Origin of the sequence: Brevibacillus reuszeri, assembly GCF_001187725.1 — a bacterium.
GTDB lineage: Bacteria > Bacillota > Bacilli > Brevibacillales > Brevibacillaceae > Brevibacillus > Brevibacillus reuszeri.
The window spans coordinates 288,357-346,027 of the sequence record NZ_LGIQ01000011.1 but is presented as its reverse complement, the minus strand read 5'-3'; the positions used below and the strand labels follow the sequence as shown (position 1 = coordinate 346,027).

At 49.2% G+C, this 57,671-nt stretch carries 48 protein-coding genes (2 of these 48 cut by a window edge); 36 read left to right on the top strand and 12 right to left on the bottom strand.

Annotated features, from left to right (window positions below):
• Window positions 1–1,827 carry the 5' portion of a sigma-54 interaction domain-containing protein gene (locus ADS79_RS26370; RefSeq protein ID WP_049741436.1) on the bottom strand. It extends 216 nt beyond the left edge of the window, so only the first 1,827 of its 2,043 coding nucleotides appear in the window; it begins with the start codon at window positions 1,825–1,827; the stop codon falls past the left edge of the window.
• A 244-nt stretch (window positions 1,828–2,071) separates the two neighbouring features.
• Between ADS79_RS26370 and ADS79_RS26365 the strand changes: the two genes are divergently transcribed.
• Genes ADS79_RS26365 through ADS79_RS26340 form a run of 6 tightly spaced genes read left to right on the top strand, consistent with a single transcriptional unit; the run spans window position 2,072 to window position 9,555 of the window.
• Complete coding sequence (locus tag ADS79_RS26365; protein WP_049741435.1) at window positions 2,072–3,685, top strand: glutathione ABC transporter substrate-binding protein; 1,614 nt, start codon at window positions 2,072–2,074, stop codon at window positions 3,683–3,685.
• A 43-nt stretch (window positions 3,686–3,728) separates the two neighbouring features.
• Window positions 3,729–4,649 (top strand): nickel ABC transporter permease, encoded by a 921-nt coding sequence (gene nikB, locus ADS79_RS26360; RefSeq protein ID WP_049741434.1) that lies wholly within the window; start codon window positions 3,729–3,731, stop codon window positions 4,647–4,649.
• Between the two features lie 17 nt (window positions 4,650–4,666).
• The gene (locus ADS79_RS26355) at window positions 4,667–6,202 is read left to right on the top strand and encodes an ABC transporter permease (protein ID WP_049741433.1); all 1,536 of its coding nucleotides are present in this window, start codon (window positions 4,667–4,669) and stop codon (window positions 6,200–6,202) included.
• 7 nt (window positions 6,203–6,209) lie between these two features.
• Complete coding sequence (locus ADS79_RS26350; RefSeq protein ID WP_049741432.1) at window positions 6,210–7,178, top strand: ABC transporter ATP-binding protein; 969 nt, start codon at window positions 6,210–6,212, stop codon at window positions 7,176–7,178.
• Window positions 7,179–7,197: 19 nt separating this feature from the next.
• Window positions 7,198–8,163 (top strand): ABC transporter ATP-binding protein, encoded by a 966-nt coding sequence (locus ADS79_RS26345; RefSeq protein WP_049741431.1) that lies wholly within the window; start codon window positions 7,198–7,200, stop codon window positions 8,161–8,163.
• Between the two features lie 18 nt (window positions 8,164–8,181).
• The gene (locus tag ADS79_RS26340) at window positions 8,182–9,555 is read left to right on the top strand and encodes a M20/M25/M40 family metallo-hydrolase (RefSeq protein WP_236700113.1); all 1,374 of its coding nucleotides are present in this window, start codon (window positions 8,182–8,184) and stop codon (window positions 9,553–9,555) included.
• Between the two features lie 89 nt (window positions 9,556–9,644).
• On the opposite strand, the gene ADS79_RS26335 is transcribed toward ADS79_RS26340, so the two are convergent.
• The 9 genes from ADS79_RS26335 to ADS79_RS26295 all read right to left on the bottom strand — a co-directional run bounded on the left by ADS79_RS26335 (window position 9,645) and on the right by ADS79_RS26295 (window position 24,531).
• Complete coding sequence (locus tag ADS79_RS26335; protein ID WP_049741430.1) at window positions 9,645–10,982, bottom strand: serine hydroxymethyltransferase; 1,338 nt, start codon at window positions 10,980–10,982, stop codon at window positions 9,645–9,647.
• A gap of 12 nt (window positions 10,983–10,994) precedes the next feature.
• Entirely contained in the window at window positions 10,995–11,663 is a 669-nt protein-coding gene (locus ADS79_RS26330) for a GntR family transcriptional regulator (RefSeq protein WP_049742142.1), read from the bottom strand.
• A gap of 163 nt (window positions 11,664–11,826) precedes the next feature.
• Window positions 11,827–13,017, bottom strand: a complete 1,191-nt coding sequence (locus tag ADS79_RS26325) for an NHL repeat-containing protein (RefSeq protein ID WP_049741429.1) — start codon at window positions 13,015–13,017, stop codon at window positions 11,827–11,829.
• Window positions 13,018–13,068: 51 nt separating this feature from the next.
• Window positions 13,069–17,205, bottom strand: a complete 4,137-nt coding sequence (locus ADS79_RS26320) for a fibronectin type III domain-containing protein (RefSeq protein WP_049741428.1) — start codon at window positions 17,203–17,205, stop codon at window positions 13,069–13,071.
• Between the two features lie 27 nt (window positions 17,206–17,232).
• Window positions 17,233–19,026, bottom strand: a complete 1,794-nt coding sequence (locus ADS79_RS26315; protein WP_049741427.1) for a CHASE2 domain-containing protein — start codon at window positions 19,024–19,026, stop codon at window positions 17,233–17,235.
• Window positions 19,023–19,709 carry a Crp/Fnr family transcriptional regulator gene (locus ADS79_RS26310; RefSeq protein WP_049741426.1) on the bottom strand — a complete coding sequence of 229 codons (687 nt, stop codon included), beginning with the start codon at window positions 19,707–19,709 and terminating at the stop codon, window positions 19,023–19,025. The genes ADS79_RS26315 and ADS79_RS26310 overlap by 4 nt, the downstream gene beginning before the upstream one ends.
• Window positions 19,710–19,842: 133 nt before the next feature.
• The gene (locus tag ADS79_RS26305; RefSeq protein ID WP_236700111.1) at window positions 19,843–20,202 is read right to left on the bottom strand and encodes a DUF3307 domain-containing protein; all 360 of its coding nucleotides are present in this window, start codon (window positions 20,200–20,202) and stop codon (window positions 19,843–19,845) included.
• 174 nt (window positions 20,203–20,376) lie between these two features.
• Window positions 20,377–22,998 carry an SLC13 family permease gene (locus ADS79_RS26300; protein ID WP_049741424.1) on the bottom strand — a complete coding sequence of 874 codons (2,622 nt, stop codon included), beginning with the start codon at window positions 22,996–22,998 and terminating at the stop codon, window positions 20,377–20,379.
• Window positions 22,999–23,112: 114 nt separating this feature from the next.
• A complete protein-coding gene (locus ADS79_RS26295; protein ID WP_049741423.1) occupies window positions 23,113–24,531 on the bottom strand; it encodes a sigma-54 interaction domain-containing protein in 1,419 nt (472 codons plus the stop codon).
• 367 nt (window positions 24,532–24,898) lie between these two features.
• Here ADS79_RS26295 and hutU point away from each other — a divergent pair, with 367 nt between their 5' ends.
• From hutU to ADS79_RS26150, 29 genes are all read left to right on the top strand, one after another.
• A complete protein-coding gene (hutU, locus tag ADS79_RS26290) occupies window positions 24,899–26,635 on the top strand; it encodes a urocanate hydratase (RefSeq protein ID WP_049741422.1) in 1,737 nt (578 codons plus the stop codon).
• Window positions 26,636–26,727: 92 nt separating this feature from the next.
• The gene (gene hutI / locus ADS79_RS26285) at window positions 26,728–28,014 is read left to right on the top strand and encodes an imidazolonepropionase (protein WP_049741421.1); all 1,287 of its coding nucleotides are present in this window, start codon (window positions 26,728–26,730) and stop codon (window positions 28,012–28,014) included.
• Window positions 28,015–28,034: 20 nt separating this feature from the next.
• On the top strand, window positions 28,035–29,195 hold the full coding sequence (locus ADS79_RS26280) for a M20/M25/M40 family metallo-hydrolase (protein WP_236700110.1): 1,161 nt from the start codon (window positions 28,035–28,037) through the stop codon (window positions 29,193–29,195).
• 28 nt (window positions 29,196–29,223) lie between these two features.
• Window positions 29,224–30,462 carry a branched-chain amino acid ABC transporter substrate-binding protein gene (locus ADS79_RS26275; RefSeq protein ID WP_049741419.1) on the top strand — a complete coding sequence of 413 codons (1,239 nt, stop codon included), beginning with the start codon at window positions 29,224–29,226 and terminating at the stop codon, window positions 30,460–30,462.
• 19 nt (window positions 30,463–30,481) lie between these two features.
• The gene (hutH, locus tag ADS79_RS26270; RefSeq protein ID WP_049741418.1) at window positions 30,482–32,005 is read left to right on the top strand and encodes a histidine ammonia-lyase; all 1,524 of its coding nucleotides are present in this window, start codon (window positions 30,482–30,484) and stop codon (window positions 32,003–32,005) included.
• A gap of 48 nt (window positions 32,006–32,053) precedes the next feature.
• Window positions 32,054–33,205 carry an ABC transporter substrate-binding protein gene (locus ADS79_RS26265; protein ID WP_049741417.1) on the top strand — a complete coding sequence of 384 codons (1,152 nt, stop codon included), beginning with the start codon at window positions 32,054–32,056 and terminating at the stop codon, window positions 33,203–33,205.
• 104 nt (window positions 33,206–33,309) lie between these two features.
• Window positions 33,310–34,191 carry a branched-chain amino acid ABC transporter permease gene (locus ADS79_RS26260; RefSeq protein ID WP_049741416.1) on the top strand — a complete coding sequence of 294 codons (882 nt, stop codon included), beginning with the start codon at window positions 33,310–33,312 and terminating at the stop codon, window positions 34,189–34,191.
• A gap of 12 nt (window positions 34,192–34,203) precedes the next feature.
• Entirely contained in the window at window positions 34,204–35,151 is a 948-nt protein-coding gene (locus ADS79_RS26255) for a branched-chain amino acid ABC transporter permease (protein ID WP_049741415.1), read from the top strand.
• Window positions 35,135–35,929 (top strand): ABC transporter ATP-binding protein, encoded by a 795-nt coding sequence (locus tag ADS79_RS26250; protein ID WP_307725629.1) that lies wholly within the window; start codon window positions 35,135–35,137, stop codon window positions 35,927–35,929. The genes ADS79_RS26255 and ADS79_RS26250 overlap by 17 nt, the downstream gene beginning before the upstream one ends.
• Window positions 35,916–36,620 carry an ABC transporter ATP-binding protein gene (locus ADS79_RS26245; protein ID WP_049741414.1) on the top strand — a complete coding sequence of 235 codons (705 nt, stop codon included), beginning with the start codon at window positions 35,916–35,918 and terminating at the stop codon, window positions 36,618–36,620. Before ADS79_RS26250 ends, ADS79_RS26245 begins: the two co-directional genes overlap by 14 nt.
• A gap of 340 nt (window positions 36,621–36,960) precedes the next feature.
• Window positions 36,961–37,380: a hypothetical protein gene (locus ADS79_RS26240; protein ID WP_049741413.1), complete on the top strand. Its 420-nt coding sequence runs from the start codon at window positions 36,961–36,963 to the stop codon at window positions 37,378–37,380.
• A 23-nt stretch (window positions 37,381–37,403) separates the two neighbouring features.
• Complete coding sequence (locus ADS79_RS26235) at window positions 37,404–37,871, top strand: hypothetical protein (protein ID WP_049741412.1); 468 nt, start codon at window positions 37,404–37,406, stop codon at window positions 37,869–37,871.
• Window positions 37,872–38,297: 426 nt separating this feature from the next.
• Entirely contained in the window at window positions 38,298–39,320 is a 1,023-nt protein-coding gene (locus ADS79_RS26230) for a LacI family DNA-binding transcriptional regulator (protein ID WP_049741411.1), read from the top strand.
• A gap of 63 nt (window positions 39,321–39,383) precedes the next feature.
• The gene (locus tag ADS79_RS26225; protein ID WP_236700109.1) at window positions 39,384–40,475 is read left to right on the top strand and encodes an alanine racemase; all 1,092 of its coding nucleotides are present in this window, start codon (window positions 39,384–39,386) and stop codon (window positions 40,473–40,475) included.
• A 35-nt stretch (window positions 40,476–40,510) separates the two neighbouring features.
• The gene (locus tag ADS79_RS26220) at window positions 40,511–40,975 is read left to right on the top strand and encodes a RidA family protein (RefSeq protein WP_049741409.1); all 465 of its coding nucleotides are present in this window, start codon (window positions 40,511–40,513) and stop codon (window positions 40,973–40,975) included.
• A gap of 154 nt (window positions 40,976–41,129) precedes the next feature.
• Window positions 41,130–42,029 (top strand): fumarylacetoacetate hydrolase family protein, encoded by a 900-nt coding sequence (locus ADS79_RS26215; RefSeq protein ID WP_049741408.1) that lies wholly within the window; start codon window positions 41,130–41,132, stop codon window positions 42,027–42,029.
• Window positions 42,030–42,077: 48 nt separating this feature from the next.
• The gene (locus ADS79_RS26210; RefSeq protein WP_049741407.1) at window positions 42,078–43,235 is read left to right on the top strand and encodes a pyridoxal phosphate-dependent aminotransferase; all 1,158 of its coding nucleotides are present in this window, start codon (window positions 42,078–42,080) and stop codon (window positions 43,233–43,235) included.
• 22 nt (window positions 43,236–43,257) lie between these two features.
• A complete protein-coding gene (locus tag ADS79_RS26205; protein ID WP_049741406.1) occupies window positions 43,258–44,079 on the top strand; it encodes a transporter substrate-binding domain-containing protein in 822 nt (273 codons plus the stop codon).
• 81 nt (window positions 44,080–44,160) lie between these two features.
• Entirely contained in the window at window positions 44,161–44,814 is a 654-nt protein-coding gene (locus ADS79_RS26200) for an amino acid ABC transporter permease (protein ID WP_049741405.1), read from the top strand.
• 13 nt (window positions 44,815–44,827) lie between these two features.
• Complete coding sequence (locus ADS79_RS26195) at window positions 44,828–45,484, top strand: amino acid ABC transporter permease (RefSeq protein WP_049741404.1); 657 nt, start codon at window positions 44,828–44,830, stop codon at window positions 45,482–45,484.
• Between the two features lie 53 nt (window positions 45,485–45,537).
• Window positions 45,538–46,263 carry an amino acid ABC transporter ATP-binding protein gene (locus tag ADS79_RS26190; RefSeq protein WP_049741403.1) on the top strand — a complete coding sequence of 242 codons (726 nt, stop codon included), beginning with the start codon at window positions 45,538–45,540 and terminating at the stop codon, window positions 46,261–46,263.
• Between the two features lie 21 nt (window positions 46,264–46,284).
• Window positions 46,285–47,466 (top strand): threonine synthase, encoded by a 1,182-nt coding sequence (gene thrC / locus ADS79_RS26185; RefSeq protein WP_049741402.1) that lies wholly within the window; start codon window positions 46,285–46,287, stop codon window positions 47,464–47,466.
• 15 nt (window positions 47,467–47,481) lie between these two features.
• Window positions 47,482–48,441 (top strand): C-terminal binding protein, encoded by a 960-nt coding sequence (locus ADS79_RS26180; RefSeq protein WP_084766084.1) that lies wholly within the window; start codon window positions 47,482–47,484, stop codon window positions 48,439–48,441.
• Window positions 48,442–48,476: 35 nt separating this feature from the next.
• Window positions 48,477–49,529: a zinc-dependent alcohol dehydrogenase gene (locus ADS79_RS26175; protein WP_236700108.1), complete on the top strand. Its 1,053-nt coding sequence runs from the start codon at window positions 48,477–48,479 to the stop codon at window positions 49,527–49,529.
• Window positions 49,526–50,281, top strand: coding sequence for a 2-dehydro-3-deoxy-D-gluconate 5-dehydrogenase KduD (kduD, locus tag ADS79_RS26170; RefSeq protein WP_049741401.1), 756 nt, complete (start codon window positions 49,526–49,528; stop codon window positions 50,279–50,281). Before ADS79_RS26175 ends, kduD begins: the two co-directional genes overlap by 4 nt.
• A 34-nt stretch (window positions 50,282–50,315) precedes the next feature.
• Entirely contained in the window at window positions 50,316–51,260 is a 945-nt protein-coding gene (locus tag ADS79_RS26165; protein WP_049741400.1) for a sugar kinase, read from the top strand.
• 28 nt (window positions 51,261–51,288) lie between these two features.
• A complete protein-coding gene (locus tag ADS79_RS26160) occupies window positions 51,289–51,951 on the top strand; it encodes a bifunctional 4-hydroxy-2-oxoglutarate aldolase/2-dehydro-3-deoxy-phosphogluconate aldolase (RefSeq protein WP_049741399.1) in 663 nt (220 codons plus the stop codon).
• Between the two features lie 101 nt (window positions 51,952–52,052).
• Window positions 52,053–52,823 (top strand): HpcH/HpaI aldolase family protein, encoded by a 771-nt coding sequence (locus ADS79_RS26155; RefSeq protein ID WP_049741398.1) that lies wholly within the window; start codon window positions 52,053–52,055, stop codon window positions 52,821–52,823.
• Window positions 52,824–52,846: 23 nt separating this feature from the next.
• The gene (locus ADS79_RS26150) at window positions 52,847–53,977 is read left to right on the top strand and encodes an aminotransferase class V-fold PLP-dependent enzyme (protein WP_049741397.1); all 1,131 of its coding nucleotides are present in this window, start codon (window positions 52,847–52,849) and stop codon (window positions 53,975–53,977) included.
• Between the two features lie 99 nt (window positions 53,978–54,076).
• On the opposite strand, the gene ADS79_RS26145 is transcribed toward ADS79_RS26150, so the two are convergent.
• Window positions 54,077–55,273, bottom strand: a complete 1,197-nt coding sequence (locus ADS79_RS26145) for an MFS transporter (RefSeq protein ID WP_049741396.1) — start codon at window positions 55,271–55,273, stop codon at window positions 54,077–54,079.
• A gap of 11 nt (window positions 55,274–55,284) precedes the next feature.
• Window positions 55,285–56,169 carry a GNAT family N-acetyltransferase gene (locus ADS79_RS26140; protein ID WP_049741395.1) on the bottom strand — a complete coding sequence of 295 codons (885 nt, stop codon included), beginning with the start codon at window positions 56,167–56,169 and terminating at the stop codon, window positions 55,285–55,287.
• A gap of 522 nt (window positions 56,170–56,691) precedes the next feature.
• Between ADS79_RS26140 and cuyA the strand changes: the two genes are divergently transcribed.
• A protein-coding gene (gene cuyA / locus ADS79_RS26135; RefSeq protein WP_049741394.1) for a D-cysteate sulfo-lyase crosses the window boundary here: on the top strand, window positions 56,692–57,671 show its 5' portion. It continues 25 nt past the right edge of the window; 980 of the gene's 1,005 nt are visible here — the first part of the coding sequence; the start codon lies at window positions 56,692–56,694; its stop codon lies off the right edge, out of view.

Genomic DNA, 57,671 nt, shown 5'->3' with positions numbered 1-57,671 from the left:
CAGCTCGTCTTCTTCGTCAGGTATAACTGGTGCTTTCGGCATTGCGCCAGAGGTCCGCTCCTGAACATCAGGGGAAGAATTACTTATTGGATTGGTGCTTTGCAGGGGAATGTTTTCGACATGAATCGTACTCTCCTCACAGACGGCTAGCATATAATCGATCGTGTTCTTTAGTTCTCTTACATTCCCGTGCCATGGCAAGGAAGCAAGCTTCTCGATGACCTGTGGCATCACTGCTACATGCGGGTGTTTGCTTTGGTGGATAAAATGGCGAACCAGGAGGGGGATATCGTCCGTCCGATTCCGCAGGGAGGGGAGATCGACGAATAGCACCCGCAGCCGATGATACAAATCTTCGCGAAACGTTCCTTGTTCAATCATGTGCAGCAAATTTTTGTTGGTAGCAGCGATAATCCGAACATCAATGGGGATGATTTTGCTTCCGCCGATGCGCATGATCTCTTTTTCCTGCAGGACACGCAGAAGTCGTGCTTGCAGCTTCAGACTACTGTCGCCAATCTCATCCAAAAAGATTGTGCCGCCGTTCGCCTGCTCGAACAAGCCTACTTTTCCACCTTTTTTAGCACCGGTGAACGCGCCGTCATCATAACCGAACAGCTCACTTTCCATCAGATCCTCGGATATGGCGCTGAAATTAACAGCGAGAAAGGGCCTTTTGTCTCGTAACGATGCATTGTGTATCGCGCTTGCAAAAAGCTCTTTTCCTGTTCCACTTTCGCCCTGGATCAGAAGAGTCAGGTCTGTCTTGGCCAGCTTTTTTGCGATTGCTTTTGTTTTAGTGAGAGGTGAGCTTTCCCCGATGATATCGTCAAACGTGTATTTTGCCACAAAGCCTTTCTTTTTCAATTCGGAGCGCAGCGATCTTTCCAGCTCGATCGTCTTCCTCGCATTCTTAAAGGTAGCGACGAGTGACTGGTCGTTGTTAAGAGGGAAGCGATGAACGACAGCCTCAACCTGACCGAAAGTAAACCAGCGATCCTTTTCATCTGAGGAATCCAGTAAAAATTCGATGAGCTCGGGATGATCGATAGCGTCACCAAGAGATTGGCCGATCACACGGTTGGGAGAGACTCCGAGCAGATGCCCGAGTTCCTCATTGAATACGGTGATCTTGCCTCCTTGCGTAATGGTTAGAATTCCGTCGTTGACGCCATCTAAGACTTCATTCAAGTGCTTGTTCAGGTTCGTAGCAATTTGATTGGCATCTGCCAGCCGCTTACTTAATTGAATAATTTTGCGCAAATAGCGCTGGGAGATGACATCTTCTGGCTCGTGAAGCTGGAAATGGTCCAGGATTTGATGGATCGTCGAGATATCCATCAGGCGTGGACCGATGTTAACCACATCGTGAACGTGCTCAGGAATAAGCTCAAAAGCACCTGGCGTCACTGCGATTTCAATTTTTCGCGCATTTTGAAGCCCAGGATAAAACGGGATGTAATGGATGTGTTCAATCCCCAGCTTTTTCAGCGATTCAATCGATTCCATGCATGTCTCAAAGGAGTCGTTGACATAGAGGGCACGGGTTCCGGCAGGTAAATACAAGAGCTTGTCGATGTTTTCATAGTTGATGATTCTTTTCGCGATAATGACCTTGCAGTCTGTACCTATGCATGCCCTTACTTTAGGCTCTTCCAACACGAGAGGGTGGGAGAGTACGACCAATTGATTGTGAAGAGATTTTGGGAGCTCTTCTTCAATGGAGTAACTGCTGATTTGTACATATCCGTCCATAATCTCCTGAAGCTGATTGATAAGTGCGGTGCGGGTATCCTTGCTGCCGGCCAGTAATACGAATTCGTTCATCTGCATTCGCCCTCGTTTTTGGTTATTTGGGTATGTTTGGGTAAAATGATCGCGAGAAATAACCGAATATTCTCTATCATAAACCAAATAGCTATTTGATGCACAGATAAGTAGAGGGGAAAACCAAGGCTTATCAATGGTTCTGGAAAAGGGAGCTGCACTAGCAGCTGTCTCTTTTTTTTGGCATGAATCATGCGTATGAGAACAGCAGCTTCACTTAAATGACAAAAGGGAGAGATTTCAGGTGAAAACGAGAAAAGGGTGGATTTTGCTCTCAGTCAGCTTGTTGGTGGCAGCGACTACGTTAATGGGCTGTACCAGCAATTCGAGTCAAACACCGAAAACCAGTGCGGAAGCACCAGAGAATGCCCCGCAAAAGGAAACTACCGAGGCGAAACGAACCGGTGAAATAACGGTGGCACTCGAAGCGGAAGCGACCTCACTGGATCCTTGGAATTCCACGGATAGCAACACGCTGCATATTTTGTCCACGATGTTCGAGGGATTGCTTACGCTGGATGAAGATGGTGAGGTTATACCCGTTCTTGCAACCGATTACAAATGGAGCGACGATGCTACGTCCCTGACCTTTCATTTGCGCAAAGCTGTCCTTTTTCATGACGGTACGCCGTTTGATGCCCAGGTGGTGAAAAACAATCTGGATTACGTTCGCAACAAGGAGCATGGCATGGCAAGGGCGAGCTTCTTTGGCTTCATTAAGGAAATTACGGTTGTAGACCCGTATACGGTAACCGTCACAGCGAATGAACCAGACTCTGCAATGGTTGCTTATATGGCTCATCCGTCTGCCAGCTTCAAATCGCAGAAAGAACTACAAAAGAAGCTCGATGACCCGAATTACAGCTTAGACCGTAATCCTGTAGGGACTGGCCCCTATCAGTTTCACGAATGGAAAAACGGACAGTATGTGAAGGTGACAGCTTTCTCTGATTATTGGGATAAAGGAAAAACGGCAAAGCTCGCATCCATTCAGTTCAAGCCGGTGACGGAGGCAAGTACGAGAGTCAATATGCTCAAAGCAGGTGAGGTAGATATCGTGACGAGCTTGCCGACACTTGATGCACGAAACATGGGGTCTGATCCGAGTTTGGATGTCTATTCGGGTCCGTCACTCAACATGCTCTACGTAGGCATGAATACAAAACTGGACAAGTATAAGGACAAGCGCGTGCGTCAAGCGATGAACTATGCGATGAACAAAGAACAGTTGATCAGCCAGGTCGCTGACGGTTTTGGCACAGCTGCCGATTCACCGCTTTCTCCATTGGTCAAAGGATATTCGAAACAACAAAGCTATGCCTATGACGTGGCCAAGGCCAAAGAGCTTTTGAAGGAGGCTGGCTATCCGAATGGCTTCACGGCGACGCTCTGGACGCGTAACTCTACTGAGTTCGTGGCTATCGCGGAAAATATCAAAATCCAGCTGCAAAATGTAGGGATCAAGGTCGAGGTACAAGCGTATGAGAGCGGCACACTGTTCGAAAAACTGGATGCGGGAGAAGGAACCGATCTGTATATCGGTCGATGGGGCACAGGGACAGCGGAAGCCGATTGGGGCTTGCGTCCAAATTTCGCGTCTGACCGAGTGCCGCCAAACTATAATAACTCGGGCTTCTACATGAACAAACAAGTAGATCAACTGCTAGACGATGCACTGAAAGCGACAAACAGCGACGCGGCGAGGCAAAAATACGACGAAGCACAAAAAGTCATCATGGATGAAGCTCCATGGATTTTCCTGTACGTTCCGGATGTGGTGATCGCGAAGCAAAAAACGGTATCGGATGTTTCGGTTACGCTCGACACTGTCCGCTTGAATAGCGCTTATAAACAGTAGGATGCCTCTGTCATTTTTAGTTTCAGTAGAGAAGGTGTAATGAATGGCAAGATATATTTTCAGTCGAGTTTTGGTTATTATTCCCATTTTGTTGATCGTTTCGGTTCTTTCCTTTTTGTTTGTGCATCTTACTCCTGGCGACCCGATCCGCATCATGTACGGGGCGGATATGGATATGGCCACTTACGCGAAAGTAAAAGAAAAGCTGGGCTTTAATGATCCTATTTATGTGCAGTACGGGCGCTATCTCAGCCAAATTCTGTCGGGAGACTTCGGAGTCTCTTATAAAACAAAGACGAATGTTTCAGAAGAGATCGGCAGAAGGCTCCTCTATACACTGGGATTAACGTTTGCCAGCATGTTTTGGGCTCTGGTCATCGGTCTTATTGTCGGAATTTATTCTGCAGCGAAGCGCAAGTCCCTCTGGGATCGTGTGGGGATCATCGCGACCACAACGATCATCAGCATCCCTGAATTTTGGTTCGGTCTCATGCTGATGCAAGTTTTTGCTGTTCAGTTGGGCTGGCTTCCGACGAGTGGAAGCGGCACGTTTGCCCATCTTCTGCTTCCCTCCATTACGCTCGGATTTGGCGTGGCTGCCATTATTGCCCGCTTTACCCGTTCCAGTGTGCTTGAAGTATTGCAGGAGGATTTTGTTCGCACCGCTCGCGCAAAAGGGCAGAGGGAGTCAGTCATTATTTGGACGCATGTACTTCGAAATGCACTGATTCCGGTGATTACGATGACAGGGCTGCAATTTGGATTCTTGCTGGGGGGAGCGGTGGTTGTCGAGCAGGTTTTTTCTTGGCCTGGTCTGGGATCGTACTTAATCGATTCCGTCCTTGCTCGTGATTATCCGGCGATGCAGGCGCTTATTCTGCTCTTTTCCGTCCAGTTTCTGATTGTCAATCTATTGGTTGATATCAGCTATAGTCTCGTGAATCCGCAAATTCGCTACGAATAACCAAGAGGAGCAGACGTATGAAGAAGACCCACTCTCCCTTTCACTTATTTCTCAAGAAGTTTAGGAAACAAACGATGGCGGTTGCAGCCTTCTGGGTATTGATCGGTATCTTCCTGGTGGGGTTTGCAGGTCCATGGATCACTCCCTATGATCCGAATCGGCCAGTGACTGAACAGTATGCAGAAAAAGGGATCGATCGTGCCAAAGAAATGTCCGGGATGATTCAGGTTACCGGAGTGATGAGCGATGGAACGAAGCGTCCGTTGTCTGATCTTACCCTGCAAAGTGCGAACCGTCAGATTGCCTCTGTCAGTGGTAATGTGAGTGGTTCCGTCAGCGTTACGCCTGTTGGGCAAGGAAGCACGATGGTGGTGATTGCAAAAGACAACGTGGCAACTCAGGTCAAGCTGGACGTATCTATGGAGGATTCTGCTCCAATCGTCAGCGGGCTGCTTCTGCACGGTCCGACTGACGCTGTAAAAAAGGGAGACACTTTTGAGCTTGAGCTGGAGGCTTGGCTTTCCAATGGGGAGAAGCTGGTTGGTGTGGACCCTATTCGCAGCAAGCTTCAGCAACTACGAAAGACAGGCAACTCTAATGCTCAGGAAAATAACGGGTTCTTGTCTGGAAAGAAAAAGAAAGAAGAGCAGCAGATTCAGTACGAATCAACCAATAAAGACGTGCTGCGGGTAAGTAGCGATGGGGTGGTGACTTCGCTTGCGCAAGGAGTTGGCGGGGTGAAGGTATCACTGGGGGCTGTGTCAACGATTGTGCCTGTTGCAGTTGATACTAAGCTGAAGGAGCCTGTACTCGTACAAATATTTCCAGATCAAATGCAGATCCAGCTGCAGGATAGCAGCAAGCATCAGCAGCCGTCTCTTCTACACTGGTTCGGAACCGATCACCAGAATCGGGATATTTTTAGCCGCGTTTTGGCAGGGACACGGGAAACGCTATTTATCGGTTTCGTCTCTGTCGGGATGGGAGCGATCATTGGAACGCTGCTTGGCCTTTTGGCCGGCTATTACGGCAGATGGATCGATTCGATCATTACGCGCCTGACAGATATACTGCTGGCGTTTCCAGGGATTCTCCTTGCGATTGCAGTCATTGCCGTGCTTGGAGCAGGGATGGCCAACATTATTTTCGCCGTAGCGGTTTTTACAGTTCCCATCTTTATTCGCATCGTCAGGGGAAGTGCCTTATCGCTCAAGCAAATGACCTATGTGGAGGCAGCAAGGTCGATTGGTGTGCAAGACTTTGTCATAATCATGCGGCATATTTTACCTGGTATGCTGCCAGTCGTCATGGTTTATTTGACGATGAGAATCGGCACAGCGATCCTGCTTGGCGCGGCTCTGAGCTTTCTCGGATTGGGTGGAGACATTACGGCCCCGGAATGGGGAGCGATGTTAAGTGCAGCCAAAGACAACAGTCGGAATTTGTTCTATCCAACCTTTTTTCCGGGTATTGCCATTGTGCTGACTGTAGTCTGTTTCAATCTGTTTGGTGACGGGCTGAGAGATACGCTCGATCCCAAGCTAAAGGAGTAGAAGCAGGATGAAAAAGCCGATTTTAGAGGTCAAGAAGCTACAGGTGTCTTTCGCAAAAGAAGAGCATCAGATTACGGTCGTCAACGGCGTTTCTTTTGTTGTTCATTCGGGTGAAACGCTCGGGATCGTTGGAGAGTCAGGCTGTGGCAAAAGCATCACGTCCCTTTCCATTATGGGCCTGATTCCAAGACCGCCCGGACGTATTTCCGGTGGACAAATTATTTACAACCACATGGATTTGACTCAATTGTCAGAGGAAGAGATGAGGGACATACGGGGTAACGAGATCTCGATGATCTTCCAGGAGCCGATGACCTCCTTGAATCCTGTTTTTACGATTGGCCGTCAAATCGATGAGATTATTCTCTTGCATACATCTGCATCGAGGCAAGAGGCGAAGCAGATGTCCATCGAGATGCTCGAGCGCGTCGGAATATCACGCGCCGAGCAAATCTATCATAGCTATCCGTTTGAGCTGTCCGGTGGGATGAGGCAGCGCGTTATGATCGCGATCGGAATGGCATGTCAGCCAAAGCTGTTGATTGCCGATGAGCCAACGACTGCGCTGGATGTGACTATACAGCTGCAAATTCTGGATTTGATGAAAAATTTGCAAGCAAAAGAAAACACCGCGATTATGCTGATCACCCACGATCTGGGGGTAGTCGCTGAAATGTGCGACCGCGTTTTGGTGATGTATGCAGGGGAGGTCGTGGAAGAGGCGGACGTGGACGATTTGTTCCATGATCCGAAGCACCCCTATACCATCGGCCTGTTGCTATCCATCCCTTCCACAGAGGAAAAGAAGAGCCGCTTGTATTCGATTAAAGGACAAGTACCGCCAGCGGGGACAATTACCAGGGGCTGCCGCTTCGCGGAACGGTGTGAGCGTGTCTTTGACCGCTGCCTGGAGGAGGACCCAGAGATTGTTAAGGTCGCAGAAAATCATACATGCCGATGCTGGCTCTATGCCTAGGAGAACGGAGGGCAATTTTGTGGAACCACTGGTAGAAGTCAAAGAGTTAAAGGTGCATTTTCCAGTCAAAAAGAAGATGCTGCAAAAAACGAACACAGTTGTGAAAGCCGTCGATGATATCTCTTTTGCCATCAGGCAGGGGGAGACTCTTGGACTCGTCGGAGAATCTGGCTGTGGAAAATCGACTACAGGACGGGCAGTTTTGCAGCTATTCAAACCGACATCAGGTGAAATCAGCTTTGCAGGAAAGAGACTGTCCACTCTAACTGCGAGCGAGATGAGGCAGCAGCGCAAGCATTTTCAAATGGTGTTCCAGGATCCGTTTTCGTCGCTAAATCCACGGCTGACGGTAAAAGAGATTCTCGATGAACCGCTAAAAGCCCACAGGCTGGGCAATGCAGGGGAACGGTCGGAAAAAATTCGCCAAATCATGGAGGTTTGCGGGTTAAATCATACGTTCACTGATCGCTACGCCCACGAATTTTCCGGAGGTCAGCGGCAGCGGATCGGAATCGCACGTGCATTGATCCTCCGACCACAACTCGTGGTAGCGGATGAACCCGTGTCTGCACTGGATGTATCGATCCAATCGCAGATACTCAATCTCATGCAGGATTTGCAAGAAGAGTTCCAGCTCACCTACCTATTCATCTCTCATGACCTTGGGGTTGTGCGGCATATATGTAATCGAGTGGGTGTCATGTACTTGGGGAGAATGGCTGAGCTAGCACCGACCGAAGAATTATACGCCAATCCGCTACATCCTTATACCAGGACGCTGTTATCCGCTATCCCGGTGGCTGACCCGCGATTGAGAAAGGAGCGAATTATTCTGCAAGGGGACGTGCCGTCAGCAGCAAACCCGCCGCGTGGCTGTGCTTTTTCAGGCAGATGTCCGAATGTGATGGAGATTTGCAGGGAAAGCAGGCCGCGTATGCAGCAAGTGACGAGTGAGCATCATGTGGCCTGTCATCTTTATGAATGAGGGGAAAGGAAGCAAAAGATGGGAGAGAAGATAGAAATGAATTTGGCTATCGTCGATGATCTGATCAAGGAGCGAAAAGAACAGTATTTGCAGCAATTGTTTTCATTGCTCAAACAAGAAAGCATCAGCACTACGAATGTAGGGGTCAGAGAATGTGCCCTGCTGCTGAAAGAAATGATGCAGGCCAGTGGCATACAGAGCCGCTTGATTGAAACAGAGGGACATCCCGTTGTTTATGGGGAATGGCTGCAGGCAGAGAATCCATTTACTGTTTTGATCTATGGGCATTATGATGTACAACCGCCAGAACCACTTGAGGAATGGCAGTCACCACCCTTTGAACCAACCATACGTGATGGGAGGATTTATTGCCGAGGGGTGGGGGACAACAAAGGGCAATTGATGGCGCAGGTACTGGCGATCAAAACGTATTTGGACAGCTTTGGTGAGTTGCCAGTCAACGTGAAGCTGGTGTTTGAGGGGGAGGAAGAAAACGGCAGCCCGCATCTCGCGTCGTTCGTTGAGCGGCATAAAGAGCTCTTGGCGTGTGACCTCGTCTACACCTCTGATGGACCGATGCATGTGAGCGGTATACCTTCCGTCGAGCTGGGGGTCAGAGGCATTCTTGGAGTCGAACTGGTAGCACACGGAGCCAAGTGGGATCATCATTCGGGGAATTTGGGAAATATCGCCCCTAATCCAGCATGGATGCTGATCGACCTGCTGAAAACAATGCGCGATGACCAGGGAAGGGTGCTGATTGAAGGCTTTTACGAGAACATCCGTCAGCCAACCACCTACGAGCTTGATTTGTTTCGCAAGCTGCCCTTTGATCGTAAGGAGTTGATCGAGCAGATTGGATACGCGGATATCGAAGAGGATGCCGAAACCTTTTATCGACTGTTATCGTTGGAACCGACCTTCAATATTTGTGGCTTCCATAGTGGATACGGGGGAGATGGCTCCAAAACGATTATACCGGCCAAAGCCAGCGTGAAAATGGACATACGACTTGTTACTGATCAGGACCCGGACGATATTTACCAAAAGCTATGCACCCATGTCAAGAAGCATGCCCCAGCTGTAGAGGTCTTGCATCAGGGGGACATGAGGCCATCACGTACGTCGGCTGAACTGGAAATTGTGAAAGTGGTGGTAGAGGCGGTAAGAAATGCCTATTCCATGGACCCGCTGCTAGTGCCTGGTGTCGGTGGCAGCCTGCCTGATTATGTCTGGACTCAAATTCTCGGGGTACCATCCGTAATGGTTCCTTATGCCAATGCGGATGAGGCGAATCATGCACCAAATGAGAACATGACTGTTGAGTTGTTTTACAAAGGGATTTCGTGTACCTGTCATGTGCTGCATCGATTAGGAGAGTTTTCAAGGTAATAAATATATCCAGTCTAAAACACGTCATGTGGTTTTAGACTGGATTTTCGTTTGGAAGAGGAGGAAGAGTTGTTTCTCGTTTTGTCTATCTAGTCCTGATAGCAATAGTGTAGCTTGGTAAAGGAATTGCGCAGCTCCAGCACTTTGGCTTTGATCACCGCAGGCTTGTCTTTTTCGGTTACCCCGCGAGCGATGAGATCTGCGATGATTTCCATCTCGCTCTCTTTCATTCCGTATCTGGTTACTTCAGTTGTTCCGATGCGCAGGCCGCTCGGATAATCCCAATCTTCCGCATTGTCGCCGGGGATCAGATTTTTGTTCGTGATGATGTTGGATTCTGCCAACCGCTCTGCTACCTTGTATCCGCCTCCGTAATTGCGGACATCCAGGATGACCTGATGCGTCCGGGTATAGCCTTTATGATCGCCCAATACGCGTATCCCTCGTTCATGCAGAGCTTTCCCCAAAGCTTGTGCATTGGCGGCGATTTGGGCCATATAGTCTTTGCCAAAAGCCAGAAATTCTGCGGCGGCAGCGGCTAGAGCGGCGACCCGGTTCACTTGGTGAGTGGCAGCCAGCGTAGGGAAGATCGCATCGGTAATCGGTACGGAAAGCTCTGGATCGTTCCAGACGATGATGCCGCTCTGCGGTCCACTGAACGTTTTTCCAGCTGACCCAGTCATGACGCAAGCTCCTTCGCGCAGTGGGTCTTGGAACTGCCCTCCACCGATGAGCCCGAGCTGATGAGCACCGTCGAAGAAAATTTTTCCGCCCCATTCCGAGACGATCGCAGACATCTCCTTCAGCGGGAAGGGAAACAACGTCAAGGACGCACCGAGAGTGACCAATTTGGGACGAACTTGTCTGGCTACCTTGGCGAAATCCTCCAGGTCGACCGTCAGCTCGATCGGGTCCATCGGCACATCAGTAATATGTAAGCCGCGTACGCCAGCAGGACCGTCCATGCGATTGCTGGAGTGGCCGCCAAATGGCTGGGAGATGGTCATGATCTTGTCTCCGGGCTGAGTCAGAGCGGAGTAGACGGTCATGTTGCCAATCATGCTGGCGACGAGACGATGGTCAGCAAAATTCGCCTGAAATACCTTTTTTAGCAGCTCGACACACAAGGCTTCGATTTCGTCGATGTACTTGGTTCCAGCAAACCATCTTTGCCGGGAGCCGATGTGTCCCTCCGCAGCGCGGGTGCCTACCTCTGACGCCAAAAGCTGACGAACAAGCGGGCTGGCTGGGGCTTCCGGAGCCAGAAGATTCAGGCATTCACTGCCGCGCCAAATCGCATTGCGGCTTACCGCGTTGACGATTTCCTCCTGGACGATTCGAGGCGAAGGACTGTTTTCGATGATTTCCCGTGCTCGTGCAAGTACAGACGTATCGTGGACTTCCCCTTTAAGATCAACCGTGCTCATGCGTGTTACCCCCTACCAAATGGTTTTCAAATCATCCGTAAGTAACCTGCCTAGACTGAGCCAGTTTTCTTCCACAAGTTCAGAAACAGTCTGACCCTGACTGTCTCTCATCGCTGCGATTATTTTTTTGTGCTGGTCAAAGGATTCCAGCCCTTCCAAAGAGCCAAAACGAGCAAACTCAAGCCGTCTGATTTTAGGAACAACCCGTTCGAGCGCGATGTAAATTTCTTTGTTACCAGCAGCTCGTAAAAAAACATCGTGAAAGCCGTCATCTGCCTCGATTGCTTTGACGACGTCTTTTTGTTCGAGAGCGAGATGCAAGCGATCGTTCCATTTCTCCAAGTCGGAGAGATCAGCCTCCTTTACTTGTGTGGCTGCCAAACGTGCCGCTAATGCATGCAGGGCGGCAACTACAGGAAATGCGTGTTTCGCCTCCTCGATGTTGAGTGGTGTTACGCGGGTGAGAGAGCCTGGGATGGACTCGACCAGTCCTTCATCCTCCAGACGTTTGAGCGCTTCGCGAACGGGTGTCCGACTTACCCCGAATTGGGTTGCCAACTCATTGTCGTTCAAGCGCTGTCCGGGCTCCATTTCCAGTGAGACGATGGCTGATTTGAGCGTTTGATACACTTGATCACGTAAAGACAAACGGTTGATGTGTTTAATAAAGGTTGTATTCATAAAACCAATATATTGCATATTGGATGACTGGTCAATTTATAATTTTGAATAGTCTAATAACTTTCATCGAACTTGAAAGCGTTACGAGTACAAAAAAGAAGCGGTTCCGAAGTCGCTAGGACTTCGGAGACCGCCCATCATGTTAAGAAGGAGAACGAAAAACTTACTTCATTTTTAACTGGCGAAGGGTGTTATTAAAAGAATCTACGACCCAGATCGTATTTTGCTGATCGACAGCTACATCGACAGGAAGGTAAAACTGAGCGTTGGCGGGAGCACCACTTTGGCTGCCAAATTTTCCAGCTGTACCTGCCAATGTAGTGACTTTACCGTTATACAGGTAGCGGATTACATGATTCTGACTATCTGCGATCACGAGACCGCCTTCTGACGTCATAGCCAAGCCTCTGGGAAACTGAAACTGTGCTTTGGCTGCGTCACCGTCCGCGTAACTGCCCTCCATGTAGAGGCTGTTTGTTGCGTAGGTCAAGTTCGTATCACCGGCGACTGTCGTTACCTTGTTCTGGGTTAAATCGATATAGCGGATACGCTGGTTTCCTGTGTCACTTACATACAGGTTTCCTTTTGCATCCAGATAGAGGCTGCTAGGCTCATTAAATTTGGCGGAAGCGAGAGGGCCATCCTGAAAATCACCTGCTTTTTCATAATAGCCTGGTGATATCTCGACGAGTCGGGTAGATGGACTATTGAGCGTTGTAACGGCTCCGCTTGGTGTAATTTTGCGTATGATATGATTGAGCGTGTCTGCTACATAGACTGTTCCGTCTTTTGCCACGGCGATATCACTTGGTGAGTGAAAGCGTGCCTGTGAACCTGTGCCATTTTGATAGCCCATGATGCCATCTCCGGCAATCGTGAAGACCCCTTGAGCGGTAATTTTACGGATCGAGTGGTTGCCACTGTCGGCTACATACAGGTTGCCTTGCTGATCCAAAACGATTCCCTCAGGAGATTGAAAGAGAGACTGGTTCAGAGCGCCATTGAAGAGCGTTCCGACTGGAAAGCCTTTTTCATCGGTAGAAATGGTCACCCCAGCGTAGGTAGAGACAGCTCCTTGGAACAGCTTGCGAATCAAATGACTTTTCGTATCAGATACATAAACGGTTCCATCCGAATGAATGGCGATTCCCATCGGAGTACGAAGCGATGCGGACAAAGCCGCACCGTTATCCTCTCCAAATTGACCGTTTCCAGCGATTGTAACTACTGAAGGTGCAGCAGGAGCTGTCTGTAAGGCAGCTTCTGCGTGTGCTGGTGTAATCCCCGAAGTATGGACGGTCAACAAGCCTAGCGCCAGGGAAGCAATCCATACAGTCCATTTTTGTCGTTTCATATGATTTGCTCCTTTGAAATGCTTCGAAATGATGAGAAAGCTGTACGTAGGTTAGATCCGTGGAATGGTTATAGCTGTTGTTTGTCCGGAAACTAATGGACTTGCTGCATCAGTAGGCCATGCCTCGATGGAAATGGTATATTGCTTGTTTGTTTCTAACCCCTCAAAGGTATAGGAAGATTCGCCAGATGCGACTGTTCTCACGTCTGTCCTGTTGTCATCTAGATAGAGATGGTACTCTCCTTCGAATGTGACAGGATTCCAAGTAACGCGAATGGATGTTGCTTCTGGAAAAGATTGCAATTCGATTGCCGGTGGAGCTTCAGCATCAGTTCTGAACTCTCTCACGCCTCTGGCGATCGGTTGCAGGAAGCTGTTCAATGCCTCAACCATCAAGGTGTAGGGCGTATCTGGCTCTAGACCAGGCAAGCTAAGGACTTGGTCGGTACCGTCTTCAATCGTGTACGCAGACTCGCTTAAAAGAGAACTGTTCAAGTGGACACGATAGGAAGCCGTATCTGTTATTTTCGCCCATTTGAATGTTGCAGAGCTGGTTGAAATCTCACCATTTTCAATAGGCAAATCGACTACCTCTGGTTCAGGGTGTTCTGGTGAGCCTGTAGTAGACCAGGACGATTCTGCGGAAGTAATCAGGGTTTCCGGAAATCTCTTCCAAGCTTCAACATAAAATGTGTATTCTGTCCCAGGGCTCAAATTCAGAAAGACATGTGACAGATTAAAAGAATCAAATGGAACCGTCTTCTTTAATACCTTTATATCTCCCTCACGCAAATATACCCGATATTCACCGTTGTACTGACCTGGCTGAAGATTGGATTCCCATGAAATCATGATAGAATCAGGTCCTGACTCTCCAACTGAAATTGTGATTTCAGGAGGAAGATACTGTGTTTTAAACGTGAGAAAGCCTTGACCAATCCGCTTGGAACTCGCATCCAATGCGTATACGCGGAGAGAGTAATTTGTTGCAGGCACCAGATCGTGCAAGTAAAGAGTACTGGTCCCGTCCGGTGTTGTCTCGATACTCGGAAAAGGTACTTGCTCATTATTTACATACACTTCATACGTTTCTGTCCCAGCAGGCTTAGTCCAAAAGAATGAGGCAGAATCGGTAGCGAGCTCCCGAGTATTGATTGTGAAGGACGTTGCCTCTGTATTTCCGAGAGTAGAGGCAGTTGCTTTTCCACCGTCCCTGGGATTATCCCATCCTCCTGGCCATGCTTCTACATAGAGCGTGTAGGATTTGTTTGGCAGAAGCCCTGTAAAGCTGTATTCCAGAAGCGAGTTAGCATTTACGGAAGCTTTGTATTCCTTTGCTCCGCCCTCACCGATATAGAGACGGTAATGATCTCCATTTGGATATGGTTCAAAGGAACGCGACCATTTAATCGTCAGGAAGTCTGCTCCTCGATCGGTTACATCTACTTGAATTCCAGAAAATGAGCTAGTAGTAAAGGTACGGGAACCCTCAGCAATCTTCTTTCCTGATCCATTGAGAGCTTCAATTTTTACCGAGTATCTCGTATCGGGATCAAGGTGGTATAAATAGAGATAGCTCGTATTGGCATCCCAATTGCTTTCTACATAAAAATCGGATTGCTTTCCATTCAGATAGACCTTATAGTCCGCGGTACCCACTGGAATAGTCCACTCCAGATCTGCCATGTCTGTGCCCAGATTAGACAGGGTAATCGGGAAAGTCTTGATCTCTGGAGGCTTAGGCTCTGGTGGCTTCTGCTCCGTACCGAGCTCAAATGAATTGCTTTGCGCTACGTACTGCGAGCCGTTGTAAAATTTCACCGAGAAAGCTTGAAGCGGAATGGATTGTGTATCTGTTCCCAGAGTAATCGTAAGCCCGCTGTCTCCAACGCGCTCTATGTGTTCAATTGGCAGCCCTGACAAAGCCGTACTTCCGGCAGGAGATACGCCAATTGCATAAGCTTGTGTCTGAATCGGCTGTGAGAAAGCAACGCTGATTCGCTTGCTGTCGAGCACACTTGCTTGTGCGGTACTGTAACTCAATTGGACGGGCTCGCCATCGAGCATGTTGCTCTTTGTGGCATAGGCTTCCAAGCTTTGTCCTGCACCAGGAATTGTTATTGCATCGCCTGGCTTATATTCAACGAAGCGACCGTTTTGTTTTACATAAATCGTTGCTCCTGGCGTCTCTGAGATTAGGTAAATGCTCGTTCCAGTGTCAACTAATCCAGGTGCGGGAGAGGACGTAACTCCACCGACCTTGGCAGCAGCCAAGACGCCATAGGCAGAGAAATGACTCACCTGTGCAGTCGCAGTTCCGTTTGAAACAACGGTGGGAACGGACTCCCATTCCTGATCGCTGTTTTTGTGGAAAACTCCCAGCAGTTCCGGATTAGCACCTGATTGTACGGGAAACGAAATCGTTACAGGCTGGGTAATTTTAATGCCAGCGAATTCAAAATTGATGATTGGGCCTGCCACAGACAAACCACTGTCAGCAGGGAAGGAGGGAGAAAGATTCTCCAACATCACCGTTGCCTTCGGCGGGAGAGTCATCGAGCCAAAATCAAGTATGGTGTTCCCTTGGAAAATCATCCGCTGCTGGTTCAGTGTGACAGGAACACCGAATGGCGCAACTACCTTCAATTTCGCCTCAACTTTTGGTTGATAGCCAGACACGCTGCCATAGTACGTGAAAGTCCCGGTCAATGTGGTATCGGCTTGCTTGTTCCAGCTTACCGCAACATTGCTTTCTTTTCCGTTGCTCATCTTCGCCTGAATAATTCGAGGCAAGGTATACGAGTCGTTCAAAAGTACCTCGGCGGAAATATTCGAAATCGAGACAATGGTACCTGAGTTATCAGGGTCTTTACCGCCACCACCACCGCCGGAATTACCGCCACCGCCCCCGGAGCCACCAGGGCTAGATCCAGGGCTAGAACCAGGGCCGCCAGGGCTACCAGGTGCTGTCGGATTTGCTGGTGAATTTTTATCTACTTGCTCGCGCTCTTTGTTTTTGGCTTCTTCGTTTGCCTTTTTGAGCTGTTCTTGTTGTTCCTTGATCTTGTTCAATAAGTCCTGAGAAAGCTTTTTAGCAAGCTCTTCTTCGCGCTGCTTTTTCTCTTGTTCCGCGAGCTTTTTCCGTTGTTCCTCCAATTCCAGACGTTTCTGTCTTTCTAATTCTTGTTGAGTGCTCCAATCGAGAGACGGTTTCCTGTCCAACTGAATTTTCCTTTGCAGCTCGAGGTTTGCGTCTTTAATGAGTTGCTCTACTTGATCTGGTGTTACCTTTCCACTGTCAAGCGCAACTCTAAGGAGGGAGTTCACCAGAGCGTGCAAATTTTGCTGATAACGTTCCAGATCCTCTGGACTCGTAAGCTGGAGCTGAGTCAGAGGGTCAGTCAATTGTCCTTGTCGTAATGCTTCTAGCTGTTTGGCAATAAACTCGTCATGCTCCTGATCCATTGCCAGCTTAGAGCGAATAATTGCTTGGATGATTTCTGGAGACATCGTGTTAATTAGATCACCCGGTTGAATCACGGAAGACGCAGATGTGGGGAGCGGCACGGATTCAATCGGACGTTCCCCAAAAAATGATCCTTGCATCGCTGGATAAAGATTAACCATCTGGTTTTGATTGGGATTATGGGCTGCAACGACTCCAGCCGCTACTACAATGGTGGACCTACCCGTATTCGGGTCTACGGTAACCAAGAATTGCGTACCTCTCACGCCCATGACTGCAGTAGGGGTAGAAATCGAAAACTGATCTTCCTTTTGAGTCAACGGTTTGGCTTTAATAAACACAGACCCCGACCATACCTTTAAGTCAGTCTGCTTGTTGCTTGCTGCCTGCTGTAGCTCAGAAATATAGACCTCGGTATTCTCGCCAACCGTAATCTCATCTTCTTTATCCGCAATCGATAACACGATACTCGATTTGGTGCTAGTTTTGATCAGATCACCATGATTCAAACTCATGCTTTTAAACGCTTTGTATTCCTTTGTGCCGCCAGCCTTTTTCACTTGCACGGTACCGCTCACACTCTCTACCTTTGCAGTGCGGGAGGTTTCTGCCGCAGAGACTATTTTCATTCCGGAGAATAGCATGCTGCACATGATGACAAGCACGAAAAGGCTACGCCATACTAGAAAACCTGTGTTTCGCCAGCTTCTGATCGTATTCACTTGTAGACTACCTCGCTTTCGCAAATCTCACGACTTTTGCTCCATATCAGGGGCTTTTACATGCCCACACACCTCATACAGCTTGATTCCGGTTGTTTTGCCTTTCATCATCTTTTCGCCAACAAATTGGTAGTCGAAATAGTCCTTGGTTCGTTCAAACGTTGACTCGGAGACTAATACTTGGTTGGCCTGGGCATTGGATTCAATCCGTGCGGCAGTATTTACGTGATCACCGATTGCTGTATAGTCGACACGTAAAAACGAACCGATGTTGCCGACGACGACCTCTCCTGTATTAATTCCAATTCCGATACTGACCTCGACCTCGTATTTTTCCATGATGTCTTTTCGCACCTGCTCCATGCCTCGTTGAATATCAAAGGCTGTTTTGACCGCGTAATATTCGTGATGCGGAACATCCAGTGGCGCATTGTACAGAATCATGGCCGCATCCCCGATAAATTTGTCAATCGTTCCATGGTTTTGGAGCACTTGATTGGTAATCATGTCAAACATCATATTGAGAAAATCAACGACTTCCTCGGGACGCAGTTTTTCCGAGAGCGGGGTAAAGCCGCGAATATCCAAAAACAGGATCGATAGCTCCTTGTTCACACCACCGAGTGGCAACTCTACCTCGCTTCTGGCGATCTGGTTGACCAATTCAGGGGAGATGTACCGTCCGAACTGTTGGGTAATAAACTGCTTTTGCTTCGTTTCAAAATACGTTTTTACTGCAATATTCACGAAAAAGGTAACGTATAAGGCAGTGAGTGGATAGACTACAGATAAATAGATTTGTTCCCTATCAAATAAAATGAATTGACCAAAGATCAGTAGAATAGAGGCTCCAATCACGATCGATACACTATATAGCGGTTTCAAGCGCCACGTATACCAGGTGGTGAAGAAGAACACGATCAGCATCAAAGCGAGAATCAGCCACTTGTCAACAATCGTGATTTTTTGGTCGTGCAGCAGTTGGTTGACGATATTAGCATGGGCATAAACCAGATACATATGGTTATCAACAGGAGTTGGATGCGCATCACTACCTGCCGCAGCCATTCCGACAAGAACAATCCGATCTTTAAAGGTTTCCGGAGGCACTTCTCCGTTTAGCACCATATAAAATGGAATGTTCATAAAGTCTTTGGTAGAGCCATCAAATTTGATCGCCAGCTCAGTTTGTGGATGATCAGTCAAATAGTGCTTCACATCTGCCCCGTACATGTCAGCCACCTGATAGGCGAGCGAAGGAATCTTTCCTTCGGGAGAGTCTAGCATCAGCCAAGTCCGGCGAATGACACCATCATCGTCGAGCACAGCATTGATGTGGGCTGTTTTTGCCGCCTTGTCAATCGGTGGGACGGAGGTTAGCAGCTTTTGTCCTTTAATAAGCTGGTCTTTGGTTACGATTGTCTCTTTGCGAAAAAAATTTTCTAGCTCCACGACAGAGGGAATGATGACATTGTCATGCTTTGCCAGCTCTGCTGCAAAGGCCTCATCGATTGCTGGGTCTTCGCTTTTGGTCCGAAACGTAATATCGAACGCAACGGCCTTTGCTTCGGACAAAGCTTCCAAAAGGGGAATATAGGTATCGCGTGGCCAAGGAAAGGTTCCGATTAAATCGAGAGACTCCTGATCAATGTCAACGACAATAATATCTTCGTGCGGGGCATGAGTCATGGACTTGTTCATGTCATAATCGTAGAAAGCGAAGTTGATCCGCTGTAACGAGTCCCCAATAAAGAGAGTCAGACAAATCAGGATAACGATGAGGTTTCCGATTATGGAGATATTCCAGATGTTTTTTTTCATGAAGTCTCAACCAATCGTTCGATTTCCGCAAGATTGCAGATTAGAATTTTTTTCTTTTTAATTTGAATAAAATCTTGATTTTGCAAATCGAGCAACACTTTGGTCACCGTTTCCCTGACGGTACCTGTCATGTCGGCAATTTGCTGATGAGTGAGCTTTAGATCAATGAGAATCCCAGCTTTTTGGTTCACGCCATGCTTCTCCGTGAGTCTCAGCATCATTTTGATAATACGCGTGCGAACATCCAAAAGCGTTAAATCTGTGATCAATTCATTGGCTTTTCGCAAGCGATCAAGAGCGGTTTCCAGGATTCTCCAGGATATTTTAGGGTTTTGCTCGAGCAAAGCGACGAAATCCCGGCGGTTCAAATAGTAGACGACTGTCTTTTCCATCGTTTTGGCAGAGGCTGAGCGAACCTGTTCATTTTCGAGAACGGCCATCTCGCCAAAAAAATCACCATCCCGAAAGATAGCGAGGATAATGTCACGAATCTCATCATCACGATAAATTTTGACGACGCCAGATTTAATGATGTATAGCTCTTCGCCTGCTTCTCCTTCTCGGAAAATATTCGTTCCCTTTTCATATGTACGAGTGAGGAAGAGAGGAGCGAGCTTTGCCAAGTCCTCATCCTCCAAGTCCTGAAAGAAGGGAAAATGCCGAAGAAAATGCTGTTCAGTCATACCGATAAACGACTCCTTTTCTTACGTATAGGAATTTATAAGTGTTATGCTTATAAATTCCGGAGCGCATGAAAACTTTCCGCTAGACGCGGTCGCTCCTCCTTGAGGAGACCCCAATAGAGGTTTTCTTACTTCAGCTGATGACTAATGCTGCTGCGAGAATGATGAGATGAAAGATTTGATCGCACATGATCATCAGCCACTTGCTCCCATCGTTAGTGACACGCATAATTTTTCGATACCAGATGTAAACGATTGTTCGGCGATCCAAAATCATATGGGAAACAAATACGAGTAAAATCGCCCAGCCAGATAAACCGCCTGGAATAAACCAATACGCGATCAAGTAAATGACGCCTGTGTAAACCACACAGTGAGCGAGCAAGGGAAGCCAGCGCTGCGCCTTGTACTTGGCCATCCATTCGGTCTGGAACATATAATCGCCGATCAAATGGGCAATAAGTAGAATGTCAAAAGCAGAAAAATGATTCACTTCTACGTGACTCCCCCCATTTGGAAGGTCAATCATGCCTTCCATTATAAGTGAATCTGATGCGAAAGTAGTATAAAATTCAGAAGTTTGTGGATGTATCTATCTAAATTGTAACGGAAGGAGCGAATCATTTTTGTGTGCTGGTTCACAAAATGAAAAATTTTTATCTCTCGATTATTGGATCAATCCGATCCATTTCCAATAAGGCACACTTGCTGCAATAGCAAGAACGATGGCGAGTGCGTAAGCCAGTGCCATTTGTTGCCCCTGCCGATGGCTAAATGACTTGCCCTCCGAGCTGTAGTAGGCGGTCAAATAAGTCGGCGATTGATACGTAAAAAAGAAGGGGTCTGTCGCCAGCAAAATGACGAAGACAAAGATCCAGGGGTGGATGCCCGCTTGCTGTGCCAATGGGAGCAGGGCCGTCACGAGCAAGATAACAGCAGGATCATCTCGAATGACCAAGGTTACGAGAAACGATACGAGAATAACAACGGTCAAAAGAAGGGTAGGGCTTGTCAGGAAAATGGAGAGCTTTTCACCAAGAAAGGTAGAGAGAGCGTCCGCAATTCCCAGCTCTTGTGTGGCCGTAGCAAAACTGAAGGCGACGCCTAAAAACAAGAGGAATGGCCAGTCTATCCCATTGGAAATCGTTTGTCGATCGAGTGCTCCGCTAATCACCAATACGGCAAAGCCGATCAGCATAATCCATGCGCTATCGATCCCATGCACGGGGGCGAGAATTAAGAGAGCGATGCTGCCTAACGTCGTCATCACAGCGATTCGCTCTGCTTTCGACCATGGCCCCAGAAGCTGTAGCTGTTCGTCGAGTACTTCGTCAGATATCGGTCGAGCTTGGCGTACATTCCGAAACATAAGAAAGAGGATGACAAGCATGACAGCCGAAAAAATGAGAAAGGCGGGAAGGGCATAAAGAAACCATTGCAGCCAGTTGATCGCCCCTGAGACAGAAGCAAGTCCATACGCCATCATGTTTGTATAGGAGCCAGTCAATACAAAGGGTGCAGTGAAGCCGTAAAAAATCATGGCTGCAAGTCCAAGACCTGCCGCTCCACGGCTTTTATCCGCAAATCCCATCGATTCGGACAAGGTTCTTGCGAGCGGCACACCGAGCGAGACTTTGGCAGAGGAAGAGGGGATTAACGAATTGAGCAGCATCCCTCCGGCAACGACGCCCCACAATTGTCCTCGATAATGCCTCGGAAATCGCTTCAGCGCATTGAGAGAAACCCGGTATAAAATACCAGAGCGCGTAATCACTGCGATGAACGCCATAATAAAGATCATATAAAGCCAAGTCGTTGAGGCAAACCCTGAGAGAGCAACCTCGGGTCCGACCAGTCCCCCCAGTACCCAAGCCATGACCATCCCAAGCCCAACGATGTAATCGGGGATGACATTCACAATCCAGAGGATGACGGCAGCGATGCCGATTCCAATAAAATCCATTCCGGCTCGTGACAATCCGCCGATTGGTTGGAGGTAGTGAAACAAAATCATGCTGATGGGAACAAGAATGGCGGCAATCCAACCACCGAGCTTGCTTCGATGAAACAGTCCAGTCGCATTGTAGGCGCGTGTACGATGCTGCTGCTGCACGAATTGCAGCTTGGCGAGATCATAATCCTTGCTGCCATCTTCACCTGCGATGCCAGTCAGGGTTCTTTTTGCTTCAGCGAGAGTCAAGTATTCCATGGCTTGCTGCTGCTTGTTCAATCGGGCATACAGCTCGGCAGCGAGTTCATAGGTTGAAATCCACTGCTCAGTCGTGTATCTGGCACCTTGATTACTCCAAGCCAGATCGAGTAGGGCAAGTCCGAGCTCAGGCTGCCAGGAAGCACCACCATACAGGATGCAGCCTGCCAATAGCTCATCCTTTACAACGATTTTCTCAGGCGGACAGTTCGTCAAGAGAGGGAATAATCGCTTTTTATCTGCCTCCTCCAATTGTGGCAAGACGCTCTCAACGATTTGCAAAGCCTCTGACCAACGCCCGACTTCGCCTAGCAACTCGATCGCAGCCTCCCAATTGTCATTTGCTGCGTAATCATCCAGCATCTCAGAAATCCAGCGGCGTTTTTCTTCATGTCCGAAACGTACCGTTGCGATTTCGGAGAGCATCCGCCGTACACCCGGAACAAGTGCGAACCACTCTGGCTGCGCTTGTACTCTTTGGAGAAAGCTGTCTGCATGCGATATGCTCCCTAGCGCATATTCAAGCGAAATTCCAAACTGGCGCTCTGCTATGCGAGAATGTACACGCGGGAATTCCGCACACCACAGTAAGGCTTGGGTGAGGGGTAATGGGAAGGAGTCGAGCTTTCCTGCAACAGATTGGTAGTTTTGTTCTTTGTTCATCAACAATTGCTTGTTCGTGCTTGTCAGACGATTCGACAACAGGCGAATAAAATAGGCCGAGATGGACGGCTGCTCCTCTACGAGCTTGTCAAAGGTCTCCCGATCAATGACATACAGCTCCGCATCCGTTGCGGCGATTGCAGTCGCGGAGCGAGCCTCACCAGTCAGCATTGCCATTTCGCCAAGGGTATCTCCTTCACCCAGCACAGAAATCGATTGGGCTGCTCCTCCCTTTTGAGCGTCGATAAACAGCTCCAGCTTGCCGCTTTTGATTACGTACAGCTGATCACCGGGATCGCCTTCCGAAAATAAAACAGTACCTACTGGGATTGTTCGACGTTCCAGCTTGCCAAGTAGCTTGGCGAGCTCCATATTCGACAGCTGCTTGAACATTCCGATTCGTTGAAGCGTGGTCAAAAGTCCACCTCCCGCTTTCCAAACGTAATGATGACAGATCATTCGAAATTTTATTTCTGGCTCATATTATAAGCGGATTCAAACTGTACAGCTAGAAAATCCTCACAAAAAAGGCTACCTGTGAATGTTCAGCTTTTTGATGTGGTATTGCAGGGTTTGGCGAGTTGTACCGATTTTTTCGGCTGCTTTCGTGATGTTCCAGTCTGCTTGCTCCAAAATATTACGAATGAAATGTTCCTCATAGGGAGTAGTGACCGTTTTTAGTGGTCGGCGATTTCCTGTCCGACGAGTGAGATCTGCCAAGCTGTGCTCCAGCATATTTTCACGCAGGTAGGAGGGGAGATGCTCGATATCCAGCAAGCTATGATCCTCGTCAGCGCGAATGATCAGATTTTCAATGACATGGTGCAGCTCACGGATGTTTCCAGGCCATCTGTATTGCAGGAAAAGCTCGTGTAGGCGTGCTGACAGACCGTGTACGTTTTTGTTTAGGTGCTTGCTGGCGAGAGTGAGGAAGTAATCAATCAAAAAGACGATATCTTCTTTGCGCTCGCGAAGTGGCGGAATGATGAGGCAAGTACGGGCAATGCGGTAATACAGGTCGGAGCGCAGCTTGCTTGATGCAATCAATTCTTTTGGTGCTTCATTGGAGGCACTGATGATGGTGCAGCGCACGGGCGTCACGGCATTGGCACCGACTCTGCGAACCATGCGTTCTTCGAGGACGCGAATTAATTTTGACTGAAGAGTAATCGGCATCGAGTTGATCTCATCGAGGAAAAGCGTTCCATCCTGGGCGTATTCAAACAGTCCCATTTGATCGGCAGCCCCCGTATAGGAGCCTTTTACCGTTCCAAAAAGAGTGCTTTCCAAAAGCGTCTCTGGAATGGCTGCACAGTTAATGGCGACAAAAGGGCTTTTGGCTCGCTTGCTATGATTGTGAATGCTTTGAGCGAACAATTCCTTCCCTGTGCCTGTCTCGCCGACAATCAATATATCGGTGTCGTGTGTGGCTACATTTTGCGCTTCTTTGATCAGACCCTTCATGACCGAGCTGTTGCCTTTGATGCTGCCAAAAGTATACGTTGTGCCGTTGCTGGGCTGTTCCTTGCTGCTCTTGTGTTGCGTGACGATTTTGCGTTTTAATTCAATCGTTTCGTGCAGCAGGTTTTTTAGCTTGGTCTCGTTGTGACTGATTGAAAATACGCCAATGGTTTCCCCATTATGAATAATCGGATATGTACTGTAGGTGACGTATTGCGGGATGCCGTTAGTATGCGCATGCGCCCGATACTGTGCGATGACGGGCTGCCTGCTGTTGAAGACACGGCGGTGCTCGGACATTTCAGGATTGTAATTATAGGCCTCCCACAAGTATTTTCCGATGACATTTTCACTTTTTAAACCTTCCAGCTTTTCCTGGGCTTTATTGTAGAGGATGATTCTCCCTTCATGGTCACTCACAAGCACACCCTCGTTCAGCGAATCGACGATCTGTTCTAGGCAAGCGAGTCTAGCATCGGTTGAAAGCATCCATGATCACGCTCCATTTTCTCATCACGCGATGGTTTATTTTCAGAACTTTCTAACTCATAGAATAGCAGAAGTGCCAGGATCCGTCACGATTCGCAAAGAGAAGAAACTATTTGCGCAGAAAGTTTTTGCGGTGGTAGTAAGAAGCGTCATGTCAAGCTTTTGAACGAAGGGACATACACGAAACAGGGTAACCGCCAACGATTTTGCGCCGAAAGCAGATTCCATGAGGGAGTCTTTTTTTGCGTGAAAAGGGAGAAAACACGGTACATATGCGTTTTGTTAAAAATCCTGAACATTGGCACGATAGATGCTATATCTAGTAGACGACAAGGCTGTACATAAAAAATTGAGGAGGAGAAACGAAATGAGCAAACCTGAAATTCTATATTCCGTCAAAGCTGGTCGAGGTTCTACCCTGCGGTGCAAAGGGTGGAGACAGGAATCGATTCTCCGCATGCTTGAGAACAACATGGAAAATGCCGAGAAGCCAGAGGAGCTGGTCATTTACGGTGGAATCGGCAAGTGCGCGAGAAACTGGGAATCGTACCATGCGATCGTGAACTCCTTGATGGAGCTGGAGGAAGACGAGACACTGGTCGTGCAGTCAGGGATGCCAGTGGCCGTGTTCAAAACACATAAATACGCGCCGACAGTCGTCATGGCAACGACCAATATCATGAAGCCATCATGGCCCGTTTTCTATGATTTGCAGGACAAAAACCTGACGATCTTCGCTCAGTATACAGCAGCACCGTGGGAGTATATCGGCACGCAGGGGGTTATCCAGGGAACATTTGAGACGCTGTCTGCGATTGCGCGCTTGCATTACAACGATTCGCTCATCGGAAAAATCATGCTTACCGCAGGAGCTGGCGGCATGGGCGGCAACCAGACTCGGGCAATGACGATGCACGGCGGTGTATGTATCCTCGTGGACGCGAACGAGACGATTATTCGTCGCCGTATGAGTGTCGGGTATATCGATCTGTTGGCAGACTCACTCGATCATGCCATTGAGTTGGCCAAAGCACATGCAGCCGAGGGCAAATCACTTGGAGTCGCTGTCGTGGGCAATGCAGCGGATGTGTTTGAAGAAGCGTATGCAAAAGGCTTCATGCCTGATATTTTGACCTCGATGACACCGGCGCATGATCCGCTTTCGTACCTCCCGGCTGGCTATACGCCCGAGGAAGCCGAGGAGTTGCGCCGCTCCGATCGCGATCTGTATTTGCAGCTGGCACGGAAAACAATGATCCGTGAATTGCGTGTGACCATCCAGTTTTTTGACAAGGGTGTGCACGCATTCGAGTATGGCACAAGCCTGCGCAAGGAATGCCGAGATGCAGGTATGCCTGAGGAAGAAGCGATGAAAATTCCCGGCTTTGTCTCCGAGTACATCAGACCGCTTTTCTGCGAAGGCCGCGGACCTTTCCGCTGGACCTGCTTGTCCGGGGAGAAGGCGGATTTGGAGAAGATCGACAGCATGGTGCTGGAGAAGTTCAAGGACGATTTGCTCGTCACTCGCTGGATCAAGCTGGCTCGCGAGCACATTCCAATTGAAGGCTTGCCCGCGCGCATCTGCTACCTCGGCTTTGGTCAACGCAAAGAGTTTGCACTTGAAGTAAATGAGATGATCAAACGTGGTGAGCTGGCTGGACCCGTGGCGTTCTCCAGGGACAATCTGGACTCTGGCTCGATTGTCAACCCTACCTTTGAATCTGAGAAAATGATGGATGGCGGCGACCTGATTTCTGACTGGCCGATGCTGAACGGGTTGTTAAATGCAGTCGGGATGTGCGATCTGATCGCGATTCAGGCGAACTACTCGATGGGCGAAGCCGTTCATACAGGCGTGACGATGATTGCCGACGGGACAGAAGAGGCGCATATGCGTTTGTCGGTGTGCATGACGGTGGACTCTGGCATTGGGGTTGTACGTCACGCACAGGCAGGCTACCAAATTGCCAAGGATGTAGCAAACGGACAAGGCGAGCTGACCAAGGAAAACATCAAAATCCCGCTTTGGTGGACACCTACCGCTACGTTCGGACCAAACGATCTCAAAGAAAAAGAAGCAGACAATACGAGTCTTTCCCGATAAAACAAACATTGCTTGGACGCTGCTGCTGATCTCGTGGCAGCGTTCCTGTTATAAATTTTTGTGTCACAGACCGCCTAGGGGGTGGAGGGTAAATGAATAGTCAGGTGCAGAAAAGGCGGGCGAGCCTCATCATCCAAAACGCTGTGGAGGTCGTTACCTGCCGAGGAAGCAATGTCAGCTCAGTTGAAACGGTTCCGAGAGGCTGGGTCGCAATCGCAGGGGAGGAGATTATTGCGGTTGGGAGCAGGGACCAGGTTGCTGCGGAGGTCGACATGGAGCATGCCGAGGTAATCGATGCTACTGGCAAGGTCGTTGCTCCCGGCTTCGTCGATTGTCATACGCACCTCGTTTTTGGCGGCTCCAGGGTGCAGGAGTATGCAGCCAAAATGACGATTGATGATCCGGCAGAGCTGGCGCGGCTGGGAATTCAGACTGGGATTCAGGTTTCCGTCGAGATGACGAGCAAATCGAGTGAAGAGCAGCTGTTTCAAGCTGCCAAAGAGCGGCTGGAGAGAATGCTGCATGCTGGTACGACGACAGTCGAAAGTAAAAGCGGATACGGCCTGACGACGACCGACGAAATCAAGATGCTCCATGTTAATGCCAAGCTGGCGAAGGCGATGCCTGTTGATATCGTCAGTACATTTCTCGGCGCGCATGGCTGGCCAGCACATCTTCCTAAAGAGGTGTATATGGGAGTGCTGCTCGATGAGATGATTCCGTGGGTGAGTGGACTGGGGATCGCTACCTATTGTGACGTCTGGTGCGATAATGGGCATTTTACCGCGCAGGAATCGGAAAAAATTTTACGGGCAGCAGCTGATGCAGGGCTTCAGCCAAAGATTCATACGGATGCGTATTCGTACGTGGGTGGCTCGGACTTGGCTGCTGAGATGGGCATGGTTTCGGCTGATCATCTGAACTACACGCCTCCTGCTGTCATGAAAAAGCTAGCGAATGCAGGGGTCACGGGCGTACTGATGCCCGCTCTCGATTTTGCGGTAAGACATCCTCGACCCTTTGATGCGCGGGCGATGATTGATTCCGGGATGAATGTCGCGCTGGCAACCAATCTGTGCCCGGGCTGCTGGACGGAATCAATGCAGTTCGTGATGGCACTCGCTTGCCGTTTGTATCGGATGTCCCCGGCAGAAGCACTGCGGGCGGCAACGATTGGTGGTGCGATGGCGCTCGGACTTGGGAATGACCGTGGCTCGATTGAGGCTGGAAAACTGGCCGATCTGCAAATCTGGAATGTCCCGTCCTATGAGCATGTGATTTATCGGCTGGGCGGCAATGTTGTCGAGTGGGTAATCAAGCGCGGGAAGCTGGTCGTCGATCGCACGAATCAGGAAAAAGGGACCGAAAATCTAGTCTGACAGAAAGGATGGGGAAGAAAATGAAAACCCAGTTTCAAGCGGCGGAAGCAGTGAACGGGGAACGCTTGCTGGACAGCTTCTTGCAGCTGGCCAAGATCAATGCACCGAGTGGAGACGAGAAACTGATGGCGGATGTTTTGGTACCACTTTTGACCGAGATGGGGTTCACGATTCAATTCGATGAGGCCAACAAGCGGATTGGGGGTAACTGTGGCAACCTGATCGCTTGGTGGGACGGCACGGACCCGGAGCTGCCGCCGCTTTTCCTTTCGACGCATATGGATACAGTGCTGCCGACAGAGGGGCTTAACCCGGTTATTAAAGACGGTGTCATTTACTCAGATGGAACGACCATACTGGGAGCCGATGATCGCGCCGCTTTGGCAGCCTATCTCGAAGCGATTCGGGTAATTCAGGAAACAGGAGCGCGCTGTGGACCTATTGAGCTGATCCTCACCGTCTACGAGCAGCCTGGATTGGTCGGAGCCAGATATTTGGATTACGCCAAGGTGCGGAGCAAGACCGGCTACATTTTTGACAGCAGCGGAGACGTTGGGCAAATCATCCTGCAAGGACCGTATAGCAGTCGGATTTGGTGGGAAATCGAGGGCAAGCAGTCGCATATCGGTCTAAATCCTGAGGAAGGAATCAATGCCATTTTGATCGCGGCAGCGGCTCTGCGCGAGATGCAGCTCGGCAAAGTCAGCGAGGAGACGCTAGCAAACATCGGGGTGATAGAGGGCGGTGAGCTGACCTCGATCATCCCGGGAAAGGTCAAGGTGAGCGGTGAGGTACGCAGCTTTACTGCCACAGGCTTGCAGGAGCAAATCGAGCATATGTGTGCAGCGGTTACGGAGGCAGCGGAATCGCTTGGCGGCACAGCACATGTGCGTGTAGAGAAAAAATATGCTGGCTTTGCTATACCGGACCACTCCGCTTTCGTACAATCGGCGATTCGAGCAGCAGAGCGAATTGGCGTAAAGTCTTACTTGACGAGGACGCTGGGCGGAGCGGATACGAATGTTCTCAATGAAAACGGCTTGACCTGCATCACGCTCGGACTCGGCTTTCGTAACATCCATTCTTTCCAGGAGCATATTAGCGTCGAAAATTTGGTGAATACGGGCAAATACGCCGCTGCACTCATTTGTGAATGGTACGAAATGCACAAACCAAAATAAAGGGTCAGATAAAGGGGGATCAAGCCGTATGAAAAAGCATGCGAAAATAAGCATCCTTTCTGCTGTGTTCATCGTCAGTGCTGCGCTCGGAGGTTGTGGTGCCGCAAGCAATCAGACAAATAGCGGAGCTACTGCTGCCCAAAGCCCAAGCAGCTCATCTGAAGGCAGCACGACAAGCAATGCAGAAGCAGGGGGCAAAATTTTGGTTGCGACCCAAGGCCCTCTTTCGGGAGCTTCCTCTTCTCTCGGCGATGCGATCAAAAGCGGAGCAGAATACGCGCTGAATCAAAAGAAGGAGGAGTTCAAAAAGCTGGGCTTTGACTTGCAATTGTTTCCGCAGGACGACCAGGCTGATCCTAAAATGGGTGTAGCAAACGCAGAGATGCTGATCTCCAATCCAGAAGTGCTCGGTGTAGTCGGTCATCTGAACTCTGGGGTGGCGATTGCTGCTTCCGTCAAGTATGAAGAAGGCGGATTGGTCATGGTGTCGCCTGCCAACACAGCGGTGAAGCTGACCGAAGAGGGCAAAAAGACGGTTCATCGCATTGTAGCCAGGGATGACGCGCAGGGACCGAAAGCAGCGATGTACGCTAAATCGGCGTTGGGGGTAAAAAGTGTGTTTATTCTCCATGACAAAACTTCATACGGCCAAGGCTTGACTGGCGAGGTCAAAGCCCAATTTGAAAAAGACGGAATCGAGGTCCTCGGATACGAAGGCGTAACGGTCGGAGAGAAGGACTATACGGCTGTGCTGAATCAGGTGATGGCGAAAAATCCGGACATGATTTACTTCGGCGGCCACTATCCAGAAGGAGGCATTATCGTCAAGCAAGCGAGACAAAAGAATTACAAAGGCATTTTCATGGGCGGAGACGGGCTTGATTCCTCTGACATGGTGAAAATTGCCGGACCTGCTGCTGAGGGTGTCGTTTTTACCTCTATTTCTGGGGATGTGACGCAAACCGAGGAGGGTAAGAAATGGGCGGAGGAATACAAAGCGGCCATGAATAAACCGCTGGAAACACTCTCAGTATACGGCTTCGACTCTACGAATCTTTTGCTGAATGCCATGCTCGAAGCGATCAAAGCAAATGGCGGTAAAAAGCCTACGAGAGAACAGGTGCTAGAAGCGGTTCACAAGACAAAGGACTTTCAGGGACAGTTTACGAGGGTCACTTTTGACGGCAAAGGGGATAACCAAAGCGCCGACGTATTTATATTCAAATACGAGCACGACAAGTCCGTATATGTAGGCAAGGTAGAGTAATCAGGATCGAGGGAAAGGAATGGATGAGCCAGTGACACAAGCAGAACAGGTAGAAGTAGTAGAGCTAGACGGAGATCGGCTGAGCCGTGCCGAGCTGCGCCTGATTGTGGAGAGAAAGGCTGCGTGCGTCATATCGGAGGAAGCGTGGATTCGCGTACATGAAAGCCGCAGACGAATCGAAGAGCAGGTAGCCGCAGGGAAAATCATCTATGGCGTCAACACAGGCTTTGGAAAGCTGAGCGACGTGAGCATTGATGCAGAAGACGTTGGCCTTTTGCAATTGAATCTCTTGCGTGCCGATGCGGTTGGCGTAGGAGAACCACTGCCTGCATCCGTTGTTCGGGCGATGCTTGTCCTGCGTGCGAATGCGCTGGCCAAAGGCTATTCCGGAATCCGGGCGGAAACCTTGCAGCTTTTGGTCGATTGCCTGAATCGTGGGATTCATCCTATCGTCCCTTCCAAAGGATCGCTTGGTGCAAGTGGAGATTTGGCTCCTTTGGCTCATATGGCGCTGATTCTCGTTGGAGAAGGATACGCGGAATACGAGGGGGAGAGGCTGCCTGGAAAAGTGGCATTAGAGCGGGCTGGACTTGCCGCAGTCAAGCTTGGTGCCAAAGAAGGCTTGGCGTTGATTAACGGGACACAATGTATGACAGGGGTGGGAGCGATCGCGATTACCGAGGCGGAGCATCTCGGGCTGGCTGCGGATATGGCTGCTTGCCTGACGATGGAAGCGCTGCGCGGGATCATCGATGCCTTTTCGCCTGAACTGCTGGCGACTCGTCCGCACAAGGAGCTGGAGCTGGTAGCAGGACGTATTCGAACGTGGCTGGACGGCAGTCGCAGAATTACCCAGCAGGGGGAGCTGCGCGTACAGGATGCCTACTCGATTCGTTGCATTCCGCAAGTACATGGCGCTTCCTGGCAGGCGTGGGGGTACGCCGAAGATAAAATTTTGACGGAGATGAATGCGACGACGGACAACCCGATCGTGCTGGAGGATGGACGTGTTCTCTCGGGTGGGCAATTCCACGGTCAACCGATTGCTTTGGCGATGGATTTGCTCAAAATCGCCGCTGCTGAGTGGGCCAATATTTCCGAGCGTAGAATCGAAAGACTGGTGAATCCGCAGCTAAGCGGTTTATCCCCGTTCCTCGCACCCAATCCCGGACTAGAGTGTGGATTGATGGTTGCCCAGTATGCAGCTGCCGCACTTGTCTCGGAAAATAAAGTGCTCGCCCATCCCGCCAGCGTCGATTCGATTCCGTCCTCGGCGAATCAGGAAGACCATGTCAGCATGGGTACGATTGCAGCACGTCAATCACGTGAAATCATTGCAAATGCGGCTCGTGTTATTGCCATCGAAATGATTTGCGCTTCTCAAGCGATTTATTTGCAGCAAGCAGAGGATGACCTGGCACCGCGAACACGCCAGCACCTGGAGTGGGTACGAGAAATCATCCCACCACTTACGACGGATACAGCGATCAGTGAGCAGATTGAAATACTTGCGCAGGCATTGCTAGCAGAAGCGATTGTGTAGATATGTCGGAATATTTTGCGAATAAATCCACTAAAGGGGGAAGGCGCGTTGAAAAAACGGAATGGATTATTCGCCGCCTTTTTGGGAGTGGCACTTCTCGTAACAGGATGTGCGGGGAGTAACTCTGCCAGCTCGTCAGCAGATGCGAATACGATCAAAGTGGGCTGGTTCGGACCGTTAACCGGTCCTACGGCAACAGATGGTACGCTCAGTCGGGACGCTGCACTGCTTGCTGTCGAGCAGGTGAATGCTGCTGGAGGGATAGGCGGCAAGCAAGTTCAGCTCGTCACTGAGGATGACCAAGGCAAGCCGGAAGAAGCGCTCAAAGCTGTGCAAAAATTAATCAACAGCGACAAAGTAGTAGCGATTGTGAATGGAGCCTACAGCGGCCCTGCCAAAACGGTTGCTCCTAAAGTGCAAGAAGCCAAAATCCCGATGGTTGTCGCGTACGCCGTTCATCCGGACATTACCACAGGGGGAGACTACGTCAATCGAGTGATTTATACGGGTGATATCCAGGGCAAAGCAATGGCCGATTACGCAGTAAATGACCTGAAGAAGAAAAATATTGCAGTCCTCTACGTGAACATTGACTACGGAAAATCCATTTACGGCGCATTCAAAATCGAGGTAGAGAAGCTTGGGGCAAAAGTGGCGATCGACAAGCCGTTCAAGATGGGAGACAAGGATTTCAGCTCACTTTTAACAGCGATAAAGGCAGTGAATCCAGATGCGCTTTATGTAGTGGGATATTACAACGAGGCTGCGGCTATCGTTCAGCAGGCCAAAGAAGCAGGAATCAGTGCGCAGCTATTGGGCGTGGACGGATTTGATTCTCCGAAATATTTGGAGCTGGGGAAATCAAACACAGAGGACTCTACCTTTACGACCTCATTCTACACATCGGATCAGCGCGACATTGTCCAGAAATTTGTCAAAGACTATACGGCGAAATACAAGAGTGAGCCTGGTATGCTGGCGTCCCAAAGCTATGATGCCGCAATGGTCATTTTAGAAGGAATGAAAAAGGTGGGGACCGACAAGGAGCAGCTCGCCAAAGCGATCAACGAAACGAAAGATTTTGAGGGTACCTCGGGAAAAATAACGTTTGGAGCCGATCATGAGGTCATCAAGCCGGTCATTTTTATGACGATCAAGGATGGAAAGTTCCAATTCGTCCATTCGAAGGTATACAACTGAACCAATCTGTGAGCGATATGTGGGGAAAGAGGACTAATCGGCTGGTCCTCTTTTTGGCAATTCAACAGTTGTTTCCATTTTTTAGAAAAGGGGTGAAGCGAGGTATGCTTGCTCAACAACTGCTTAATGGCATAGCACTAGGCTTTCATTATGTCCTGATCGCGCTTGGCCTTACGATGGTGTATGGCGTCTTGAGACTGCTCCATTTTGCGCATGGCGTCATTTACATGATCGGAGCCTTTGCAGCCATGATCGGTATTTTGTACTTGCAGCTTCCTTTTGCAGTTGCTCTGCTTTTGGCCATGGTCGTATCGGGGATTGTCGGTATGGGCATTGAGCGTTTTGCTTATCGTCCGCTGCGAGGAACGCATCCGATCACGACGCTGATTAGCGGGGTCGGTATTTCGATTTTCCTGGAAAATGTCTTTCAGGTGATGTTTACCTCCGATTCGCGCGCTTTTCCGGAAACGGGAATAACAACCTCGATCATCACGCTCACAGATTCGATCACGATTACGAACACAAAGCTGTACATCATCATCGCAGGGGTGGTTTGTCTAGGCTTGCTGTACGCCTTTCTCAAGCTGACCAAGCTGGGGATCGCGATTCAGGCGGCCGCCCAGGATATTCGGGCGGCATCGTTGATGGGGATCAATGTCAACCGGGTGGTCGCTGTCACCTTCATGCTGGGCTCGGCTTTAGCTGCGGTTGCAGGGGTTCTCGTTGCCATCAATTTTAACTCGATTTCACCAACGATGGGGGCACTGCCTGGTTTGAAGGCATTTTGTGTAGTCGTGCTTGGCGGACTTGGTTCCATACGCGGTACGATCGTCGGCGGTCTGCTGCTTGGGGTTGTGGAGTCGCTTAGTGACGGCTTCATGACTGACCTCGTGATAGATAAAGACGCGATTGCGTTTGTGATTCTTATTATGATATTGCTGATCAAACCATCTGGGTTATTTGGTAAGCATATTGAGAAAGTGTAGGTGATGAATCTGATGGATGACATGTTGAATCCGTATTACGTCGATATTGTCGTCTTTTTGATCATCTATCTCCTGTTAGGGCTCGGCTTGAACCTGATTACGGGCTATGCGGGACAGGTATCGCTTGGGCACGCAGCCTTTTACGGCATCGGAGCCTATAGCTCTGCGATTCTGTCGGTCACATACGGTATGAATTCGTGGGCTTCGATGGGGATTGCTGTGGTCATCACGTTTGTCATCAGTGCGATTTTGGGTCTGCCCAGCCTGCGGGTGAGAGAGGATTTTTTAGCGATTACGACGCTCGGACTTGGGTTGATCGCCCAATCCTTTTTTAAAAATGCGGAAATCACAGGAGGAGCTTACGGGATCGATTCTATCCCTGTTCCCTCGCTTTTTGGGGTGGAGCTTAAAAATGTAGGCTATCTGGTGCTGGTCGTGGTGGTGCTGCTGGCGGGAATTTTCGTGATGCAGAAGATGACGAAATCCCGTATCGGACGGGCATGGATGACGATACGTGAGGATGAGATGGTGGCACAAGCGATGGGCATTAACACGACCTACTACAAAGTGCTGGTGTTTGCCATAGGCGGGGCGTATGCAGGAGCGGCTGGGGCGCTTTTTGCCCACAAGGCATCGTATATTAGTGCAGAATCGTTTGGCTTTACGATCTCCGTAACCGTACTTAGCATGGTGGTGCTGGGCGGACTAGGCAGTATTCGCGGTACCCTGCTTGGTGTCAGTGTGTTGTACCTCTTGCCCGAGCTGTTTCGCTTGTTCAAGCTTGATTTTATGAATATGCAGAACCTCGACATGTACAAGATGATGATCTATGGCCTGTTGATGGTTATTGTGATGCGCTACCATCCAAAAGGCTTGTTTGGGAAGACTGCCTTTAAAAAAAGGAAGCGCTACTCGGCAGGCAAGGAAACGTCGATCAAGGGTGGTGATCAGGTTGCTTAAAATCGAAGGAATCATGAAGCGCTTCGGGGGATTGATTGCAGTGGATCAGGTGAGCCTGCAAGTGAACCAGGGCGAGATTTTTGGCTTGATCGGACCAAACGGGGCAGGCAAGACGACCTTTTTTAACATCCTGACGGGGATTTACAAGCCGGATGCTGGCACCATCATGTTTGAGGGCGAGCCGATTCACGGATTAAAGCCGTATCGCATTGCCAAAAGCGGGATATCCAGGACGTTTCAAAACATCCGTTTGCTGAAGGAAGAATCTGTCCTGGACAATGTGAAGCTGGGGATGTTCGGTAAAACGTCCAGCGGATTGTGGGCAGCAATTTTGGGTCTGCGCACTGCAAAAGAGGAGGAAGCGTTCGTCCATGCAGAAAGCCAACGTCTGCTGGAGCTGGTTGGTCTTGCAGACTTTGAACAGCTGGAGGCAGGGAGCCTTTCCTACGGGAATCAACGCCGGGTGGAGATTGCCAGAGCGCTCGTTGTAAGGCCCAAAATGCTGCTTCTGGACGAACCGACAGCCGGGATGAATGCGGAGGAAGTACAGGAAATGACAGCGCTCATCCGAAAAATCAGGCAGAATGGGACAACGGTCATCCTGATCGAGCATAACGTGACGATGGTGACAGGGCTATGTGATCGGATCGCTGTGCTGGATCATGGAGTCAAAATTGCTGACGATATTCCAGAAGTGGTCATTTCCAATCAGGAGGTCATCGAGGCATACATCGGCAAGGTAGATGTGGAGGGGGTGACTCATAGTGCTGCGAATTGAACAGCTGCATGTATCCTATGGAGGGATTCAGGCGGTTCGCGATGTATCGCTTGAAGTAAACGAAGGGGAGGTCGTGACGCTGATCGGCTCCAATGGGGCTGGCAAAACGACGACCTTGAATGCGATATGCGGGATTACGCCCTCACGCGGAACGATTCAATATCGCGGAGTGGAGCTGCAGGGCAAAGCGACTCACCAGATTGTCCGCGAAGGAATCGTGATGGTTCCTGAGGGGAGGCGTGTTTTTCCAAAGCTGACGGTGGCTGTAAATTTACTGATGGGTGCGTACGCCAGGAAAATCTCCAAAGCATCCCTGCAAAAGGAGATGGAAGAGATTTATCACCTATTTCCCCGGCTAGCCGAACGAAAGAACCAGATGGCGGGCACGATGAGTGGAGGGGAGCAGCAGATGCTGGCGATCGGACGTGCGCTGATGGCGAAGCCCAGCTTGCTCATGCTGGATGAGCCCTCCATGGGTCTGGCGCCGATCATTGTCAAAGATATTTACGAGACCATTCGCCGCATCAAAGGGCAAGGCATCACGATTCTACTGGTTGAACAAAACGCGTCGATGGCGTTGTCCGTAGCAGATCGCGGTTATGTGTTGGAAAACGGTGAGATTCGCTTGCATGATACGGCGCAAAATCTTCGTGAGCAGGATAAAGTGAAGAGGGCGTATTTGGGGAGGTAGCAAGCACGTGGAAAAACCGAGCATCCTTGATGTAATCAGGATGCTCTTTAACATGGTTGTTACCTTAGCAAAGCATCCCTTGATAGATATCCTTTAAAAATTGTATGGATCAATCTTCTCTGTAGTAAAGGTCTAAACCCTTGCGTTTTTCATGTTGCAGTCCTTTGCTCTCTTCAGTGTGAATCTCTCGAATGAGGATACAATATGGTAGCCATAGGAAATCGCCCATAAGTTACTGGAAAGAGTTCTATTTTTATTACTTGAAATGGGAACGCTGATTTTTACTAGCAATTACATAAAATTGGTATGATTTAGAAATTCCTTTTTTGGGAGGTTAGTAATGAAAAAACAACTTGCTAGGATAACAGCTCTTTCTACAGCTCTATGCGCTCTCACTTTATCAACTTCGATCAGTTTTGCTGCGGATGATAGCAGTATCAGTCCGTTAAGTGACGGGCAGGATTTCGACATTGCTTTGTATAACTCTAAAATCACTGATGTAACCGGAAAATCTGCTTATTTATGGGCTTATACTGAGGGGGAAGGAAGAGACCTCACTAAAGTAAGAGTCGAGTCTCGTTTCTATGTCAATGGAAGTCTTGTGGATTCAGACACTGCAAATGGCACTTCTTATGCATCCGTTGATTACAATGCTTCTGCTAAACAATTGATGGGTGTTGAAATTAGGTCTATTCATTATGCCTACAATAAGATAGGCGATGCAGAAAAGCGATCTTCCAATGCCGTGTGGCCAAAATAATAATAAGTAGGGAGGTTTATAGTATGAAGAAAAGAAGTGTATTCATTTGTGGGCTTGTTTTAGCTGGTGCTGTTTTCGCTGGTAGCAATCTATATGCAAGTGAAGATATAGCACAATTAAAAAAATCCAATCACCAGAAAACGCTTCATTCATTGGGAATCGAAGTAAAAACGAAAGATTTGGAAAGAATGACAACTTTGACGGATGAGAACGGGAAAAAATGGATATATAATGATTTTATCCATAGCGGGACTTTTGAAGAGGAAATGAGAAATAAATATATTGAGGACGTAGCTGGTGCATTCATTGACGTGCAGAGCGAAATTATGACGGAACATGCCAAAGTAGGGGATACTATTCCCGTCGTACTCTTGGATGAAGATTTAAAAGAAGGCTCCTTTTCGTTTAACAGAGAAAATGGAGAAGTTCTAGTTTTCAAACTCAAATATAATGAAAATAATGGAACATGGGATTACGAAAAGGAAAAATAATACCTTCGCATGTCGCACCCGAAAAGGTGCGATTTTCATTTTCTAATTTACTACCTCGTACCCCATTTTTTCTGCTATCAAGTGGAGGTGGGAAACGACTAATAGATCTCAGTATGTATTGATTAAGGAGCATCGGACTTGCTGCATCTAATATGCTAGATTCTAATAATAAACCGAATGACTTTAAAACAGATTGAAAATGACGTTTTTAGTTAGTGGCGTAGAGACTCAACTAAAGTGTATCTTTTACGTTTGCTACGGTCGAATAGCAACGTGACTTAAAAGATAGGAACTGAATTATTTCATTAAAACTGAAATGTCAGATCATTTTAAAAAATGTATTGATTTTGTCAGCGAGTAGGAATATGATGTGTTCAGATAGTTAGTTAATCGTTATCGTATAACGATTAACTAAGGAGGCTGTACATGAAAAAGAAATTAGTAAAAGTCACAATAAAAGACGTAGCAAAGCATGCAGGTGTATCTACTACTACGATTTCCCGCTTTCTGAACGGACGCTATGAGGCAATGGGCCAGGAGACAAAGGAAAAGATTCAGAAGTCTATCGAAATACTAGACTTCAAACCGAACCAGCTGGCACGCGGACTTCGCAACGACCGCAGTAATACAATCGGGTTTGTAGTAGCAGATATCGGCAACCCATACTCGGTCTCGGTCATCCAGGGGATGGAAGAGATATGCAGCCAGCTTGGATACAGTATCATCATCTGCAATGCAAACGAAGATCCCGAGAAAGAACGGGAGAGCCTCATGATGCTGGAATCGAAGCACATAGATGGCTTGATCATCAACTCTTCGGGCAAAAACAATGATTTACTGATGCGAATCGGGGCTGCTATTCCTGTCCTTTTGATTGACCGCAAGCTGCCGGGAATGCCTTTTTCTACGGTTACGACGGACAACACACAGGGCACACTGCTCGCGATTGAGCATTTGACCGCAAGAGGCTGTGATCGCCTTCATCTTTTCATATCTGATCCGGATGGCATCAGTCCACGGTATGAACGCATTTATGCTTTTGAACAGTTTGCGAAAAACAACAATAACGTTCAGACGTCCTTGGATATTATCGAGGAGTATTCCCAAGCATTAGTGAATGAGCACGTAAAAAAGCTAGTAGAAAGCAAGCAGCCAACAGAAAAAATCGGGCTGATTGCTGGTAATGGAAAGCTGTCACTCATGGTGCTAAAAGCCATTCATCATTTGAACTACCAGGTGCCGGAAGACTTGCTTCTGATCGGCTTCGATGATCCCGAGTGGGCGTCGATTGCAAGACCGACCTTGACCGTATTGTCTCAGCCTACGTATGAAATAGGGCGCCAAGCTGCGGAGATGATATTCGCGCAAATTCAAAAGGGACAAGAAGCACCGCCGCAGACCTTGGAGCTGATGATGCAGCTCATCCAACGAGAATCCACAGAATTCTAATTTTTTTTGGAAGTTAGTTAATCGATATACGAAAACGATTAACTAAAAAAGGGGGTGCCTAACTTGTACGAGCAACTAACGACGCCAGCAGTGATCGTAGATCTGGACATCGTAGAAGCGAATCTGGCAAACATGGCAAGCAGGCTGGCAGAGCAAGGGATCAAGCATCGACCACATATGAAAACACATAAGTCTGTTGCGCTAGCGAGAATGCAGATTGCGGCCGGAGCGCATGGCATCACAGTAGCCAAGCTTTCGGAAGCAGAGGTTTTTGCCGCAGCGGGATTAGACAACATCTTGCTAGCTTTTCCACTCATCGGGAAAGAAAAGCTGCAGCGTTTTGCCCGGGTCCATCAACTTGTTGAAATCATGACCGTGGTTGATAGTATGGAGGGGGCAAAAGGACTTTCCGAGGTTGCCAAGGAAACCGGTAAGCCGGTACAAGTCCTGATCGAAGTAGATGGAGGCCTGCATCGCGGAGGCAGGCAGCCAGGGGATGAGCTCGTTTCGTTCGCATGCGAGCTGCGGGAGCTGGAAGGGATACGGATCGCAGGTATTCTCTCTTACTTTGGACAAATCTATCGGGAAAAAGGCAAAGAGGCGCTCCAGTCTATGGTCAAAAAGGAGTCAGAGCTGATTCAGAGGATCACAGACGAGCTGCAGGAAGTCGGTATTTCCTTGCCGATCATAAGTAGCGGGTCCACACCAACCTCTTTACTATGCGAGGATTTGCGAGGGGTCACTGAGGTTCGAGCTGGCAATTATATATTTAATGATGTAACAGCGATAAAGCTCGGGCTTGTAGAGGAGAAGGACTGTGCACTGCGTGTGATCGCTACAGTAGTCAGTGTCCCTATTCCTGGGAGAGCGTCGATTGATGCCGGTTCCAAGACTTTGACGAGCGATCGCGCCCCGGGTCATGAAGAATACGGGATTGTAGTAGGTCATCCATCTGTACAGATCATGGTGCTAAATGAAGAGCATGGCATGCTGCATTTTGATCCTGCAAGCGTTTCCTTTTCTGTGGGAGACCGAATTGAAATCATCCCGAACCATGCGTGTGTCATTCCGAATCTGAACGATTCACTCACTGCGGTCAGAGGGCAGCAGGTAGTAGATACGATTCGCGTGGACGCGCGTGGCTGCAACTATTAAGAGCATGTACATTAATCAAAAGGAAGTGTTTGCACATGGGAAGAATTGAACAGCGCCTACAAGAGCTGGGCATTACGCTACCCGAGCCGCCGCCTGTTGCTGCTATTTATGTACCGGCTGTAACAGTAGGCAGCCTCGTCTATACATCAGGAAACGATTGCCGTGTCGATGGCAAGCTGATGTTTCAAGGGAAATTGGGGCAAGAGCTGACGATTGAACAGGGGCAGCTTGCCGCGCGACAAACGATGATCAATTTGCTTGCTGTACTGAAGGCTCATCTGGGCGATTTGGATAAAATTGAGCGAATTGTAAAGCTGCTTGCTTTTGTAAACAGCGCACCTGGCTTTGCTGATCAGCCTTATGTGATTAATGGGGCGTCTGCATTGCTGGAAGAAGTATTTGGGGAACAGGGAAGACATGCGAGGTCCGCAATAGGGACGTCCGAGCTGCCGTTTCATACCCCGGTGGAAATCGAAATGATCGTTCAAATCAAAGAATAGAGAATATGTTCGGAATTATAAAAAAATGGATTGACAGGCGTAGTGTTCACTAGTAGTATGATCCATAAAAATAAAACTAATGCATCAGATATCAGATTTCAGTTGGTACAAATTTCCTGCTTACCAGTAACGACCATCGTGGGAGGATGACACAATGAAGCTGCTGACTTTTCACACCGAGGAAGGCTTTCGAGTAGGGATCAAGACAGAGCGGGGAGTATTGGATATCGCCAGAGTAGCGGGAAAATACAGCGAAAACGTCCTGATCCCCGAATCGATCGAACAGATTGTAGAGGGCGCTGAAGGGGTGCTTGATTCTCTCACTCGGTTATTGGCGCTGGCAGGTGATGCAGAGGATGACGAGCTTTGGCTTGCGGAAGACGGCCTGCGGCTCGGGCCATGTGTTCCGCAGCCGGGAAAAATCATCTGTGTGGGTCTCAATTATCGCAAGCATGCGATAGAGTCCAAGCTCCCGATTCCCGAATCGCCCGTTTTGTTCAACAAGTTCGGGAACAGCATTGCAGCCCATGGCGAAGCGATTCAGCTTCCGAAAGGTGCGAGCCAAGTAGATTACGAGGCGGAGCTCGCTATCGTCATCGGGAAAAAAGCGAAGCATGTCTCCAAGGAAAGCGCGCTGGAATACGTATTTGGCTACTGCAATGCGAATGACCTTTCTGCTCGAGACCTGCAAAATCGGACCAGCCAATGGTTGCTTGGCAAAAGCTGTGACGGATTTTGTCCGGTAGGTCCCTACCTCGTCACCTCTGATGAAGTGGGCAACCCAAATGATTTGCGGATTCGTTCATTCGTCAATGGCGAAGTGAGACAAGATTCCAACACCGGCGATATGATCTTCGCCTGTGACGAAATTGTCAGCTATATCTCTTCGTACATGACGTTGGAACCGGGTGACATCATTTTGACGGGAACGCCAGAGGGAGTCATTCTGGGTTATCCAAAACAGCAGCAGATTTGGCTTCAGGCTGGAGACGAAGCAACGATCGAAATCGAAAAGCTTGGAAGCTTGACGAATCGTTTTCAAAACGAAGCCTGAATCACCTGCACACTCTAATCTCTATCCCAAGGGGAGGAACAAGCGAACATGAAAGCATTATCCCAAACGAGAAGCAGCTTGCCACGTTCAGGCATACGCCAAATCATGGACTACTCAGCAACGATCCCTGATGTCATCCATCTGGAAGTGGGTGAGCCGAATGTAAACACACCACTTCACATTCGCGAAGCAGCATTTACAGCCATGAACGAAGGGTTTACCCACTATACGGCAAACGCCGGCTTGATCAGCCTGCGCAGCTCTATCGCGGATCACCTGAAGCGCCAATACGAGATACAGGTAAATACCGATCAGATTGTGGTTACTGCCGGAGCAGTAAATGCGCTCGTCGCAACGGTCCTGTCGCTAGTAGAATCCGGAGAAGAGGTTTTGATACCGGATCCAGGCTGGCCAAACTACGAGCAAATCATTTTGAGTCAGGAATCGATTCCGAAGCGCTACAAGCTTTTGCCGGACTCAGGCTTCGTCCCGGATATAGCTGAGCTGGAGCAGGTGGTTACGCCAAAAACAAAAGCGATTATCATCAACTCTCCCGGCAATCCTACAGGCGGCGTGCTCAGTGAGGAGAACATCAAAGAACTTCTCGCCTTCGCTTCCAAGCATGATCTATACGTCATTTCCGATGAGGTCTACGACGGGATCGTGTTCGAGGACAAGCATATCTCCCCGATGTCCTATGACACAGAGGGCAGAGTGATCAGCGTCTTCGGCTTCTCCAAAAACTACGCAATGACAGGCTGGAGGGTCGGATATGCAGTGGCTCCGCAGCAGATTGCGGCCGTTATTGCAAAAGTGTTGGAGCCGCTCGTCTCATGTGCATCGTCTGTCTCGCAAAAAGCTGCGGAAGCGGCCATCTCTTCGACGCAGGAGTTCGTTCACGAAATGCGCGAGATTTATCAGGCCAGACGTGACAGCGCTTACAAGCTACTGGAGGAAGCTGGCATCAAGGCGTACAAGCCCAAGGGAGCTTTTTACATGATGATCGATCTCTCTGGGATAGAAACAGAAGAGGAGAATCTGGCGATTGCCTTGGTCAAAGAATCCGGAGTTGCAGTGGCTCCAGGAACAACCTTTGGATCGACGACGGCACACATGATTCGCATCTCTCTGGCGACTGAAGATTCCCAATTGTTAGAAGGTGTGAAACGGATTTGTGATTTTGTAACAAAACATAGAAAACAATAACAAAATCAAGGGGGATTCTACGATGTTTCGTAAAAAGAAAAGTGCATTACTGACTCTCATGATGTCGCTCGTTCTGTTGGTTACTGCTTGCAGCTCCGAAACAGGCTCGTCACCTGCGCAAAATACGCAGAGCCGACTCGATAAAATCATCGCCTCGAAAAAAATCCGTATCGCCACGTATGCTGACAGCCCGGGCTGGAGCGTACTGAACGCTTCTGGTGAATACGAAGGCTTTGACCCAGACGTTTCTCGCAAGCTCGCAGAGTCGTTGGGAGCAGAAATTGAATTCGTGACCACGGACGGCGTAAACCGCATTCCACTGCTTGAATCCGACAAGGTCGATGTAGCCATCTCTGTATTCACACCAACCAATGAGCGCGCGAAGTCAATCAACTTTACCATTCCATATTCCGCAGCTGGCTTGGTTCCCATGTATCCAAAAAATAAACCGATCAGCAGCTGGGATGGCGTAAAAGGAAAGAAAGTTTCTGTATCCAAAGGCTCCACTGGTGATATTGCGCTGAGCAAGTACTATCCGGAAGCACAGCTCGTTCGCTTTGATTCCACAGCAGATGCGTTTTTGGCACTGAAAACGGGCAAGGTTGATGTCTTTGTAGAAGAAGATGGAATCATTCTCGATTTGCTGAAAAAGAATCAGGAATTCGAATCGCTGCCTGGTCAACCGTTCCAATCCTCCTATATTGCGATGGGCGTCAAAAAAGGCGATCAGGAATGGCTCAACTACCTGAATCACTTTATCCGCAACCTGAACTATTCCGGTGAGGGCGCAGAATTGTACAAGAATCGATTTGGTGTAGATGCACCGAAGCTGTTGACCTACTAATCCTCTGGCAGTCCCATATAAATCGGAACGGGGGACATGGTTCTCCCGTTCTGATCACCCTGAGAATGAGGTGATTGGTTCGTGAATTTGGTTTTCCATGATATTATCCCGTACATTCCTTTGCTGATAAGTGGTCTTGGCACGAGCTTGCTGATTACGGTCATCTGTATGCTTGCCGGTACGGTGCTTGGTCTGTTTGTCGCCTTGGCCAAATCCAGCAAGATCACTCCCCTTCGCTATTTTGGGAACACGTACATTGAGATTTTTCGCAATACACCATTGATCGTGCAGTTGTACCTGCTTTACTTCGGAATGGGGCAATTGGGACTGGATATTAGTCCACTGTGGTCTGCATTGATCGGGATCACGATTAACAATGCTGCGTACACCGCTGAAATATTCCGCGCTGGTCTGAGCAGTGTTCCAAAAGGGCTTTATGAAGCGGGAAGCGCCCTGGGTATGAATGCAAACCAAACCTTCCGCCATGTCATATTACCACCCGCTTTTCGCACAGCGTTTCCGGCTTTGACTAACCAACTAGTCTTGCTGTTCTTGTTCTCTTCTGTCGCCTCCATCATTTCGCTTGAGGAACTGACGTATCAAGTGATGAATATTGAAACGCAAACATCCAGAACATTGGAAATTACACTGATTGCCACAGTGCTCTACTATGGATGCTCGTCGATCTTTGTGTACCTGTCCAACGCCTTGGCAAGAAAAGTGTTCAAATGGTAAAGGGAGGATTACAATGACTCAAGATTTTGGTTGGATACATCTCGTCCCGTTATTAAATGGCGCGTGGCTGACGATCCAGCTTTGCTTCTTCTCATTACTGATAGGTGGTGCAATCGGGATCATCGTCGGTCTCGGAGCCGCATCCAAAAACAAGCTGGCAAACTTCCTCTCTTCTCTCTACATCAGATTAGTCAGGGGAGTTCCCCTTTTGATGATTATCTTTTTGATTTACTTTGCACTTCCGATGCTCCATATCGGCATCAACTTTTCCAAAGGCTTTTCCGCGGTTATGGCTCTCTCGATTTACGCAGGCGCTTATTTGGGCGAAATCGTCAGAGGGGGGATTCAATCAGTGCCAAAAGGACAATTCGAAGCGGCAGATGCTTTGGGGATGACTACTTTGCAAAAATTCCGGCATGTCATTATCCCACAAGCCATGAAATTCATCATTCCGCCGGGTATAGGATTTTTCATCGCACTGATCAAGGACTCCTCGCTGGTTTCCATCATCGGCTACATTGATCTGACAAAAGCCGGAAAGGTCGTCAGCAGCCTGACCTTTAACCCGATCGCCTCTTTCCTGGCTGTTGCCGCGGTGTATTTCGTACTCTGCTTCGGACTGTCCAAGGCGTCTTATTACTACGAAAAGAGATTTCTGCGCTCAACGTAAGACTAGCCTCGTCACATGGCATAAAAGGCTAGTAAAGGGAAGGGAGATAGCAAATGAACATACAAGTGAAGGATTTGCATAAAAGCTACGGAAAGCTGGAGGTTTTGAAAGGAATCGATTGCGAGATCAAAGAGGGAGAGGTTGTTTGCGTCATCGGTCCCTCCGGTTCGGGAAAAAGTACCTTTCTGAGATGCCTGAATTTGTTGGAGCAAATTACGAGCGGGCAAGTTCTGATCGGTGAGCATGACATCACCCATGCGAAAACAAATATCAATCTGGTGCGGACTGAGGTAGGGATGGTATTTCAGCAATTTAATCTCTTTCCTCACAAAACAGCGCTGGAGAATGTCATGCTGGCACCCGTCATTGTCAAGCATGAGTCAAAAGAGGCAGCGCGAGCCAAAGCTCTGGAACTGTTGGCAAAGGTAGGGCTTAAAGAAAAGGCTGACTCCTATCCTGGCAATCTGTCTGGCGGTCAAATGCAGCGTGTAGCGATCGCGCGTGCACTGGCGATGAATCCGAAAATCATCTTGTTTGACGAGCCGACCTCCGCATTGGACCCTGAGCTGGTCGGAGAGGTGCTGAATGTGATGAAGGATCTGGCCCAGGAAGGTATGACGATGGTAGTCGTAACGCATGAGATGGGTTTTGCTCGCGAGGTAGCAGACCGGGTTATCTTTATGGACCAGGGCTACATTGTTGAAGAAGGCAATCCGGAAGAGATCTTCCGTGCACCTAAAAATGAGCGGACGCAAGCCTTCTTGCGCAAGGTGATTTAAAGGCGGGCAGGGGGTGCCAACATGCATGCAACCGGGTTGAAATGTGTATTTTGCCAAGCCACCTATTCACTTGAACCCCTGTATGAATGTGCAGCGTGTACAGGGCTTCTGGAAGTCGTCTATGACAGGACGCAAGCAGATGACCCACGGGCTTTGCTGCCAATTTCAAAGCAAGATCGGATTCATCTGGGGGAAGGCGAGACAAGCCTGCTCTCTGCACCGAGACTGGCAAAAAGACTCGGGATCAAAGAGCTGCTGCTCAAGTGTGAATTCATGAATCCTACGGGCTCGTTCAAGGATCGCCCTGTAGCCATCGGGATTTCCAAAGCGGTTGAATTTGGTTTTCAAAAAGTCATTGCTGCTTCAAGCGGAAATGGAGCCGCTTCAGTATCCGCGTATGCTGCGCGTGCAGGGCTTGAGGCCATTATTCTCGTTCCAGAGTCGACACCCATAGAAAAGGTGAGACAAACACTGGCTTACGGTGCCAAGGTGATTCGCGTCAAGGGACCGTACAGCAACTGTTTTTCACTGGCGAAGCAGCTTGGTGAGAGTCAGAACATTTTTAATTTGACGACGACGCTTTTGAATCCATACACGGTAGAAGGAAATAAGGCTGTGGCCCATGAGCTGTATGAACAGATGAAGGGGTTTGTTCCTGACGTGATCTATGTCCCTATCGGCGCGGGGCCACTTTTGATTGGAATATACAGAGGGTATGAGGAAGCCCGCCATTTCCATGAGGGGACAAAGCTTCCCAGAATGGCAGGAATCCAGGCAACAGGCAATAATCCGATTGCAACTGCATTTACATTAGGGGAGTCAGTTGTTCGTTCAGAGCCTAACCCGCAAACGATTGCGGGCGGGATCGCTGACGGTTTGGTTGGTTATGAAAAGGATGGAACGTACACGCTACAGATCGTGAATCAGTCAAACGGATTTGTGTTAGATGTATCTGACGCCCGAATCCTGGAGGCGCAAATCCTGCTAGCTGAGGAAGAAGGGGTATTTGTAGAGCCATCTGCCGCAGCAGGCATAGCAGGATTGATGAAAAGCTTGGAGGAACATCGAATTTCTGAAAATGATTCCGTGGTCGTTGTCTTGACTGGACACGGGTTGAAGGATATGGGAAATGTCCGCGTAGCGAGTGAAGTCCCTACCATTGAAAATGGCATGGAGCAGCTGCTGGGAGTGGTAGGCAAATAGAGAGGTGGAAAAGGCATGAGCAGCATCATGATAGGAATTACCGATTGTGATCATCCATCGGTGGAGATCGAGCAGACTGTCATCCGCAATGCTTCTGCACAAATGGTTCATCACGATTGCAAGACAGAGGAAGACGTGATTTTGCACTGCGCGGATGCGGATGGGCTGTTAAACCAGTACGCTCCCCTCACGCGAAATGTTCTGAGCAAGCTGCCGCGCTGTAAGGTCATCGTTCGGTACGGTGTTGGTGTAAATAATGTAGACGTCCAGGCAGCTACTGATCACGGCATTCAGATTTGCAACGTACCGGATTACGGGGTAGATGAAGTATCCGATCATGCCTTGGCGCTCATGTATACTCTTACGCGCAAGACATTGCTTCTCGGCAATGCGATTCGCAATGGAGATTGGGACTTTAGCATTTCTCGCCCGATATTGCGCTTGCGTGGACAAACGGTTGGTGTCGTCGGTCTTGGTCGAATCGGCAGTGCCTTTGCCCAAAAGGCGCATGGGGCAGGATTTAAGGTCATCGGCTTTGATCGTAGAGAGGCTGGAGGAGAATCGCTTCCTTTCGTCGAGCGAGTTACATTCGAAGACCTGCTTGAGCGCTCTGATATGATTTCGATTCATTGTCCACTGACAGAAGATACCCATAATTTATTTGGCACCAAAGAGCTGCAGGCTATGAAGTCCACCGCGTATCTCATCAACACAGCACGAGGCTCAATCATTGACGAGGCGGCTCTCGCACAGGCGCTTTCGGAGGGCTGGATTGCCGGAGCGGCGCTCGATGTCATGGAGTTCGAGCCGCCAAAGTCGGATAATCCGCTGCTCAAGCACGAGAATTGCATCATTACGCCACATGTCGCCTGGTATTCCGAGCAGGCCTTTGATGAACTAAAGCGAAAAGCGGCGGAAGAAGCCATACGTGTTTTGTCAGGAGAGAAGCCACATTATCCAGTAAACCAGCTATAAGAGGGATGTTCATGAATGAGAAGGAGCGTACCAGGATGAATATGAAAAGCGCTGTCTACTACGGGGCAAGCAACATTCGCGTAGAAGAAAAACAAGTTCCGACTCCACCAGCAGGCTGGGCGTTGGTAAAGGTGAGCTATACAGGGATTTGCGGTACCGATCTAAATATTTATGTGGGCGCGCATCCACGTGCGAAGGGGCCGCTCGTTATTGGTCACGAGCTTTCCGGGACGTTACTCGAGGGGCATCCTACTTTGCCGACAGGTACGCAAGTCACGGTACGCCCGCTCTTGTTTTGCGGAGAGTGCGAGCCGTGTCAGACCGGAAAAAGTCATGTGTGCAAAAACCTCCAGCTGGTGGGAATCGATTGTGATGGCTCCATGGCCGAGTATGTGGTCGCCCCGGTAGAAACGATACATGCTCTGCCAAAGAATGTGTCCCTCAAGGCAGGTGCTTTGATCGAGCCGCTGGCAGTGGGTGTCCATGCGGTTCGGCAATCCGGCTTTGTTCCAGGCGATACGGCACTCGTTTTTGGTGCAGGACCGATCGGGATGTGTGTAGCCGTTTCATTGCAGCTGCTTGGAGCCGGGCGGGTAATCGTAGCAGAAACCAACCCTTTCCGTTTGCAAATGGCAAAAGAACTGGGGTTTGAAACGATTGACCCTCAGGAAGGCAGTATCGTCGAACAGGTGCTCATGAAGACAGACGGGAACGGAGCCGATTTCTCCTTTGACTGTGCCGGTCATCCGTCCGTATCCGAAATCTTGACGCACGCAACGAAAATACGTGGTACGGCTGTCGTTGTTGCCGCTTATAAAAAGCCGGCACCAATCGATTTGCTGCAAGCGATGTTCAAAGAAATCACGATCAAAGGCGTCCGCGTGTATACGCCAAAAGATTTCGAAATCGCGGCACAGCTGCTCGAAAAGCCGTTTGACTTTGAAAAACTGATTACCCATGTGATGCCGCTTGAGGACGTAAAATCGGGATTTGATATGCTGCTGTCTGGCGGAAATGCCGTCAAAGTCCTGATTTCGATCAATCCGGAGGAAGAGGTCAGCCGTGGAATGGGAAGTGGAGAGCAATGACCATGTTTGATTTGAGCGGACAGGTAGCGGTCATCACAGGGGCGACACGAGGACTTGGTCAGGAAATGGCAGTTGCTTTGGCTGAAGCAGGAGCGGATATTGCACTGGTGCAGCGAAATGCAGCCGACACACAGACAAAAGAGCGCATAGAGGAAATTGGGCGGCGGTGCGAAATCATCCTGTGCGACTTGGCGGAGATGGATCAGGTCAAACAGCTGATGGGTCAGGTCGATCGCGTGTTTGGAAAGATAGACATCCTGGTCAACAACGGCGGGATACAGCGCCGTTCTCCTGCGGAGGATTTTGCAGAAGCAGACTGGGATGATGTGCTGGATGTGAACCTGAAAACGGTGTTTTTTCTCTGCCAGCAAGCGGGGCGGCGAATGATCGCCCAGGGGCGCGGCAAAATCATCAACATCGCGTCACTCCTGTCGTTTCAGGGAGGAATGCGGGTGCCAGCCTATGCTGCAGCCAAAGGTGGTGTTGCGCAATTGACGAAAGCACTCGCAAACGAATGGGCCACACATGGGATTACGGTCAATGCGATCGCTCCAGGTTATATGGCAACAGACATGAATGAGGCACTGCTCAAGGATGAAACGCGAAACCGCCAGATTCTCGAAAGAATTCCTGCGGGTCGTTGGGGCAGGGCAGAGGATATGAAAGGAAGCGTCGTCTTTCTTGCTTCACACGCATCCGATTATGTGAACGGTCATGTACTTGCAGTGGATGGCGGCTGGCTAGGCAGATAATGAGTGAGCACATGTTGAGGAAGGAGTGGCAAGTATGGATGTAGTAACAATCGGAGAAACAATGGTGCTCCTAACTCCAGGGTCAGTTGGTCCACTGCGGTACGTAACCAAGTTTGAAAAAACGATTGGCGGCGCGGAATCCAATGTAGCCATTGCCCTTGCCCGATTAGGTCATGCGGCAGGTTGGGTCAGCAGATTGGGTGATGATGAGTTCGGTTTATACGTTCGCAATTTTATCCGGGGTGAAGGCGTCGACACCTCCCGGGTTGTCTTCGATGAAAAGTATCCGACCGCGGTCTTTTTCAAAGAGCGGCAGGCAAACAATGAACCGAAAGTCTACTACTATCGCAAAGGCTCTGCAGCAAGCGAATTGACTCCTGACGATTTGGATGAGAGCTATATTGCCGGGGCAAAGTTTTTACACCTGACAGGGATTACGGCAGCGCTCAGCTCCTCGTGCAGAGCCATGATGGATCGGGCGATCGAAATTGCACGGGCGCATCAGCTCACGGTCGTATTTGATCCGAATATTCGTTTGAAGCTCTGGTCGAAGGAAGAGGCGCGCGAGGTCTTGATGGATATCTCCAGCCGATGTGACATCGTCATGCCGGGTATCGAAGAGGGAGAAATCATGACAGGGGAGACCGAGCCAGAGAAAATAGCAGCACGCCTCTTGGAGAATGGAGCCAAGGTAGTGGTTCTCAAGCTCGGAGAAAAAGGGGCATTTTACGCGACGCAAGACTCAGTTGAATATGTACCGGGATATCCTGTGCACGAGATTGTGGACCCGATTGGTGCAGGAGATGGTTTTGCAGCGGGCTTCTTGTCGGGGCTGCTGCGCGGTTGGTCACTATCAAAGGCGGTCATGCTCGGAAATCGCGTCGGTGCATTTGCCCTTTCGGTGGTAGGAGATGTGGAGGGGTACCCGTTTTGGAATCGGATTGCACCCCATGATGAGAGAAAAGAAGTGCTGCGGTAAACGGATATAGAGGAGAGGGGGAGCTATCATGCTGCCAAAAGTCATGCTATTGAAAAAGTTGGTTGAAAGTGGTGTTATTGCTGTCATCAGGCGAATTCCAGAGGAACAGGTCGAACAGGTAGCCGACAGCCTCGTGGAAGGCGGGATTACAGCACTGGAAATAACCGTAGATTCACCTGGGGCATTCCATACCATCGCAAAGCTTTCCGCCAAATATAAAGGTCGCGCTATTGTCGGAGCGGGTACGGTTGTCGACAAGGTGTCGGCAGGATTGGCGATTCAGAGCGGAGCAGACTTTCTCTTTAGTCCCAGCCTGCATGAGGATGTGATTCAGACTGCGCTTCGGTACGGAAAAATTGCGGTTCCCGGCGTGATGACACCGACAGAGATGATTACTGCGATTGAAGCGGGAGCAGATCTGGTCAAAATCTTTCCGGCAGCAGGTCTGGGAGTTCAGTATATAAAGGATGTCAAAGCTCCCTTCCCTCATATCCCGATCATTCCAACAGGTGGTGTCAACCTGGACAACGTCGCTTCGTTCATACAGGCTGGGGTAGCCGCTGTCGGAATCGGAGGAAATCTATTCGATCGCGAAACACTCGAAACAGCCAACTATGCTCGAATTACACACAATGCAAGGCAGTATGTGACAGCGATTCAGGAAGCACGCCAAACCTACGCATTCAAATAAAGCAAATGACTGGCAGACCAAGTACCCGCAATGAATTGCTTCTCAATCCTAGCGGGTACTTTTTCTACATATGAAAGATGAAAAAAGGAGAGAAAAAGCAGATGGCAGTAAATCCAATCAAAAGTAAATTAAAAGAAGGAAAATGTGTGTATGGAAGCTGGATCAGAATTCCCTCCCCGATCATTGTAGAAGCACTGGGGAATGTCGGATTTGATTTTTTGCATGTTGATATGGAGCATAGCTCGATTGACCTGCAAATGCTTGATTACCTGGTTTTGGCGGGATATCGCTATAACATTCCGCTTGCCGTCCGGACTGCTACGCAAAATCCAGCGGACCTGTACCGAATCATGGATATCGGCTATTCGTCTTTTGTTTTGCCGCGAATCGAAAGTGCTGAGCAGTGTGCTCATCTGTTAAAAGGAGCACGTTACACCCCGGCTGGAACGAGAGGACTCGGCGGTGCGGTGCGTGCAAACGGCTGGGGCGAGATGCCGTTGGAGCAGCACTTGACAGAGGCTGAGGACGATACCCTCATGATCATTCAGATTGAGTCGGAGGAAGGCCTGAAAAACCTGGACGCGATTCTGGATGTTCCGGGCATCGATGTCGTTTATATCGGCCCACTGGATTTATCGCAGGCTCTGGGTTATCCAGGGCAAATCGATCATCCGGTCGTAGCAGATACGATTGCCTCACTGATCAAAACCATACGCGCTAAAGGCATCGCAGTAGGTATTCATGCTGCGACGACCCTGCAGGCACAGGCATGGGCAGAAGCGGGAATTCAATATTTCACTGTTGCGCTTGATGTATCACTGCTCCAATCTGCGGGGCGGACGGTCGTGGGCCAGTTGAAAAATAAGCAATAAGCTTAGAGGAGGATCTAGCGTTCATGAAGTCATTGGTGGACAAATCCCTTTTTCTAGGACTGGATTGCTGCACCTGGCTGTACAGCGGAGCCGAGACACCTACGTTGCGCGGAAGTCTGGATGCGGTCAACGAATATTTGCATAGGAGGAGCAAGGGGCCACTTGGCAGAGAGAGAAATTCCCTCGTCGAAGCCGTCTGCAAGCAGAACGTGGCAAGTCTGCTTCATGGCCGAGCAGAGGATGTTGCCCTGATCTCGAACACGTCAGAAGCGATTGGCATAATCGCCGGGTCCATCCCGTTTCGTCAGGGGGACAACATCGTGATCAACACCCTTGAATTCCCTTCCGGTGTCTTGCCTTGGTTAGGCTTGCAGCAAAAAGGAGTGGAAGTGAGGGTCGTCGGGCATACGAATTGGCAGGTTTCTATCGAAGACATCCTCGCTCAGGTTGACCATCGAACCAGACTTGTAATGACGAGTCATGTCAGCTATATGTCTGGCAGCAGGATGGATTATCGCAGGCTGTATCAGTCACTGAAAAAGACGGACGCCTTGCTTTTGCTCGATGTTACCCAGTCCATGGGAGTTGTTCCCGTCTATCTTGAGGATACCGATTTCATCGTGTGCAGCTCCTATAAATGGCTGCTCTCTATCCATGGCGCGGGAATTCTTGCCGTGAATCAGAGTGATCGGGTCCGTGATCTCGTTTTCCGTACGCCGGGTTGGCGAAGCATCCAGGAACAATTCGGTCCGAGCCGTTTTGAGACGTATACGCTGCATGAGGATGCCCGGCGGTACGAACGCGGCTTTCCGAGCTATCCGAGCCTTTACTCTTTGGCATACAGTACGGGGTTTCTAGTAGAGATAGGTATCGAAAATATAGAGAGTCACGTGCTGCAATTGGGCGAGGAGCTAATCGAGCAGATGCGCACGCGAGGCTATGAGGTGATGACACCTGACGAGCAGTCTCTGCGTGCAGGAAATATTTCCTTCGTATGTGATCAGGGAAGTCGTGTAGCCGAGAGCTTGCAGCAGAAGGACGTCTACGTGTGGGGCGGGGATGGGAGAGTGCGTGCTTCCCTCCACTTGTTTAACGACAGCGCTGATGTAGAGAAGCTCATAGAGCTGCTTCCCGATCCATCAAGTTTGAACTAAAACGAAGTGGCTATCCATGCTCGTTCAGTCGGTTGAGGTTGACTGGTCAAGGCATAGGATAGCCATTTGTTATTGATCACATGAAATCTATGACCACGATTATCGTGTTGCCGTCCCTTTTTCTTTGCGTAAGAGAACGACAGGTAAACTGATGAGAACAATTGCGATTAATAGGCATAGAACTGGATAGCCAGTCTCTTCTGCCAGTTTGCCGAAAAAAGGAACCAAGACTGCCAGAATGATCGTTTTCAGCATGGATGAATAGGAAAGCAGCGTACTGCGTGAATCTCCCGAGATTCGTTGATTCGTCATCTTGATCAAGACAGGTTCGATGATGGAATAAAAGAAGCTGGTGAGTACCATACAGATAATCCCGGATAAATCAGGCAGGATCGGAAGCATGAGGATGCTCAGAGCCATCAGCACAGTGAATGTGGTAACGGTTGCTGCTTCTCCCAATCGTTTCTCCATGTGATAGGAGACGATGGAGCCGAGTATACTCATGCCTTGGATCAATATAAATACAAGACCGAGCCATTCAATCGCCATTCCTTTTTCGTGCAGGAAGGGAGAGACGAATAAAAACGTAAAGCAGAAAGCGGGAACCGCCAGGATAGCCGAATACAGAAGTACATTGCGCAAGCTCTTTGCCCTCCATACCTTACTTGAGGTATTTAGGAAGAAGCGGATGAGAGACTCGTTCTGTTTCGTCTCTGCTTCATCAGGTTGCTTCGGTTCCTTGATGAAAAAGGCAACACAGCCAGCACCAAAGGAGAGAACTCCACAAACAAAAAACGGAAACCCGAGTGAGTAGGCAGCTAACCAACCGCCTATGATTCCTGCGATCGCTGAGGCGATGCGCATGATTGCTAGTTGATAGCTCACCGCTTTGGAAAAGAAATTTCCCAAACCTCTCTCTTGTAAATAATCATAGAGGAGTGCCTGATCAGCGCCAGAAAGAAAGCTCCCGCCAAGGCTCCATACGATTTGCAGAAAACAAATCATCGGGAACCAGTCTGTGTATGCATAGAGAACCATAGCAGGAGCCATGACGAAGGCTCCCACCATGAGGGCACGATTACGACCAAAGCGATCCGCTACGATTCCAGCAGGAACCTCAGCCAAAGCGGCAGCAACCCAGCCGATTCCCTCCACGATTCCGATCGTGGCTAGACTCAGGCCGCGTTCCTGCTGTAAATACAGGACATAAATGGGCATCCACAAATGAAACTTGGTGAAAAAGGAGTAGATGAACAGCAACAAAACGTTTGAATCCAGCCAAGCATGATTTTTCATTCAGGCAAGCCTCATCCGACATAGTAGTCGTAGACTGAGACGACCTCAAAGCCAGTAGATTGATAGAGGGACAGTGCGTTTTGATTATCGACAGCTACTTCCAGACTAATTCCTGTATGCTCTCGTTGATTCAGGATTTCCACCGTCTGGGAAAGAATTTTTCTGCCGAGGCCTTTTCCTTGGAGTCCTTTTTTTACGCAAAAACCCGAGATAAATAGTGCGGCATCCTCTTCGCTAACCGTAATCATTCCGACAGGCCGAGCCTCATAGAGAGCCAGATAGGTTTGAAAGGATGACTCAGACAGATTGCGTGTAACAAGCGCAGTCATGAGCTCGGCTGAGTCTCCAAAACCACTGACGCCAATCTCAACGAGTGTATCAAAGTCAGCATTTGTGGCTGGGCGAAGCAGCAGACGTTCATCGGTTGCTACGGGAGTTACGGACGCTTGGGTAGAGTAATCCAGCTTGTATTCTGAGAATTGGTACGTGGCGGCTACCCCTTCTGCAAAAGCACTCGCTTCCTTGGACTGTCGATTGCTGACGAGTAGTATTTGCATGACCCCGTGCTTTTCGCATTCTGCTTTGGCTTGTGCATAAAGCGCGCGGAAGATTCCTTTTCCTCGATAATCGGGATGAACCATTCCGCTGATTTCTACTTCCTTTGGACTGACAATGGCATACATTCCGAGAAAGCCAACGAGCTTTCCGTCTTGAAAATAGAGGAAATCATTCGTTTGCTCAGGCGAACGGTTTTGCAGCATCGACAGATTTAAATTGATGGACAAATCAAATCCATCGTGTGCCTCGCATACTTCTGCCAAATCGATAATTTGCTGCAGCCACTCTTCCGAAAGCCCTTTTGCTGCTACCAGACCTGCATTGTTCATTGTACTCATCGTATCAACCTCCAGTTATATTGGGTAATAGAAAAAGTCGTGGAGCTGTCAATCCCCACGGCCGTAAAAAACAAAAAGCCGTAGGGATAGTCCATCCCCACGACGGCAAGCTTAAACAAACCCGGTTATCCTACACCAAGTCTTGGACGCGTACAGCGCTGCCACAAAAAAAACACGGGTTATCCCCGTGTTGTAGGCATAGCTAGTAGAACCTGCTAGAGAAACTAGGAGGCTTTTACGTACGCCAGATGGGGAATTTGAATATGAGTGCATGCGGAAAGAAAGCTCACGTATGTCGTTGTCATATTCCCCACCTCCAAGATTGTTGAAAGATCAATTACTACAAACACTATATGCGATAGGCAAATGTATTACAATCATTTTTTTACCGTTCTACGATCGAGCGCTTCGGATAGAGTCTACAAGTCCAATCTCATATCCGGGCAGCTTGGCAGGCAGGAATCCATCAGTGAAAGGGAGTATTCATTATCCAATCAACGAATGAGCAAAAGGAGCATACCTATGAAACCGATCCGTTACGAGCGCAGAAAGTACACGACTGGCAATACGCCTATTGAAAGGCTGGACAGACTATCTGAGGCTTTGGGAGGACCAACCATTTCGATCAAGCGTGATGACCTTTTGGGACTTACCGCTGGGGGAAACAAGACGCGGAAGCTGGAGTATTTGGTCGCAGACGCTATCAAGCAAGGTGCCAATACGCTGATCACATGTGGCGCAGTTCAGTCCAACCATTGCCGCCTGACACTCTCTGCTGCGGTGCGTGAAGGCTTGGCATGCCAGCTCGTTTTGTCCGAGCCTGAGACTGGCTACAATCCCCTCGCCAGCGGAAATCACCTGCTGTTCCACCTGCTTGGTACCGAAAAAATCAAAGTGATTCCATCTGATGGCGATATGCTGGCAGCGATGGAAGAGCTTGCGCAAGCACTGAAACAGGATGGCAGAAAAGCCTATCTGATTCCAGTTGGTGGGTCCAATGAAGTGGGGTCTCTCGGCTATATGGCATGTGCAGAGGAAATCGAGCAGCAAGCGTGGGAGACAGGGACGCCTTATGATTATGTCGTGACGGCAACAGGCAGCGGCGGCACACAAGCCGGTCTGATTGCAGGATTCATGGCGAGGCAGTCCAGTACCAAGGTGATCGGCATCAACGTAAGTCGCGATCGTGCATCACAGGAAGCCAAGGTGCTGGAGCTCGTCCGAGGCACAGCGGAGGTAGTCGGACTTGAAGGAGAAATCTTGCCGTCAGCTGTTCAGTGTGAAGATCAGTATGTAGGCCCAGGCTACGCAGTTCCAACCGATGAAATGATCGAGGCTGTGCAGTTGCTGGCTCGCACCGAAGGAATTCTGCTTGATCCGGTTTATACCGGGAAAGCGATGGCTGGCTTGATCGGCATGATTCGTGAAGGCCGATTTGCAAAAGAGGATCACGTGCTGTTCCTGCATACAGGAGGCTCACCCGCTCTGTATACGGCTCCACA

Excerpts from the sequence above, each read along its gene's own strand:
- nikB (WP_049741434.1), top strand. The coding sequence starts at position 3,729 with ATGGCAAGATATATTTTCAGTCGAGTTTTGGTTATTATTCCCATTTTG.
- ADS79_RS26355 (WP_049741433.1), top strand. The coding sequence starts at position 4,667 with ATGAAGAAGACCCACTCTCCCTTTCACTTATTTCTCAAGAAGTTTAGG.
- ADS79_RS26350 (WP_049741432.1), top strand. The coding sequence starts at position 6,210 with ATGAAAAAGCCGATTTTAGAGGTCAAGAAGCTACAGGTGTCTTTCGCA.
- ADS79_RS26340 (WP_236700113.1), top strand. The coding sequence starts at position 8,182 with ATGGGAGAGAAGATAGAAATGAATTTGGCTATCGTCGATGATCTGATC.
- ADS79_RS26335 (WP_049741430.1), bottom strand. The coding sequence starts at position 10,982 with ATGAGCACGGTTGATCTTAAAGGGGAAGTCCACGATACGTCTGTACTT.
- ADS79_RS26330 (WP_049742142.1), bottom strand. The coding sequence starts at position 11,663 with ATGAATACAACCTTTATTAAACACATCAACCGTTTGTCTTTACGTGAT.
- ADS79_RS26325 (WP_049741429.1), bottom strand. The coding sequence starts at position 13,017 with ATGAAACGACAAAAATGGACTGTATGGATTGCTTCCCTGGCGCTAGGC.
- ADS79_RS26315 (WP_049741427.1), bottom strand. The coding sequence starts at position 19,026 with ATGAAAAAAAACATCTGGAATATCTCCATAATCGGAAACCTCATCGTT.
- ADS79_RS26310 (WP_049741426.1), bottom strand. The coding sequence starts at position 19,709 with ATGACTGAACAGCATTTTCTTCGGCATTTTCCCTTCTTTCAGGACTTG.
- ADS79_RS26295 (WP_049741423.1), bottom strand. The coding sequence starts at position 24,531 with ATGCTTTCAACCGATGCTAGACTCGCTTGCCTAGAACAGATCGTCGAT.
- hutU (WP_049741422.1), top strand. The coding sequence starts at position 24,899 with ATGAGCAAACCTGAAATTCTATATTCCGTCAAAGCTGGTCGAGGTTCT.
- hutI (WP_049741421.1), top strand. The coding sequence starts at position 26,728 with ATGAATAGTCAGGTGCAGAAAAGGCGGGCGAGCCTCATCATCCAAAAC.
- ADS79_RS26280 (WP_236700110.1), top strand. The coding sequence starts at position 28,035 with ATGAAAACCCAGTTTCAAGCGGCGGAAGCAGTGAACGGGGAACGCTTG.
- ADS79_RS26275 (WP_049741419.1), top strand. The coding sequence starts at position 29,224 with ATGAAAAAGCATGCGAAAATAAGCATCCTTTCTGCTGTGTTCATCGTC.
- hutH (WP_049741418.1), top strand. The coding sequence starts at position 30,482 with ATGGATGAGCCAGTGACACAAGCAGAACAGGTAGAAGTAGTAGAGCTA.
- ADS79_RS26260 (WP_049741416.1), top strand. The coding sequence starts at position 33,310 with ATGCTTGCTCAACAACTGCTTAATGGCATAGCACTAGGCTTTCATTAT.
- ADS79_RS26255 (WP_049741415.1), top strand. The coding sequence starts at position 34,204 with ATGGATGACATGTTGAATCCGTATTACGTCGATATTGTCGTCTTTTTG.
- ADS79_RS26240 (WP_049741413.1), top strand. The coding sequence starts at position 36,961 with ATGAAAAAACAACTTGCTAGGATAACAGCTCTTTCTACAGCTCTATGC.
- ADS79_RS26235 (WP_049741412.1), top strand. The coding sequence starts at position 37,404 with ATGAAGAAAAGAAGTGTATTCATTTGTGGGCTTGTTTTAGCTGGTGCT.
- ADS79_RS26230 (WP_049741411.1), top strand. The coding sequence starts at position 38,298 with ATGAAAAAGAAATTAGTAAAAGTCACAATAAAAGACGTAGCAAAGCAT.
- ADS79_RS26220 (WP_049741409.1), top strand. The coding sequence starts at position 40,511 with ATGGGAAGAATTGAACAGCGCCTACAAGAGCTGGGCATTACGCTACCC.
- ADS79_RS26215 (WP_049741408.1), top strand. The coding sequence starts at position 41,130 with ATGAAGCTGCTGACTTTTCACACCGAGGAAGGCTTTCGAGTAGGGATC.
- ADS79_RS26210 (WP_049741407.1), top strand. The coding sequence starts at position 42,078 with ATGAAAGCATTATCCCAAACGAGAAGCAGCTTGCCACGTTCAGGCATA.
- ADS79_RS26205 (WP_049741406.1), top strand. The coding sequence starts at position 43,258 with ATGTTTCGTAAAAAGAAAAGTGCATTACTGACTCTCATGATGTCGCTC.
- ADS79_RS26195 (WP_049741404.1), top strand. The coding sequence starts at position 44,828 with ATGACTCAAGATTTTGGTTGGATACATCTCGTCCCGTTATTAAATGGC.
- ADS79_RS26190 (WP_049741403.1), top strand. The coding sequence starts at position 45,538 with ATGAACATACAAGTGAAGGATTTGCATAAAAGCTACGGAAAGCTGGAG.
- thrC (WP_049741402.1), top strand. The coding sequence starts at position 46,285 with ATGCATGCAACCGGGTTGAAATGTGTATTTTGCCAAGCCACCTATTCA.
- ADS79_RS26180 (WP_084766084.1), top strand. The coding sequence starts at position 47,482 with ATGAGCAGCATCATGATAGGAATTACCGATTGTGATCATCCATCGGTG.
- ADS79_RS26175 (WP_236700108.1), top strand. The coding sequence starts at position 48,477 with ATGAATATGAAAAGCGCTGTCTACTACGGGGCAAGCAACATTCGCGTA.
- kduD (WP_049741401.1), top strand. The coding sequence starts at position 49,526 with ATGACCATGTTTGATTTGAGCGGACAGGTAGCGGTCATCACAGGGGCG.
- ADS79_RS26165 (WP_049741400.1), top strand. The coding sequence starts at position 50,316 with ATGGATGTAGTAACAATCGGAGAAACAATGGTGCTCCTAACTCCAGGG.
- ADS79_RS26160 (WP_049741399.1), top strand. The coding sequence starts at position 51,289 with ATGCTGCCAAAAGTCATGCTATTGAAAAAGTTGGTTGAAAGTGGTGTT.
- ADS79_RS26155 (WP_049741398.1), top strand. The coding sequence starts at position 52,053 with ATGGCAGTAAATCCAATCAAAAGTAAATTAAAAGAAGGAAAATGTGTG.
- ADS79_RS26150 (WP_049741397.1), top strand. The coding sequence starts at position 52,847 with ATGAAGTCATTGGTGGACAAATCCCTTTTTCTAGGACTGGATTGCTGC.
- ADS79_RS26145 (WP_049741396.1), bottom strand. The coding sequence starts at position 55,273 with ATGAAAAATCATGCTTGGCTGGATTCAAACGTTTTGTTGCTGTTCATC.
- ADS79_RS26140 (WP_049741395.1), bottom strand. The coding sequence starts at position 56,169 with ATGAGTACAATGAACAATGCAGGTCTGGTAGCAGCAAAAGGGCTTTCG.